The 56665-nt window shown below is 70.3% G+C and carries 53 protein-coding genes (2 of these 53 only partly in view); 23 read left to right on the top strand and 30 right to left on the bottom strand.

Annotated elements, in window-relative coordinates; translation table 11 throughout:
- The 3 genes from AC3CF1_RS06175 to AC3CF1_RS06185 form a co-directional block, all read left to right on the top strand.
- Positions 1–609 carry the 3' portion of a C39 family peptidase gene (locus AC3CF1_RS06175; protein ID WP_488449786.1) on the top strand. The gene continues 51 nt to the left of window position 1, outside the view, so 609 of the gene's 660 nt are visible here — the last part of the coding sequence; the start codon falls outside the window, past its left edge; it ends in the stop codon at positions 607–609.
- Between the two features lie 245 nt (positions 610–854).
- Positions 855–1748, top strand: coding sequence for a DUF1996 domain-containing protein (locus tag AC3CF1_RS06180; protein WP_488449787.1), 894 nt, complete (start codon positions 855–857; stop codon positions 1746–1748).
- 72 nt (positions 1749–1820) lie between these two features.
- A complete protein-coding gene (locus tag AC3CF1_RS06185) occupies positions 1821–2423 on the top strand; it encodes a DUF305 domain-containing protein (protein ID WP_488449788.1) in 603 nt (200 codons plus the stop codon).
- Between the two features lie 21 nt (positions 2424–2444).
- On the opposite strand, the gene AC3CF1_RS06190 is transcribed toward AC3CF1_RS06185, so the two are convergent.
- Both AC3CF1_RS06190 and AC3CF1_RS06195 read right to left on the bottom strand, forming a co-directional pair.
- The gene (locus AC3CF1_RS06190) at positions 2445–3179 is read right to left on the bottom strand and encodes an alpha/beta fold hydrolase (RefSeq protein ID WP_488449789.1); all 735 of its coding nucleotides are present in this window, start codon (positions 3177–3179) and stop codon (positions 2445–2447) included.
- A complete protein-coding gene (locus AC3CF1_RS06195; protein WP_354980793.1) occupies positions 3172–3804 on the bottom strand; it encodes a TetR/AcrR family transcriptional regulator in 633 nt (210 codons plus the stop codon). Before AC3CF1_RS06195 ends, AC3CF1_RS06190 begins: the two co-directional genes overlap by 8 nt.
- 138 nt (positions 3805–3942) lie before the next feature.
- Between AC3CF1_RS06195 and AC3CF1_RS06200 the strand changes: the two genes are divergently transcribed.
- Positions 3943–5046: an aldo/keto reductase gene (locus AC3CF1_RS06200; protein WP_354980794.1), complete on the top strand. Its 1104-nt coding sequence runs from the start codon at positions 3943–3945 to the stop codon at positions 5044–5046.
- Here AC3CF1_RS06200 and AC3CF1_RS06205 read toward each other — a convergent pair.
- The 3 genes from AC3CF1_RS06205 to AC3CF1_RS06215 form a co-directional block, all read right to left on the bottom strand.
- Positions 5001–5990, bottom strand: a complete 990-nt coding sequence (locus tag AC3CF1_RS06205) for an alpha/beta hydrolase (protein WP_354980795.1) — start codon at positions 5988–5990, stop codon at positions 5001–5003. The genes AC3CF1_RS06200 and AC3CF1_RS06205 overlap by 46 nt on opposite strands.
- Before the next feature lie 76 nt (positions 5991–6066).
- Positions 6067–6963: an acetyltransferase gene (locus AC3CF1_RS06210; protein ID WP_354980796.1), complete on the bottom strand. Its 897-nt coding sequence runs from the start codon at positions 6961–6963 to the stop codon at positions 6067–6069.
- 158 nt (positions 6964–7121) lie between these two features.
- The gene (locus tag AC3CF1_RS06215; RefSeq protein ID WP_354980797.1) at positions 7122–8318 is read right to left on the bottom strand and encodes a low temperature requirement protein A; all 1197 of its coding nucleotides are present in this window, start codon (positions 8316–8318) and stop codon (positions 7122–7124) included.
- A gap of 305 nt (positions 8319–8623) precedes the next feature.
- Between AC3CF1_RS06215 and AC3CF1_RS06220 the strand changes: the two genes are divergently transcribed.
- Positions 8624–9736, top strand: coding sequence for a glycoside hydrolase family protein (locus AC3CF1_RS06220; protein WP_354980798.1), 1113 nt, complete (start codon positions 8624–8626; stop codon positions 9734–9736).
- A 1-nt stretch (position 9737) separates the two neighbouring features.
- On the opposite strand, the gene AC3CF1_RS06225 is transcribed toward AC3CF1_RS06220, so the two are convergent.
- Together AC3CF1_RS06225 and AC3CF1_RS06230 are read right to left on the bottom strand one after the other, a co-directional pair.
- Positions 9738–10631 (bottom strand): NAD-dependent epimerase/dehydratase family protein, encoded by an 894-nt coding sequence (locus AC3CF1_RS06225; protein WP_488449790.1) that lies wholly within the window; start codon positions 10629–10631, stop codon positions 9738–9740.
- A 278-nt stretch (positions 10632–10909) separates the two neighbouring features.
- A complete protein-coding gene (locus tag AC3CF1_RS06230; protein WP_210790387.1) occupies positions 10910–11071 on the bottom strand; it encodes a hypothetical protein in 162 nt (53 codons plus the stop codon).
- On the opposite strand from AC3CF1_RS06230, the gene AC3CF1_RS06235 reads away from it, so the two are divergent.
- From AC3CF1_RS06235 to AC3CF1_RS06255, 5 genes are all read left to right on the top strand, one after another.
- Entirely contained in the window at positions 11061–13244 is a 2184-nt protein-coding gene (locus AC3CF1_RS06235) for a hypothetical protein (RefSeq protein ID WP_488449791.1), read from the top strand. The two genes, AC3CF1_RS06230 and AC3CF1_RS06235, sit on opposite strands and share 11 nt — an antisense overlap.
- A 77-nt stretch (positions 13245–13321) precedes the next feature.
- Positions 13322–14062 (top strand): hypothetical protein, encoded by a 741-nt coding sequence (locus AC3CF1_RS06240; RefSeq protein ID WP_488449792.1) that lies wholly within the window; start codon positions 13322–13324, stop codon positions 14060–14062.
- Positions 14063–14102: 40 nt separating this feature from the next.
- Positions 14103–14327, top strand: a complete 225-nt coding sequence (locus AC3CF1_RS06245) for a hypothetical protein (protein ID WP_357966874.1) — start codon at positions 14103–14105, stop codon at positions 14325–14327.
- Positions 14328–14405: 78 nt separating this feature from the next.
- Positions 14406–14825, top strand: coding sequence for a PPOX class F420-dependent oxidoreductase (locus AC3CF1_RS06250; protein WP_088948766.1), 420 nt, complete (start codon positions 14406–14408; stop codon positions 14823–14825).
- A gap of 268 nt (positions 14826–15093) precedes the next feature.
- Complete coding sequence (locus AC3CF1_RS06255) at positions 15094–16437, top strand: glycoside hydrolase family 18 protein (RefSeq protein WP_088948768.1); 1344 nt, start codon at positions 15094–15096, stop codon at positions 16435–16437.
- Between the two features lie 26 nt (positions 16438–16463).
- Here AC3CF1_RS06255 and AC3CF1_RS06260 read toward each other — a convergent pair whose 3' ends face one another.
- Positions 16464–16844, bottom strand: coding sequence for an effector-associated constant component EACC1 (locus AC3CF1_RS06260; protein ID WP_488449793.1), 381 nt, complete (start codon positions 16842–16844; stop codon positions 16464–16466).
- A gap of 166 nt (positions 16845–17010) precedes the next feature.
- Between AC3CF1_RS06260 and AC3CF1_RS06265 the strand changes: the two genes are divergently transcribed.
- A complete protein-coding gene (locus tag AC3CF1_RS06265; protein ID WP_488449794.1) occupies positions 17011–19812 on the top strand; it encodes a M14 family zinc carboxypeptidase in 2802 nt (933 codons plus the stop codon).
- A 73-nt stretch (positions 19813–19885) separates the two neighbouring features.
- Here AC3CF1_RS06265 and AC3CF1_RS06270 read toward each other — a convergent pair whose 3' ends face one another.
- The 3 genes from AC3CF1_RS06270 to AC3CF1_RS06280 all read right to left on the bottom strand — a co-directional run bounded on the left by AC3CF1_RS06270 (position 19886) and on the right by AC3CF1_RS06280 (position 24894).
- Positions 19886–20311 carry a hypothetical protein gene (locus AC3CF1_RS06270; protein ID WP_354980803.1) on the bottom strand — a complete coding sequence of 142 codons (426 nt, stop codon included), beginning with the start codon at positions 20309–20311 and terminating at the stop codon, positions 19886–19888.
- Positions 20312–20371: 60 nt separating this feature from the next.
- Positions 20372–22537 carry a hypothetical protein gene (locus tag AC3CF1_RS06275; protein ID WP_488449795.1) on the bottom strand — a complete coding sequence of 722 codons (2166 nt, stop codon included), beginning with the start codon at positions 22535–22537 and terminating at the stop codon, positions 20372–20374.
- Positions 22538–22827: 290 nt separating this feature from the next.
- Positions 22828–24894: a cellulose binding domain-containing protein gene (locus AC3CF1_RS06280; RefSeq protein ID WP_488449796.1), complete on the bottom strand. Its 2067-nt coding sequence runs from the start codon at positions 24892–24894 to the stop codon at positions 22828–22830.
- A 370-nt stretch (positions 24895–25264) separates the two neighbouring features.
- Between AC3CF1_RS06280 and AC3CF1_RS06285 the strand changes: the two genes are divergently transcribed.
- Positions 25265–26599 carry an extracellular catalytic domain type 1 short-chain-length polyhydroxyalkanoate depolymerase gene (locus AC3CF1_RS06285; protein ID WP_488449797.1) on the top strand — a complete coding sequence of 445 codons (1335 nt, stop codon included), beginning with the start codon at positions 25265–25267 and terminating at the stop codon, positions 26597–26599.
- 8 nt (positions 26600–26607) lie between these two features.
- Here AC3CF1_RS06285 and AC3CF1_RS06290 read toward each other — a convergent pair whose 3' ends face one another.
- From AC3CF1_RS06290 to AC3CF1_RS06310, 5 genes are all read right to left on the bottom strand, one after another.
- Positions 26608–27021 (bottom strand): hypothetical protein, encoded by a 414-nt coding sequence (locus AC3CF1_RS06290; RefSeq protein ID WP_354980807.1) that lies wholly within the window; start codon positions 27019–27021, stop codon positions 26608–26610.
- Positions 27022–27368: 347 nt separating this feature from the next.
- The gene (locus AC3CF1_RS06295) at positions 27369–28412 is read right to left on the bottom strand and encodes a LacI family DNA-binding transcriptional regulator (RefSeq protein ID WP_355161234.1); all 1044 of its coding nucleotides are present in this window, start codon (positions 28410–28412) and stop codon (positions 27369–27371) included.
- Positions 28413–28465: 53 nt separating this feature from the next.
- Positions 28466–29302: a carbohydrate ABC transporter permease gene (locus AC3CF1_RS06300; RefSeq protein WP_088948779.1), complete on the bottom strand. Its 837-nt coding sequence runs from the start codon at positions 29300–29302 to the stop codon at positions 28466–28468.
- The gene (locus AC3CF1_RS06305) at positions 29299–30297 is read right to left on the bottom strand and encodes a carbohydrate ABC transporter permease (RefSeq protein ID WP_088948780.1); all 999 of its coding nucleotides are present in this window, start codon (positions 30295–30297) and stop codon (positions 29299–29301) included. Before AC3CF1_RS06305 ends, AC3CF1_RS06300 begins: the two co-directional genes overlap by 4 nt.
- Positions 30294–31784: an ABC transporter substrate-binding protein gene (locus tag AC3CF1_RS06310; RefSeq protein ID WP_488449798.1), complete on the bottom strand. Its 1491-nt coding sequence runs from the start codon at positions 31782–31784 to the stop codon at positions 30294–30296. The genes AC3CF1_RS06305 and AC3CF1_RS06310 overlap by 4 nt, the downstream gene beginning before the upstream one ends.
- 115 nt (positions 31785–31899) lie before the next feature.
- Here AC3CF1_RS06310 and AC3CF1_RS06315 point away from each other — a divergent pair, with 115 nt between their 5' ends.
- Positions 31900–33525: a glycoside hydrolase family 43 protein gene (locus AC3CF1_RS06315; protein WP_330466571.1), complete on the top strand. Its 1626-nt coding sequence runs from the start codon at positions 31900–31902 to the stop codon at positions 33523–33525.
- Here AC3CF1_RS06315 and AC3CF1_RS06320 read toward each other — a convergent pair.
- Positions 33510–33821, bottom strand: a complete 312-nt coding sequence (locus tag AC3CF1_RS06320; RefSeq protein ID WP_488449799.1) for a hypothetical protein — start codon at positions 33819–33821, stop codon at positions 33510–33512. The genes AC3CF1_RS06315 and AC3CF1_RS06320 overlap by 16 nt on opposite strands.
- Positions 33822–33977: 156 nt before the next feature.
- Between AC3CF1_RS06320 and AC3CF1_RS06325 the strand changes: the two genes are divergently transcribed.
- The 4 genes from AC3CF1_RS06325 to AC3CF1_RS06340 all read left to right on the top strand — a co-directional run bounded on the left by AC3CF1_RS06325 (position 33978) and on the right by AC3CF1_RS06340 (position 37790).
- Complete coding sequence (locus AC3CF1_RS06325) at positions 33978–35180, top strand: chitosanase (RefSeq protein ID WP_488449800.1); 1203 nt, start codon at positions 33978–33980, stop codon at positions 35178–35180.
- A 171-nt stretch (positions 35181–35351) separates the two neighbouring features.
- Positions 35352–35744, top strand: coding sequence for a MerR family transcriptional regulator (locus AC3CF1_RS06330; protein ID WP_357999087.1), 393 nt, complete (start codon positions 35352–35354; stop codon positions 35742–35744).
- Entirely contained in the window at positions 35714–36061 is a 348-nt protein-coding gene (gene trxA, locus AC3CF1_RS06335) for a thioredoxin (RefSeq protein WP_488449801.1), read from the top strand. Before AC3CF1_RS06330 ends, trxA begins: the two co-directional genes overlap by 31 nt.
- 478 nt (positions 36062–36539) lie before the next feature.
- Positions 36540–37790, top strand: coding sequence for an HNH endonuclease signature motif containing protein (locus AC3CF1_RS06340; protein ID WP_488449802.1), 1251 nt, complete (start codon positions 36540–36542; stop codon positions 37788–37790).
- A gap of 159 nt (positions 37791–37949) precedes the next feature.
- Here the strand turns inward: AC3CF1_RS06340 and AC3CF1_RS06345 are convergent, their stop codons facing one another.
- Together AC3CF1_RS06345 and AC3CF1_RS06350 are read right to left on the bottom strand one after the other, a co-directional pair.
- A complete protein-coding gene (locus AC3CF1_RS06345) occupies positions 37950–39218 on the bottom strand; it encodes an MFS transporter (RefSeq protein ID WP_354980809.1) in 1269 nt (422 codons plus the stop codon).
- A 60-nt stretch (positions 39219–39278) separates the two neighbouring features.
- The gene (locus AC3CF1_RS06350; RefSeq protein WP_488449803.1) at positions 39279–40145 is read right to left on the bottom strand and encodes an oxidoreductase; all 867 of its coding nucleotides are present in this window, start codon (positions 40143–40145) and stop codon (positions 39279–39281) included.
- A gap of 328 nt (positions 40146–40473) precedes the next feature.
- Here AC3CF1_RS06350 and AC3CF1_RS06355 point away from each other — a divergent pair, with 328 nt between their 5' ends.
- Both AC3CF1_RS06355 and AC3CF1_RS06360 read left to right on the top strand, forming a co-directional pair.
- Positions 40474–40773 (top strand): hypothetical protein, encoded by a 300-nt coding sequence (locus AC3CF1_RS06355; RefSeq protein ID WP_488449804.1) that lies wholly within the window; start codon positions 40474–40476, stop codon positions 40771–40773.
- A 134-nt stretch (positions 40774–40907) separates the two neighbouring features.
- Positions 40908–42800, top strand: coding sequence for an ABC transporter ATP-binding protein (locus AC3CF1_RS06360; protein ID WP_488449805.1), 1893 nt, complete (start codon positions 40908–40910; stop codon positions 42798–42800).
- Between the two features lie 72 nt (positions 42801–42872).
- Here the strand turns inward: AC3CF1_RS06360 and AC3CF1_RS06365 are convergent, their stop codons facing one another.
- The 4 genes from AC3CF1_RS06365 to AC3CF1_RS06380 all read right to left on the bottom strand — a co-directional run bounded on the left by AC3CF1_RS06365 (position 42873) and on the right by AC3CF1_RS06380 (position 46089).
- Entirely contained in the window at positions 42873–43418 is a 546-nt protein-coding gene (locus tag AC3CF1_RS06365; RefSeq protein WP_488449806.1) for a PepSY domain-containing protein, read from the bottom strand.
- A 106-nt stretch (positions 43419–43524) separates the two neighbouring features.
- Entirely contained in the window at positions 43525–44079 is a 555-nt protein-coding gene (locus AC3CF1_RS06370) for a DUF5872 domain-containing protein (RefSeq protein WP_088948790.1), read from the bottom strand.
- 28 nt (positions 44080–44107) lie between these two features.
- Positions 44108–45397, bottom strand: coding sequence for a sensor histidine kinase (locus AC3CF1_RS06375; RefSeq protein WP_488449807.1), 1290 nt, complete (start codon positions 45395–45397; stop codon positions 44108–44110).
- Positions 45394–46089 carry a response regulator transcription factor gene (locus AC3CF1_RS06380; protein WP_328382265.1) on the bottom strand — a complete coding sequence of 232 codons (696 nt, stop codon included), beginning with the start codon at positions 46087–46089 and terminating at the stop codon, positions 45394–45396. Before AC3CF1_RS06380 ends, AC3CF1_RS06375 begins: the two co-directional genes overlap by 4 nt.
- 102 nt (positions 46090–46191) lie before the next feature.
- Here AC3CF1_RS06380 and AC3CF1_RS06385 point away from each other — a divergent pair, with 102 nt between their 5' ends.
- A complete protein-coding gene (locus tag AC3CF1_RS06385; RefSeq protein WP_488449808.1) occupies positions 46192–46677 on the top strand; it encodes a septum formation initiator in 486 nt (161 codons plus the stop codon).
- Between the two features lie 36 nt (positions 46678–46713).
- On the opposite strand, the gene AC3CF1_RS06390 is transcribed toward AC3CF1_RS06385, so the two are convergent.
- Entirely contained in the window at positions 46714–47166 is a 453-nt protein-coding gene (locus tag AC3CF1_RS06390) for a MarR family winged helix-turn-helix transcriptional regulator (RefSeq protein ID WP_210790465.1), read from the bottom strand.
- 118 nt (positions 47167–47284) lie between these two features.
- On the opposite strand from AC3CF1_RS06390, the gene AC3CF1_RS06395 reads away from it, so the two are divergent.
- On the top strand, positions 47285–47581 hold the full coding sequence (locus AC3CF1_RS06395; protein ID WP_357848475.1) for a hypothetical protein: 297 nt from the start codon (positions 47285–47287) through the stop codon (positions 47579–47581).
- Positions 47582–47594: 13 nt separating this feature from the next.
- Here the strand turns inward: AC3CF1_RS06395 and AC3CF1_RS06400 are convergent, their stop codons facing one another.
- Both AC3CF1_RS06400 and AC3CF1_RS06405 read right to left on the bottom strand, forming a co-directional pair.
- Positions 47595–47987 carry a hypothetical protein gene (locus AC3CF1_RS06400; protein WP_354980815.1) on the bottom strand — a complete coding sequence of 131 codons (393 nt, stop codon included), beginning with the start codon at positions 47985–47987 and terminating at the stop codon, positions 47595–47597.
- A gap of 34 nt (positions 47988–48021) precedes the next feature.
- Positions 48022–51963, bottom strand: coding sequence for a ThuA domain-containing protein (locus tag AC3CF1_RS06405; RefSeq protein WP_488449809.1), 3942 nt, complete (start codon positions 51961–51963; stop codon positions 48022–48024).
- A 394-nt stretch (positions 51964–52357) separates the two neighbouring features.
- On the opposite strand from AC3CF1_RS06405, the gene AC3CF1_RS06410 reads away from it, so the two are divergent.
- Together AC3CF1_RS06410 and AC3CF1_RS06415 are read left to right on the top strand one after the other, a co-directional pair.
- A complete protein-coding gene (locus AC3CF1_RS06410) occupies positions 52358–52660 on the top strand; it encodes a DUF1540 domain-containing protein (RefSeq protein WP_088948797.1) in 303 nt (100 codons plus the stop codon).
- Between the two features lie 785 nt (positions 52661–53445).
- Positions 53446–53892: a roadblock/LC7 domain-containing protein gene (locus AC3CF1_RS06415; RefSeq protein ID WP_354980817.1), complete on the top strand. Its 447-nt coding sequence runs from the start codon at positions 53446–53448 to the stop codon at positions 53890–53892.
- 110 nt (positions 53893–54002) lie between these two features.
- Here AC3CF1_RS06415 and AC3CF1_RS06420 read toward each other — a convergent pair whose 3' ends face one another.
- The 4 genes from AC3CF1_RS06420 to AC3CF1_RS06435 form a co-directional block, all read right to left on the bottom strand.
- The gene (locus AC3CF1_RS06420) at positions 54003–54599 is read right to left on the bottom strand and encodes a hypothetical protein (RefSeq protein WP_488449810.1); all 597 of its coding nucleotides are present in this window, start codon (positions 54597–54599) and stop codon (positions 54003–54005) included.
- 123 nt (positions 54600–54722) lie between these two features.
- A complete protein-coding gene (locus tag AC3CF1_RS06425; protein ID WP_354980819.1) occupies positions 54723–55286 on the bottom strand; it encodes a GerMN domain-containing protein in 564 nt (187 codons plus the stop codon).
- Entirely contained in the window at positions 55283–56638 is a 1356-nt protein-coding gene (locus AC3CF1_RS06430) for a sensor histidine kinase (RefSeq protein ID WP_488449811.1), read from the bottom strand. Before AC3CF1_RS06430 ends, AC3CF1_RS06425 begins: the two co-directional genes overlap by 4 nt.
- On the bottom strand, positions 56635–56665 hold the 3' end of the coding sequence (locus tag AC3CF1_RS06435) for a response regulator transcription factor (protein ID WP_328534050.1). The gene runs 659 nt beyond the window's last position; the window shows 31 of its 690 coding nt (coding positions 660–690); the start codon falls outside the window, past its right edge; its stop codon occupies positions 56635–56637. The genes AC3CF1_RS06430 and AC3CF1_RS06435 overlap by 4 nt, the downstream gene beginning before the upstream one ends.

The following is a 56665-nucleotide window of genomic DNA, read 5'->3' on the forward strand; positions in this document are numbered from 1 at the left end:
TTCACCGGCGGCGCCATCGTCGGACCGATCACCGCCGCTTACGCCGCCACCGATGCCAAGCCGGCGTCGCAGACGCAGTCTGACCGCAAGCCTGCTGGTGAGCGTCAGCTGGGCGTGCGCTACGAGGCCCAGCCGAACTTCTACTACTGCGGCCCCGCCGCGACCCGCAACGCCCTGAGCGTGCAGGGCAAGGACATCAGCGTCGACGCCATGGCCAAGGAGATGGGCACCACCGAGGCCGGCACCAACTCCATCAACGACATCACCCCCGTACTGAACAAGGAAACCGGCAAGAACGACGCCTACCACTCGGTGGAGATCAGCACCCCGGACGCCGACGCCAAGCAGACCGACAAGCTGCGCGCCGACATCGTCCGCACCGTCGACGACGGCCGGGCCGTAGTCGCCAACATCGCCGGCACCACCACCGACACCGACGGTGCTATCCACTCCTTCGAGGGCGGGCACTACATCAGCGTCGTCGGCTACCGCGACAACGGCACCACCGTCAAGATCGCCGACTCCGCCGACCCGAACACCGCCTCCTACGAGGTCACCGTCGAGCACCTCGCCGACTGGATCGCCACCCGCGGCTACGCCACCAGCTGACCCCCACTGACACACCACGAAGGGCCGGACCCCACCACGGGGCCCGGCCCTTCGTCGTCTTTCATTTCCGCCAATTGCGGAACGTATTGACAACTTTCGACATCAGGGTGAGGCTTGACCTGCTGAGAGCGCTCTCTCGCACCGGCCTCAAACCGGCCACCACCAGTCTGGCCAGGGCAATCTCCGATGTCTTCGGCGGCGGCGCCGGAGCTGTCCCTGGCCCGTCCCCCGACAGGAGTCACACGATGGACAGGGCCGCACCCCTCTCCGGCACCCACCGCCGGCTGCGCCTCGCCACGGCGATCGGCGCACTGCTGGTGCTACTCGGCACGTACGTCGCCTCCACCACCGAGCGGGCCGACGCCGCCCCGGTCGCCAACGCCATCCGGGTTGCCGAGTTCCCCGCCGACTGTACCTACAGCCACCGGCTGCCAGACGACCCGATCATCTTCCCCGGGCTGCCCGGGGCCTCGCACATGCACAGCTTCTTCGGCGCCACGGTGACGAACGCCAACACCACCCTCCCTGACCTGGTCAACTCCCCCAGCACCTGCAACCCGCGGGTGGACGTCTCGTCCTACTGGGTGCCGACCCTGTACCGCGACAACGTGCCGGTGGAGCCGGCGATCGCCACGTTCTACTACCTGGGCGAGGGCGTACGCTCCGACGTCGTCGCGAACACCCAGCCGTTCCCGCTCGGGCTGCGACTCGTCGCCGGCAACGCGAAAGCCACCGGCTCGAACGACAGCATCGCCCGGTGGTCGTGCCTGCACGCCGGGCACGTGCCTCCGTCGAAGGACTTCGTCAACTGCCCGTCCGGCACGATGCTGGAGTCGTACCTGGACTTCCCGCAGTGCTGGAACGGCCGCGACCTGGACTCGCCCGACCACAAGAGCCACCTGGCGTACCCGGTGAACCAGGCCTGCCCGAGCACCCACCCGGTGCCCGTGCCGAAGTTGCGGCAGGTGCTGCGATACCCGGTCACCGGCGACCCCTCGCGGATCCGGCTCGCCTCCGGGCCGGGCTACACCATGCACGGTGACTTCTTCAACGCCTGGCCAGTCGCGGAGATGGCCCGTCGGGTCCAGGACTGCATTCGTCCCGTCATCAAGTGCGGTCACGACGGCCGACCGATCTGAGCCGACAGGCTCCCACCACGGAGGCGGGTCCGGTCACGCCGGGCCCGCCGTCCGAGGGCGAGAGGAGGCCGGATGCGAGCCCTCGTGAGCGCGTCCATGTCCCTGTTCCTCGCGGCGCTGCTCGTCACGGCGTGCGCCACCGGATCACCGACCACGACCGCACCGTCGACCGCCGCACCCTCGACTGCCGGCCAGTCCGACTCGGTGTCGCCCAGCGGCTCGGCCAGCCTGTTCAGCCCCACCGACGTCGCGTGGCTTCAGCTGACGGTGGCGATGAACGAACGCCTACTGCCGGTGCTGGACATGGTGCCGGGTCGGACCACCAATCCCGGGTGGCAGACCTTCGCCGCCCGGCTCGGCACGGCGCACCGCGCCGACCTCAGCACCGCCCGACGGCTGCTCGCGGAGTCCGGCGCTCCGGCGACCAACCCGCACGAGGGCCACGACATGCCGGGCATGGTCACCGAGCAGGAGTTGACGACGTTGCGGTCGGTCACCGGTGTCGCGTTCGAACGATTGGCAGGCCAGCACGTACGAGCGCACCTGCAACAGGCGGTGCGGATCGCCGCCGCGGAGCAGCGGAACGGCGTGCATCCGGCGACGACCGCGTTGGCCGCGGAGGTGGTCCGGGCTGGCGACGCCGAGCTCACCCGACTCGACCGGTTGACCCCGTAGACCGCCACGCCGATCGTCCTCTCAGCCGGTGGACAGCAGCCGGGCGATCGTCGCTGGCTCCGCCAGGTGCGGGAAGTGGCTACCGGGCAGCACGGTCACCACGACCTCCGGCAGGGTCTCCGTCAGCCAGGCCAGATAACGGGGTGGCGGCTCGGACGAGGTCACCCAGCGGTAGGGAATCCCGCGCTCACCGATGGACCGCAGATCACTGTGGCGCTCGGCGGCGATGTCCTCGTCGGAGCCGCGCAGGATCTCACCCCAGTAGCCCAGCAGCAGGTCCGGCCGGGGATCGGTCGCGGTGGTCACGATCTCGCGGGCCTCGGCCGGCAACGACTCGATGCCCATCCCGGCCAGCATGCCGTCCCACACCCGCCGCCAGTCCGGGCCGCGCAGTGTCGACTCCGCCTGGCGTACGGCCGCACCGAAGGGGCCGGGCAGCAGGATCTGGTCCAGATTCACCACGCCGCGCACCGGATAGCGGGCCGCGTACGTCGTGGCGACCACCGCGCCGACCGAATGTCCCACCACGATCGGCTGCGCGAGACCGGCGTCAGTCACCTGGTCGTGCAGGACCTCGGCAACCTCCGCCATCCGGTAGGACTCCCGACGTGGTGCGTCGCCGTGACCGGGCAGGTCGAGGGCGAGGATCTGCCGGTCGGGGTCGATCGCCGCAAGCTCACGCCGGACCGGGTCCCACTGTCGCCGGTCGTAGGTGAGGCCGTGCAGCAGCACCAACGGTGGTCGGTCGTCATTCATTGTCGCGCCCTTCGTGCTCTCCGCTCGCCCGGGCGCTGGCCCGAAGCGAGTCGATGGTGAGGTCGAGGGCCGCCTCGAGGTGATCGATCTTCCCGGTGGAGAGCAGCAGCAGGACGCCGCCCTGAATGCCGGCCAGCAGCGCCGCGGAGGCACGGTCGGCGTCCACGTCCGGGCCGATGTCCCCGGTCGACTGCATGTGGCGGATGCCCTCGGTGATCGCCGCCTGCCAGCGCCACATGAGCCCGGTCACGATCGCCTGCGCGCCCGGCGCGCGTCGGCCGGTCTGACCGAGCAGCCCGTTGAGCGGGCACTTCACGCCCTGCGCGAGGTAGCGCTCGATGAGCCGGTCGCGCCACGCCAGCCAGGACGGCCAGGACGTCAGGTTGCTGAGCATCGGCTCCTGGTCGATGAGCACCTGATCGGCCTCGTGCTGGGCCACCGCGAGCAGCAGGTCCTCCTTGCCGCCGGGGAAGTAGTGGAAGAGCTGCCCCTTGCTGGTGCTGGTGTGGGCCATCACGTCTTCGAGGCGTACCTCGTCGACGCCGCGCTCGCGGATCTCGGCGGCCGCGCCTGCGACGATCCGCGCCCGGGTGGCCTCGCCCTTGCGGGTCAACGCCCGTGTCATGAGACCCCCGTCACCGATCTGCGTCCGTACCTGCCGATCCAACGCTAGCGCGGACTTTGGACTTGCAGGTCCATTTTTGCCGAGCAAAGGTCTGGGACGGCCCGCTCGGGGCCGACGCGCGATCGAGAGGACGCAACGATGAACCACTACTACCTGCTCGGGCGGTCCGGTCTGCGGGTGAGCCGGCTGGCGCTGGGCACCATGAACTTCGGCGTCGACGGGTTCCATGCCGCCTACGGCAAGACCGAGGAGGAGGCGGAGCCGATCTTCCGTCAGTACCTGGAGTCGGGGGGCAACTTCATCGACACGGCGGACTTCTACACCGCCGGCGAGAGCGAGAAGATCCTCGGCCGCCTGATCGACCGGGCCGGCGTCCGCGAACGGCTCGTGCTCACCAGCAAGGCCACCAACACCGTCGACCCGACCGACCCGAATGCCAGCGGCAACGGTCGCAAGCACATCACGCGGGCTGTGGAGGCCTCGCTGCGCCGACTCGGCACCGACTACATCGACCTGTACCTGCTGCACACCTGGGACCGGATCACACCGGTCGAGGAGGTCGTGCACACCTTCGACGACCTGGTGCGGGCCGGCAAGATCCGGTACGCCGGGCTCTCCGACGTGCCGGCCTGGTACGCGGCCCGGGCGCAGAGCTACGCCGAGGCACACGGGCTCGCCCCAATGATCAACGTGCAGCTGCCGTACTCCCTGGTCACCCGGCACATCGAGGCGGAGTTCGTGACGATGGCCCAGACCCTGGGAATGGGTGTCACCGCGTGGAGCCCGATCGGTGGCGGCCTGCTCAGCGGCAAGTACCGCCGGACCAGCGAGGGTATGAGCGGCACCGGCCGGTTGACCAACCCCGACGCCGCGGGTCGGGAGATCAGCCCCGGCGACTGGCAGGTGATCGAGGCACTGGAGAGCGTGGCCGCCGATCTGGGGCGCAGCATGGCGCAGGTGGCGATCAACTGGGTGGCCACCCAACCCGCCGTCGCCTCGGTGGTCGTCGGGGCGAGCAGCCCCGAGCAGCTCGCCAGCAACTTCGGTGCGCTCGACTTCGAGATCCCGGCGGACGCCCGTCGGCGACTCGACGAGGCGAGCGCCCCGAACCTCGGGCTGGTCTACGGCATGTTCACCCCGCAGTACCAGTCCTGGGTGGTGAGCCCCGGCCTCGGCATCGGCGACAAGCCGGCCGGTTACGCCCCGCCGGTGTTCAACGGCGCCACCCCGCCCACCCCGTAGGGGAACGGTCCGGGGAGCGTCTCCCCCTCGTAGAGCGCGATGTACAGCCGGCGCAGCTCGGGCCCGTCGGCGCCGAGCACGGTGAGGTTGAGGGTGTTGTGGCCGACGCCCAACGCCTCCGGCAGGGTGCAGACCTGGAGCGGAATCGCGTTCGCGTCGGCGATCCGGCGCGGCACGCGCTCCGCCGCACCGAGGTCGACCACGCCGTCGAGGGGGCTGATCGCGACGGCCGCGGTCCGCAGACCGGTCCGTCGTGGCGGCGTCGGCAGAGTACGCGCGATGCTCAGGTACTGGGTGACGGCGGCGAGGGAGTAACCGCGCGACGTGACGCGGTCCGGGAGGATGCGGCGCCCGTACAACATGATGAGCGGTCGGACCGCGAAAGCCGGCGCCTGCCGACGGTCCGGGCCGAAGAACGGCGACAGCAACAGCAGACGCCGTACGACGGTGCCCGGCACCTGGGCCAGCCAGGCGGCCAGGACGGCACCGCCGGAGATCCCCACGACGCCCACCTCGTCTCCCAGGCCCTCGGCGACGGCCAACGCCCGCGCGGCGTACGTCGTCAGCTCGTCGGCCTGGACCCGGTGGTGGGCCCGCAGGTCGACGGTGCCGTGCCGCGGGGCGCGCGGAACCCATACGTTGTAGCCGCGGTCGAAGAACTCCTCGGCCAGTTCGTCGTACTGGTCGGGCGCGAGGGTGTATCCGTGCAGCAGCAACACGGCCCTGCCGGTGCGGGAGCCGTGGCTCAGGAGACGGCTGTGCGACTCCGGCCGGACCTCCGGGTCAGCCGCCTCGGCGGCGATGACGGCCTCGGCGGCACGGACGGCGGTGTCGAAGTCGAGCGGCCGCGCCGGTGCGACCCGTGGCTCACGGCGCAGCGACCGCCACAGGCAGAGCGCGGCGACGGCCGCCACGACCAGCGCCAGTACGCCGACGATGAGCATGGCCCGATGCTGACAGGGCCAGCGGTCGGCGCCGGTGCGGGGGTGCGCCCCGGTGACAGGGCGCACCCCCGATCCGCTACTCCTGCTGGTCCGCCGGCGCGAAGACGACCCTGGTGCGCAACTGCCGGAACCCGGTCCGCTCCAGCTCGGCCAGCACCGCCACCCGCCGCGCGTCCACGTCGGCGATGACCTCCCGGGCGCCGCCGGTGGCCAGCAGGCGGACCGCCTCGGCCAACAGCTCTGGCCGGGCCGCCTCGTCGAGCAGGCCGAGGTAGACGAGAAGTGGGTAGCAGGCGTCCCCGGCGGTGCCGACCAGACCCACCGGCTCTCCGGCGTCCAACGCGACGCGCCATCCCTCCAATCCGTCCCCCAGCCAGCCCAGAGGGTCGGTGGCGAGGTCGACGCCGCTGACCACCCGTGCGATCTCTACGCCGGTCAGCACGTCCGGCTCGTCGATCCTGGCGACCAGGGCGTTGACCTCCGTCGCGTCGACCGGCGGACGGAAGTCGTACCGTCCGGAGGACGCCGGCAGGGGTGTGCCCGTCCAGGAGCACCGGAGCCGCTCCCCCCGCTCGACCAGGCCGGCGAGCCGAGCCGCGGCCATCGGCGCCTCCACCACGGCCCGCACCTCGGGGCGGCGCCGCCAGTGTGCCGGCAGCGCGGCGTAGTACAGGCCGGGGCCACCCAGCGCCTGATGGGCGGCGTGCAGCAGCTCGGCGCCGACCTCGGGCTCGGCGTCCAGATCGAACCGGTCCAGCCAGGGCGCGCCGACGGCGCCCGGTGGGAGGAGCCAGGCGGCCCGACCGACCACCCGGCCGTCGCGCAGGGCGACCCAGGTGGTCTCGGGCCGATAGCCGCCGCCGGCGACCCCGTCGGCGTAGCCGACCTGGCGCAGTTGGGGCAGCGGATCAGGCATGGAGTCGAACAGGTTTTCCTCGCCCGCGACGAGCGGACGGATGACCAGATCGGTCATGGCGTGGTCCTCCGGGAAGCGAGCGCCCCGGATCAGATCCGCGCGGACGCCGGAGCGCGGAGGGGGCGCAGAACATCGGACATTGTTCTGACCTCCCCTCGGCTCGACGGCGTGCCGGAAGAACATACGCCGATCGGTCGCCGCCCCGCAACGGGTTGTCACAGAGTCGGGTTGGTTTCCGACCCTCGCTTGTGGGCCCGCTGGTCGAAGACGGCGATGCCGGCCAGGATCACCGCTGCGACGGCCGCCACGGCGACCGGCGGGAGAAACACCATCGGTACCGCCGCCAAGGCCAGCGTCACCGCACCGACGTACAGCACCCGACACCGCGGCGTGGTTCTGCTCGCCCGCTCCAGGGAGCTGCGCCCGATCAGGAACAGCACCGGGCCGCCGAAGATGATGACCACCAGAGCCCAGTCGATCGGCGGGTGCGGGTCCTCGATGACCTGCCCGAAGCCGACGGCGGTGCAGATGATGCCACCGACGATCAACAACAGGCTGTAGCTCGCCCACGGCGACAGCTGGACCCCCTCACCGCTCGGGGTCGAGGCATGGCCGGACCTGACGTGGTAGAAGTAGATCCGCCAGAACGAGACCACCGCCACGAACGAGGCGACGAGGACGATGGTCCCATCGGTCGAGAAGCCCGGAAAGCTGACCGCGGCGCCGGCTTCGAGCACCACCTCGGCGAGAGCGATCATGAAGAACTGGTTGTACCGCTCGGCGAGATGCTCCTCCGAGACGGTGACCCCCATGCTGTTGAGCTGTCTCCCGCCCATGCGGGGAAGGGGGTAGGTGGTGGCGGCGCCGATCATCTCGATGGCGAGCGCGATGGTCCAGAAGATGCCCCGACCGAGACCGCCACTGATGCCGCCACTGATCCAGAGCACGCTGGTGACCAGGTGCCAGGTCAGCACCCGGAGCGCGAACGCGTGCACCGGGTGGCCCCGCAGGGCGAACGACAGGAACAGCGGTCGGCCGACCTGGATGACGACGTAGGTGCAGGCGAAGACGACGCCGCGCTGGCCGAAGGCCTGCGGCAACGAGACGGCCAGCACCAGCGTGCCGAACATCGTGGCCAGCAGGACGGCCTGGAGATCGGGGCGTCGAGGGTCGTAGGTGCTCGCCAGCAGGGCGTTGAGCGACCAGATCATCCACATCGCCGTGAAGAACAGCACCGTCTGGCCCGCCTCGGACAGCAGCGTGTGCCGGACGATGGTCAGGTCGTCCGCGACCCGCCCGGCGAGACGGGCCAGCGCGAAGACGTACACGATGTCGAACAGCAGTTCCAGGACGGTCGCCGAGTTCGGGCTCCTGCTGTCCCCGAGCCCACGGGACCCGATGCGCGTCAACACGGACGGCGGGGCAGCTCAGCCGGCCAGGGCCGCCGACACGGGCGGGCCGAGGTGATGGCGGTGCTCGGCGATCCGACCCTTTGCCATCGCCCCCGAGCCCCCTAACCGACCGCGTGATCCAGTTACGCGTACTTTATCCATCTTTCTGGGATTCTGCGGTGGATGGCGGATCTGGCCCGCTGCTCACCCGGGCAGAAACTGTTATCCCGGTACGGGCGTCCAGTCTCCTGAGGGGAAGGTGGTCGCAAGATCCGCCGCCACCACGGCATCGGACAGCGATGCGACCACACGGAGGAGTCGAGACGATGCGCGCAACAGGTCAGGGTGGAGCGGACGCCGCGAAGGGGCATCGGGGCGTCCACGCGGACCCCCGACGCGGGTTGTCCGGCCGCCTCCCGACCGGCGCGAGGCGTCTGCTGTGGCCGCTCGCCGTGGCTGCCGCGGTCATCTTTCTGGTGACCGGGGTGATCGTCGTGATCCAACCGACCGGGCCGACGCCCGCTCCCGCAGCGGCCCCGCAGTCCGTCGACGAGCCGCTGGGCGCCAACCCGGCGTCCAACTCCCCCACCGCGACCACGCCGGTCGCCACGCCGAGCCCGACGGGAGCGACCCCGTCCCCGACCCTGACGCCGACGGCGAAGCCGACGACCGGGCGTACGGTCGCCCCGGCGGCACCCGTGGTGACTTCGAAGCGCAAGGGTGTCGGGGTGTGGACCTTCGACGGCGTCAACCAGGCGCTGGCCAGCTCCGGGGCGAGCTGGTACTACACCTGGGACGTGGCCCACCAGGGCGTCACCAGCCCGAAGGGCGCCGAGTTCGTCCCGATGATCTGGGGGGCGAAGAGCGTCACCGCCACCAACCTGCAACAGGCCAGAAAGAACGGCAGCCACCTGCTCGGGTTCAACGAGCCGGACCTGAAGGGTCAGGCGGAGATGACCGTGGAGCAGGCGTTGGAGCTGTGGCCGCAGCTGGAGGCGACCGGCCTTCCGCTGGGCAGCCCCGCCGTGGCCTGGGGCGGTGACCGGCCGGGCGAGTGGCTCGACCGCTTCATGGCCGGCGCGAAGCAGCGCGGGTACCGCGTCGACTTCATCGCCCTGCACTGGTACGGCGGCGACTTCACCACCGCCAACGCCGTCAACCAGCTCAGGTCGTACCTGCAGGCGGTGCACGACCGCTACAAGCTGCCCGTCTGGCTCACCGAGTTCGCCCTGATCGACTTCTCCAACGGCGTTCGCTTCCCGACCCAGGCACAGCAGGCCGCGTTCCTCACCGCGGCGACCCGGATGCTGGGCGGCCTGTCCTGGCTTCAGCGGTACGCGTGGTTCGGCCTGCCCGCCACGGACAAGGACCAGACCGGGCTCTTCCGCACGGGCAGCGAGGCGACCGCCGTGGGCCGCGCCTACCAGGCGGCTCGCTGACCTAGAGCTGATCCACGTGGTCTCGCCAGGAGTGCTGCGGCTCGTACCCCAGCACCCGGCGGGCCTTGTCGATGCTGAGCAGGGTCTCGTGCTCGCCCAGCTCCTTGCGGATCTCGACGCCCGGGTAGACCTCGGCCATCAGACTGGCGCTGGACCTGGTCATGACGGTGTCGGCGTTGGCGATGATGAACACGTCTGCGCCGGGCTGGTCGTGGGCGAGGGCCCGCTCGACCGCCTGGGCTCCGTCCCGGGCGTCGATGTAGCCCCACAGGTTCCACCGGCGCAGCAGCGGGTCGGCGTCGAAGGAGGGGAACGGGGCGTAGTCCTCGACGTCCATCACGTTGGAGAAGCGCAGACCCACCATGACCAGCGCCGGGTCCCAGCGGCAGAAGTGCCGCGCCATCTCCTCCTCAAGGGCCTTGTTCAACGAGTACGTCGACTCGGGGCGCGGCGCGTACTCCTCGTCGACCGGCGCGTACGGCGGTGGGGTGTCGAACGGCAGCCCGAGGACCGTCTCGCTGGACGCCCAGACGACCCGCCTGATCCCGGCCGCCCTGGCGGCGGCGAAGACGTTGTACGTGGCCGCGGAGTTGTTGGCGAACGTCGTCGCGTTCGACATGAGCCCGGGGGCCGGGACCGCCGCCAGGTGCACGACCGCGTCGACGCCGCCGGCGTGTTCGTCGGCGCCTCCGGTGAGCGCCTCCACCACCTGCCCGTAGTCGGTCAGATCGACCTGGAGGAACTCGCCGGCCACGTCGCGGGGGTCGCGGCCTCCGGCGCGGTCCACCGCCAGCACGTCGACGCCCACGGCGCGCAGGTGGGCGACCACGGCACGGCCGAGCTTGCCGGTGGCCCCGGTGACGACAACACGCCTGGGCAGTGCGGGATCGGTCATGCCCACATCCTCTCCGGCGTGGCGCGGCACCCCGCACGCGGGTGAGGCACACCGGCTGTCAGCTGCCTTACATCGGGGGCTGTCGATCTTAATCCATTGGTAGCTTAGCGAAGTTCGTCGATGCGGGGATTGAGACCGAACTGCTCAAAGCGCCTGCGTGCCGTGCGGCTACCGGTCGCGGTGACGTCCAGCGGCACCACGTCCACCCCGTCGGCGATCCGTCCACCGGAGCAACGCAGACCACGGGGAGGGCACATGCACCACCGCACGCCACCGCGTCATCGTACGAGAGCCTGGCTATCCAGCACCGCCGCGGCACTGATCATCGTCGCCGGCGCCGGAACACCAGCCACCGCAGCACCGGCGGCGCCGACCCCGGGGAAGATCGGGGCGCAGTGCGCACCGACCCACTCGGAGTGGCTGCGCTGCGTGACGGTCACCGCAGCACTCGACCGGGCACCGACCACCGGGCAGACCGCCCGGCTCACCGTCACCGTCGACGCCCGGGTGGCGATCGACGACCTGCGGGTACTGGTCACGCTTCCGTCGGCTCTGCGCCCGGCCGCGACCCCGGCCGGCTTCACCGCGGCCCGGGCCCTGTCGCGGGTGCCGTCCGACGCCGGCGAGGTCACCACGCTGAGCACGACCGTCGACGCGGCACCCAGCCGTGTCCTGCGCTACCAGACCGACCTGATCGCCACGGCCACCGGTCCCACGGTGTTGCGGGTGCAGGCGAAGTCCGCCGGCGGGCCCGTTCTCGGCAGCGACGAGGTCCACGTGCCGGTCACGATCGGCGCCACGGACCGCGAGTCCCGACTGGGCAAGGCCGAGGGTGACGCGGAGGCCGCACAGACTCCGGCCGGCACGCCGGTCGTCCGGGCCAACCCGTCGGTGCCCTACCGTCCCGCTAGCACCGCCGGACTGCCGGCGCCACACAGCGACGACATCCGGTCGCCCGGTGCGGCGCCCGCCCAGGTCACCTGCGTCACGGGCAGCTTCGACTACAGCGACAACAACGGCGCCTGGCACCCGTCGAAGAACCTGCAGTACCAGGTGTGGGACGACGACTCGTTCGGCGACGACCTGCTCGCGGCCGGGCTCACCGACGGCGCTGGTGCCTATCGCGCCTGCTTCGGCAACGACGATGGCATCGGCGGTGGTGGTCAGGACGTGTACGTCCGCGCGGTCACCGAGGGCACGCAGTACAAGGTGGAGGACTCGGACGACGACGCGTACGCGTTCCGCAGCACCACCCGGGACAACCTGGGCAACGGCCGCACGTACGACTACGGACAACTGCACACCGCGGACACGACGTTGATGCCGGCATACCACACGTACGACACCGCCGACGACGCGCTGGCCTGGACGCCGGGCGACTGCTGGGACATGCGCGACGAGAGCTGCCAGAACATCGACATCGAGTGGGAGCCGGGCTCGACCGAGGGCACCTACTACGACCCCGGCGACGACGAGGTACGGCTGCTCGCCGCCGACCCGGGCAATCCGTGGGTGGTGATCCACGAGCTCGGCCACGGTGTCATGGACGACGTCTACGAGGACAACTACCCGCAGATCGGCTCGGAGTGCAGCCCAACGCACTACCTCACCCGTCGGTCCGGCCCGGCCTGCGCCTGGTCGGAGGGCTTCGCCGACTGGTTCGGCGCCGCCGTGCTGAACAACCCCGACCTGCCCGGCTACGGCAACATCGACACCGCGACCTGGGGCACCCCTGACTGGGACGACGGCGACCAGGTCGAGGGCCGCGTCGCTGGCGCGATCTGGGACCTGCTGGACACCGGCACCGAGGGCACCGACGCCTACCGCGACACGCTGACGAACGTCTGGGACACGTTCCTGGACCACCGGGTGACCAGCTTCGCCGCCTACTGGTCGGCACGCGGCCAGGACGGCCACGAGGTCGGCGACCAGGCGCTCGGATCGCTGTTCCAGAACACGATCGACTACGGGTTCCGTCGGGGGTTGACCGACGGCGCCGAGGTGACCGCCACGACGCCGCCGAACGACCAGAACTTCCGGTACGACACGCGGCACGCGGCATGGTCGGTCGTCGCGGTCCGCCCGCCGGCAGGCGCGGACGACGACGTGACGCTCTTCGACGACCGGGCACAGACCCAGCGGCTGGAGGAGAGCCTGCTCGGCGTCGACGTGACGGACTTCGTCGCGGTCGACTCCACAGCCGGGCGGCGCCCGCTCGGCGACTACTATCCGCGGATGCACCGGGTCAGCGGCACTGGGGCGTACACCATCGAGCTGGCCGACAGCGGCCAGACACTGGTCGACACCGCGAAGCGGCAGATGGGCACGGGTGACGTGGCCGCTGTCTGGAACTCGTGCCTCACCGCCGGCCAGCAGGTGACGTTCACCGTCACGCCGGGCGACCCGAGCCAGGACGCCGAACTGTTCGTGGTGTCCTCGACGGCCGGTGCGCAGGCCACGTACGTACGGGACCGGGCCAGCGCGGCGACCGCGGCCGCGACCGGGGCGGGCCAGCCGGAGTCGCTCGCCTACACGGCACCGGCCGACGGCTGCGTGGGCGTGATCATCGTCAATCGAGCGGGCAGTGGCACCTACACACTGACCCGTTCTTGATCAGGTGAGGTTCCGGCGGGTACCCACAATCGGGTGCCCGCCGGAACCTGTACCCGCAGGGGGAACGTCGAACGGTAATGACCCGACGCCTACTGCTCAGTGCGGTCCTCCTCCTCGCCGCCTGCTCTGACGGACCGGCAGCTCGGCCGCCGACCGGCACGGACACCGTGATCGCGGTGGTCGACCGGCGCGGCGGTTTCGCCGCCTCCGCCGAGCAGTGGGCGCTGCCGGCGCTCACCCTCTACGGCGACGGCACCGCCGTGACGCGGGGTGACGACCGGGGTGCGCTGCTGACGGGGCATCGCCGGACGCTCTCGACGGCACAGATCGACGCGCTGTTCCGGCGTGCGGACGACGCGGGCATACTCACGGACCGCGACTACCCGCAGGACGTCACTGACGCGGCCACACTCACCGTGCGGCTGACCACGACCGGCGGCACGTACGAGACGACGGTCACGCAGCCGTCGCCCGGCGAGGGCGGTGACCGTGGTGAGGTGATCGCGTTCGCCGAGGCCGCGGCAGCCTCCGGTGTCGACGCCGGAGAGTACCTGCCGCAGCGGGCGGCGGTGCTGGTGGTCGCCGATTCCGAGGACAACTCCGACGTACGGCCCTGGCCACTGGACGTGTCCCTGTCCGCGATGGACGGCGCACCCCAGCGGCCCTGCCACGTGGTCGACGGCGCGACGCTGGCACCGCTGCTGGCCGAAGCCGGCGCGGCGCGCGGCGAGACCCGATGGCAGGCTGAGGGACACCGGGTACGCCTGGTGGTCCGACCGCTGCTGCCGCACGAGCGGACCTGCTCGGACCTCGACTAGGCGGCATCACGGCACAACTTTGGGAGTCAGCGCGATGGGAATGATGGTGACCGCGAGGCGGATCGAGGCCACCGCGGATGAGGTCCGCTATGAATTCGGGTTCGAGGACAGGTTCGACCGGGTTCTCACGATCGATCCCAGAACCCTTGAAGCAGGTGTCGACGACGGCGAATTCAACTCGGCCGCCAGCGCGATCACCGTAAAGATCGTCAAGGCGTGGCGGTCCAGCGGCGAGTTCCCCGCCACGATGATGTACGCCAGTTGAGCGATCACATCCCACGGCGATCGGGACGGAGGGTGCGTAACGTGCAGGGGTAACCCTGACGCGACGAGGAGAGACTTCATGTCCAAGCCACCGCTGCCCGAGCCCGCGATCGCCATGCTCCAGAAGCCGAACCCGGCCGTCATGACCACCCTGCAGGCGACCGGTCAGCCGGTGTCCGCTGCCACCTGGTACCTGTGGGAGGACGGCCGGATCCTGGTGAACATGGACGAGAGCCGCCGCCGGCTGGAGCACGTCCGCAACGACCCGCGGGTGTCCCTGACCGTGCTCGACGAGGCCGGCTGGTACACCCACGTCAGCATCATCGGGCACGTCGTCGAGCTGCGGGCCGACGAGGACCTGGCGGACATCGACCGGTTGTCGCAGCACTACACCGGCAATGCGTACCCCCGCCGGGAGCGCGCCCGGGTCAGCGCCCTGATCGAGATCGACCGCTGGCACGGTTGGGGCTCCCTCAAGGACAACGACCAGGTCGGCTGACCAGCATCAGCCCGGCCGGCGGCACCGCCGGCCGGGCTGGCGGCACCCGTCAGGGCTGCACGGTGGCGGGCCGGGCGCCGACGCGGGTCACCAGGTAGCCGAAGGCCGCCGCGGTGAAGAACATGCACAACATCGTTACCACCGGGTAACGCCGCAACAATCCCCGATGTGGCTGGACGCTCTTGACCCCGGACTGTGATCGGCTTAACTTCATCAATCAGATAAGTCTCTTTACTAATTCTGCTTGATGCCTCGTGGGAGTGTGCCGATGCGACCATTCCGCCACCGCCGTCTCACCGCCGTCGTCACAGTGGCGGCCCTGCTGTTCACCGCCGCCCCGCCCAGCGCCGCCAGCGCGGGCGACAACCAGCAGCGCCGCACCGGTTACCACCGGGTCGGCTACTTCACCCAGTGGGGCATCTACGGCCGGGCCTTCCCGGTCAAGAAGCTCGACACGTCCGGGGCGGCGAGCCGCCTCACCCACGTCAACTACGCCTTCGGCAACGTCAGCGAGGACGGACGCTGCTACGTGGACGGCGGGCCGGGCGAGGGCGACGCCTGGGCCGACTACCAGCGACCCGTCCCCGCCGAGGAGAGCGTCGACGGCGTCGCGGACGCCCCTGGCCAGGCCCTCAACGGCAACTTCGGCCAGCTCGCCAAGCTGAAGGCCAAGCACCCCAAACTGAAGGTGCTGATCTCGCTGGGTGGCTGGAGCTGGTCGACGTACTTCTCGAACGCCGCCCGCACCGACGCGTCCCGCAAGGCGTTCGTCGCGTCCTGCATCGACCTCTACCTGAAGGGCAACCTGCCCGGCGGGGACGGCGCCGCCGGCGGCCCGGGTGCCGGGGCCGGCGTCTTCGACGGCATCGACCTCGACTGGGAGTGGCCCAACTGGGAGGGTGAGCCCGGCAACGTCATCCGCCCGGAGGACCGGGAGAACTTCACCAAGCTGCTCGCCGAGTTCCGCCGGCAACTCGACGCGTACGGGCGCACCACCCGGACGCACCACCCGCTGACCGCCTTCCTGCCGGCCAACCCGGCCACCATGGACGCCGGCTACGAGGGCCGCAAGATCTTCAAGTACCTGGACTTCGCCACAGTGCAGGGGTACGACTTCCACGGCGGCTGGGAGGCAGTGGCCAACCAGCAGTCGGCGCTGCGCGTACCGGCGGGATCGCCGGACAACCCGGACTTCTCCGTCGAGGTGGCCATCGACGGCTGGATCGCCCGCGGGGCGCCGCGCGACAAGCTCGTGCTCGGCATCCCGTACTACGGTCGGGGTTGGACCGGTGTCACCGGAGGCGGCAACGGCCTCTTCCAGCCGGCCACCGGGCCCGCGCCGGCCACCTTCGAGGCCGGCTACGAGGACTACAAAAAGCTCAAGACCCTGGCCGGCAACGGCTACACAGTGCACCGCGACCTCCGCGCCGGGCACGCCTGGCTGTTCGACGGCACGACGTTCTGGACGTACGACGACCCGGCGGTCGTGTTGCAGAAGACGCTCTACATCCGCCGTGCCGGCCTGGCCGGAGCGATGATCTGGTCGCTGGACGGCGACGACGACAACGCCACGCTGACCAGGACGATCGGCCTCGGCCTGACGACCTGGTAGGCGTACCCGCGACGCGCCGCCCGTGATCACCTGGTCGCGGGCGGCGCGCCCTGTCCGGGGGAAACCGCGCGCACGGCGGCCTCGATGAGCGCCGTGACCTCGTCCATGTCCCGAGCCCGGCGCACGTCCAGCTCGACCGACCAGCCGTCCGGACGGCTGAGCTGGACCGTCACGTCGTCCCGGCGATGGGTCAGCCAACCTGCGATGGCCTGCACCAGCACCATGACGGTGCCAGCGTCGTCGGCCACCACCCGCAGCACCTCGGTGTCGCCCGCCGACGAGGTTGTGGTCACCCCGTCGCGCAGCCGGTCCTCCGCGCGCAACCAGGACGTCAGCGAACGCCGAGCATCGGCGGACGGAAGATCCGGGAAGACCGAGAGCGTGATCATCTCCAGAGACGCCGGCACTGTCTCCTCCTTCCGGGCGAGGTGGACCCCACCCCGCCATCCTGCCAGCCGGCCCCGGCTCGGGCATCCCGTGCAGTCACCGAAGTCGATCGAAGCTTGACCTGCGCATCGACGGTTCATAGGCTCCGGCCACTGCGAGGCTTTCCCCAGGAAGGGAACCCGAGACATGGCCCCATCGTCGCGTCCGTTCTGGACGGTCCCTCCGAAGCGGCTGGCGGGTGCCGCCACGATCGCGCTCCTGCTCGGCATGGCTCCCCTGCTCAGCGGCACGGCGACCGCGAGCCCCACCCGACCCTCCCCCTGCAGCAACGACCCGAACTCCCGGCTGAGCACCGTGCCCGCCCCGGAGACCGTGCTCGGCTTCCCCCTCGGCGCGGGCCAGGAGCGGGTCGTCACCAACGACGAGGTGCGGACGTACCTCGGGGCTGTGGACAGCGCGTCCAACCGGGTCGTCACCGGAGTGATGGCCACCAGCGTGCTCGGCCAGCCGCTGCCGTACGCGGTGGTGTCCAACGAACGCCACGTGCGGCCGTCCGCCCTGCGGAAGATCGCCGACGACGTACGGGACCTGCGCGACCCGCGCCGGACCAGCGCGCGGACGGCCGACCGGACGGCGAAGGACAGCCCGGCCATCGTCTGGGTCACCGCGAACGTGCACGGCGGTGAGAAGAGCGGCACCGACGCGGCGCTCAAGACGCTGTACGAGTTGGCGGCGGGCCTGTCCTGCGAGGTCGCCCGGCGAAACGACAACCTGGTCACCATCATCGTTCCGACCCAGAACCCGGACGGCCGCGACGCGACGCGTCGGCAGAACGAGTTCGGCTTCGACATGAACCGGGACTGGTTCGCCCGCACCCAGCAGGAGACCGACGGCAAGCTCGAACTGCTGCGCCGCTACCCGCCGCAGGTGTTCATCGACGCGCACGAGATGGGTGGCCGGCAGTACTTCTTCCCGCCGAACGCCGACCCGATCCACCACGAGATCGCCGGCGAGGCGGTGGACTGGATCAACCGGATCGGCGAGGCCAACAAGGCCGGCTTCGGCTTCAACGGGGCCTGCGACGACACCGTCACCACCGAGTGCTACTTCAACTACGACACGTACGACATGTTCTTCATGGGCTACGGCGACACGGTGCCCACCACCGGTTTCGGCGCGGCTGGCATGACGTACGAGAAGGGCAGCGCGTCGGCGGTGGCCGACCGGGTCCAGCAGCAGTTCCACACCCAGTGGTCGACGCTGGGCTGGGCCGCCGCGAACAAGCGCGAGGTGCTCAGCGGCTACTTCGACATCTGGACCGACGCGCTCGCCCAGGGCAGGGCGGGCACCCTGGAACCGAACGAGGTGGTGCAGCCCACCAACGAGGTCCAGTTCCCCGTGCCGGACATCAAGATCCGCTCGTACTTCCTGCTGCCGGACCGGCAGCTCGCCGACGTCCGGCAGCTCGTCGAGCGGCTGCGGCGGATGGACGTCGAGGTGTACGAGGTGCAGAAGCCGACCCGGGTGCCCACCGCGCGGGTCTTCGGCGGACGGACCGCCACGAACGTGACAGTGCCCAGGGGCGCGTACTGGATCCCGATGGACCAGCCGCAGAAGCACTGGATCCAGGCCATCATGGGCGAGGACCCGTACGTTCCGTTCCCCTACTTCTACGACGTGTCGTCCTGGAGCAACCCACTGCTGATGGGCGTCTCCACCATCTACACCGGCGACAACGTCCGACCGAAGGCGGAGCTGGTCCGGGGGATCTCCGGCGGCCGGGGCACGCTCGCGTGGCCGTGGGGTTCGTACACGTACCCGCTCGACTCGGCCGCCGCTGCGGAGTTCACCTTCCGCCTGCTCGGTCGCGGCGTTCCGCTGGTCCGTGACCTGAAGACCAGCCGCGTCGCCATCCCGGCGACCAAGCTGAGCCGCACCGTGGACGAGCTGGCCGAGTCGTTCGGGGTGACCCTCACCCCGGGCGGGCGGCCCACCGGCACCAGCCTGGCCCTGCCCGACGTCGGGCTCTTCCAGGGCACCGGCATCTCCACCACCTCGGGTTCGCACGGCGAGGCCCGGTACGTGCTCGGCAAGCGGTGGGGGCTCGACCTCACGCCGGTCACCACTGCCGACATCAACGACAACACCGAGGCGTTCACCGGGCGTACCGTGCTGCTGGTCCCCGACGGCAGCAGCGCGACCGGAGGTCTGACCGCCGCCGGGCAGGCCAACCTGCGCGACTGGATCGCCCAGGGCCACACCTACCTCGGGCTGCGCAACGAGGGCACACGGGTGGCCCGCGCGGCCGGGCTCACCTCCACCACCGAGAAGACCAAGCCGGCCGACTACCTGGTGATCGGCTCGCACCTGCGGGTCGACGTCGACACCGACAGCCCGGTCGCGCTGGGACGCCCGGCAGAGGACTTCGAGTTCAACAACAGCGACCCGATCCTCAACCCGAGCACCACCGGGACGAACGTGCTCAGCTACCCGACGGGTGACACGTTCTGGGCCAACGGCTACACCGTCGGCGAGGACGCCCTGAAGGGCACGGCGGCAGTGGTCGACGAGCCGACCGGTGCCGGCCGGGCGGTGCTGTTCGCGTTCAATCCGCTCTTCCGGGCGTACAACGAGAATGGCCTGCACCTGGTCGCCAACGCGCTGCTCTACCCGGCGGGCGCCTCGGACGCCCGGCGTTCCGCCGGGGTCGACCCGGCGCGCGCCAGCGCCGCCGCCGCGCCGGTCACGCCGGACCTGGGCGGCGGTTGGCGGCCGATCACCATCCAGGTGGCGGCGGCGGACCTGCCGCGCGCTGAGGCGATCGTCGAACGCTTCACCACGGACGCCAAGGCGTCCGCGAAGGACGGCTCGGCGTACGTCGTGAACCCCAACCCGCAGGGCCTCCAGGTCGACGAGCACCCGTTCGCGAGTGATCTGGTACGCGCGCTACGCGATGCCAAGGTGCCTCTGCGGTCGGTGGTCGGCTGACCAACCCGGCACGACAGAGCGCCCGTCCCCGACACGGAGACGGGCGCTCTGTCGTGCGCGCTGTTGCTGGGAACTATGCGCCGAGTCGGCGGAAGACCTCACCACACACGTCGACGCAGTGCGCCAGCACGGCGTCGGCCGTCCGCACCCCGGCCGTGGTGAACAGGAAGACCTCGCGGTCGACGCGTTCGACCGACTCGGTCCACGGGGCGGCCGTCATCGCCTGCTCGAAGAGGTCGTTGCCGGGGCGGGACAGGCCGAAGACGGCCAGCTTCCCGTCGTCGAAGCTGAGCGTCCACTCCCGGCCGTCCTTCGTGGAGACGGCCAGATAGCCCGGCAGGTCCTCCAGTGCCGGGTCCTGTGGCAGGCGCGCGGCGGCCTCAGCCACCGCGGATGACCCGGCCAGCGCGTCACCGTCGAAGACGTCCCAGCCGTCGACGCGCTGCGGCTCGACACCGTCGACCGCATAGCCAGGGCGGGACCGTTGCCACCAACTCATGGTTCTCACTATCAGGTAAGGGGGGCCCGGTGTCGCCACCAGGCCCCCACACGGACGGGATCAGGGCCAGAACGAGCCGTTCGAGGGATAGATCTTGTACGGGATGCGCTTGGTGCGCAGGCAGTCGAGGAGATCCTGCGGGATGTCCAGCGAGCCGTTGGCGTGCGGCAGGAAGTGCCACATCACCTCGGCCACCTGCGCCGTGTCGCGCAGGTGCCGGTCCTGTTCGCACTGCTTGAGGTAGTGGCCGGGGTAGGGCTTACCGGTCTTCACCTCGTGCAGCTTGCGCGGCGGGCCGGTCTCCAGGAAGTCCGGCTCCCGTGCCGACCCCGGCCTGGGTACGCCCGGGGTTTCGATCCGCCCCGCGTGGTTGCGCAAGCCCGGCACCCCCGCCATCACGACGTCGGCGAAGTAGTCCTCACCGGCGTCCGCGCCCCGCAGCCACGGCGTCGGCGACGGCGGCGGCGTCACCGCGCTGGTCAACGCGTCCGCCAGCCGTCCGAGGCTGTTGTCGGCCCGGCGGGCCATCCGCAGGATGATGTCGTCGGCGAAGCCCGCGTCGGTGAGCCGGCCGTAGTTGCCGAGCAGGATGGCGCGGATGGTCAGCGTCTTGACGCTGTCGGAGATCTTGTCGTACTTGGCGACGAAGTGGATCACCTTGTCGAGCCGATGCAGGTACCGCGCGACGAACTTCGCGGCCTTGCCCGGGATCGCCACCGCGTCACCGGCGTACGGGACCAGACCCAGGATGCTCAACCCGGCGCCGACCCAGTCCTGGTGGATGATTCCGGCGACGGTGTCGCGCAGGTCCGCCAGGCCGCCGAGCACCCAACCGACCACCGGAATCAGGCTCAGCCCGCCGGAGCACAGGTAGCCCGACAGCCACGCCATCGAGTCCCTCGGTGAAAAGTCCCCGGCGATCAGGCCGACCACGAAATCGGTGACGTACGTCCACTTGCTGACCCGCTCGTCTGGGATCAGCGGATCCAGGCCCTGGTCCTCGGTGTGCGCGAGTTCGTAACCGTCGGCGAGGCCGTCCCCGTCGCTGTCGGAGTTGAGCGGGTTCGTCAGATGTTCGTTGATCTCCGCCCCGTCGCTCAGACCGTCGCCGTCGCTGTCCGGGTTCGCGGGGTTGGTCTCGCTGTCGTCGGTCTCCGTGGTGTCGGCGATGCCGTCACCGTCGGTGTCGGTGTCGGTCGGCGTGGTCTGCACCGGGCCGGCCGGCCCGCTGACTGGCGGCGGCGGGTTGTCCGCCACCAGCGGGTTGCGGCCCTGGGCCACCTCGGCCCCGTCGCCGAGGCCGTCGCCGTCGGAGTCCGCCTCGGTCGGCGAAGTGCCCAGCTCCTGCTCGCGCAGGTTGGACAGCCCGTCGCCGTCGACGTCCTCGGCGCCGTCGTTCGTCCCGTCACCGTCGGTGTCGGACCGGCCCGGCATGGTCCAGCCGGCGAGCTTGGTGATCTCGAACTTGTCGGTCAGGCCGTCGCCGTCGGAGTCGACCAGCAGCGGGCTGGACCCGAAGCGCAGCTCGACCACGTCGACCACGCCGTCGGAGTCGTGGTCGCCGCCGTAGGTGATGCCGAGGCGGGTCAGCACCTTGAAGCCGTTGGCCCAGGCGTCCGCCGACTGGATCGTCGCCGGCACCGGATTGGCCTTGACCAGCATGTCGTCGGCCTTGGCCAGGTTCACCTTCGCCGCAGCCAGATCCGCGAACGCTTCGGTCAGCCCCACCGGAGCGGGCGCGGGTGGTGGGCTGGCCCGGAACGGGCCGATGGTCGCCTCGGCGTCCTGGATCGCCGCGTCCGCCAGGAGGCGGGCCCCCGACAGGGTCTCCACCAGCGCGACCACATGGGCCTGCTCGGCCTCGCCGTTGGGCGGGCTGGCGCCGGTGAGCCGGCTCTTGAGGAACGCCTCCAGGTGCTTGAGGTTGTCGAACGCCGCCGCGCCGTCGCCGGCGCTCTTGAGCCGGGCGCCGTCGAAGTACCGGCTGCCGACGTCCGCCAGCACCGGGTCGATCCGGCTGTCGCCCAGCCCGTCCCCCACGTACGGCCGCAGGGCCTGAGTCGACTCGGTGATGTAGACCTGAGCGTCGCTGGTGTACTCGGCGGTGGGGATCTTGGCGACCTCCACCTCCCAGAGGTGTCTACCTTCCGCCGACGCGGGCGTGGCGACCAGCGCCACCGGCACGGCGACCAGTGCCGCGACCACCGCGGCAAGACTCGAACGCAATCGTCTGCTGTGTCCCACTGACACCTCCGCCTATGTGTAACGACAAGGGATCAGGGGAAGGATATTCAAGAATGTGATTCCTCTTGGCCCCGCCAGAATTAGCCCCCAAATGGCCAATTATCAATATGTGGGTAACAGAAACCCGGGTGGCGGTCGGGGTGCCACGATGCCGCCACGACCGGCGTCGCCCCGGACTGGCGCGGCCCCCTGCCCGCCGGCACCGTCGCCGGGGTCGAGGCCGGGATCCGGCCGGCCCGACGAACGGGCCGGCCGGCCACCCGACGGCGGCGTCAGCCTGTCGCGCAGACGGTGCCGTTGAGGGTGAACGCCGTGGGCAGCACGTTCGGCCCGCTGTACGCGCCGACGAAGCCGGCGCTGACGCTGCCGCCGGCGGCGATCTGCCGGTTGTCGTCGGTGGGCGTGACGCGCACGGCGGTGCCGACCTGCTCCCAGGTGGCGCTCCAGCCGCTGCTCACCTGCTGCCAGCCGGTGGGCCAGGTCCAGGTGAGCGTCCACCCGTAGATCGGACTGGTCCCGTTGTTGACGATCTCGACGCCGCCGATGTAGCCGTTGCCCCAGTCGCTGTTCGTGGTGAACCGGACGGTGCACGCGCTGGCGGCGGGGCCGCCGGTGGCGAAGGTGAGCGGCGGTGAGGACCAGGACACCCTGCCGGCGGTGTCCCGGGCCACCACGTTGACGGTGTACCTGCTGCCCGGCACGAGGTTGCCGACGGTGAACGAGGTGGCCGCCGTCTCGCCGAGCTGCTCGCTGAGCCCGCCGTTCTGCCGGTACACCTCGTACTTGGCGATCGGGCTACCGCCCGGGGTCGCCGCCGGCCAGGAGATCGTCGCGGCCCGGTCGGTGACGCCGCTGACGGTGGGTTGGCCCGGTGCCGAGGGCCGTCCGGCGGTCGCGCCGGCCGGTCGCAGCACGAGCGTGGTCAACGAGTACGCCGGCAGCGTCCGGCTGGTGGCGGAGCCGGACTGGCCGGTGGCGATGCCGGCGGCGCCGTTGGCGAGGGTGGACACCGTCGGCGCGGCGGTCGACGGGGTGAACCCGGCATAGTCGATGGTGACCGGGTGGGCGTTGTCCGGGTCCTTGTTGACCAGCAACACCGCGAGGTCACCGTTGCGCCGGCGGACCGCGTGCGCGCTGACCAGCGGCTCGTCGCTGCCGGCCCGCACGAACTGGTCACCGGCCTTGGCGAAGAGCTTCATCATGCTCAACCCGTGGTACGGCGCGAACGGTGTGTTCAGCGGTGGTTCGCAGACCGAGCCGTCCTCGGTGCAGGCGCCACTGGAGAGCATGCCGAAGTCGCCGTAGTCGGTCTGCCCGGCGACGTCCGTGACGGTGCCGATGCCGTTGTGCACGTTCCACCAGTGGACGGTGAAGATGCCGTTCTCCAGCAGCTCGCTGTAGGCGTCGGCCAGGAAGAGCGCGGCCGGTTGGGTGGTCCGGCCGGCATCGACGTTCAACTCGGTGAAGCTGATGCCGATGCGGTCGGCGTTCGGGCCGGCGTAACGGCTGAGTTGCTGCCGCAGCAGGTAGGTCGCATCGGAGATGTGGCTGGTGCGGGCCAGCGAGTCGGCGGCGCTGCCGCCCGGGTACCAGTGCACGTCCACGAAATCGATCTTCGGGCCGGCGATGGAGAGGACGGTCTGGTTCCACGGGCCCGGGTCGCTGCCGGCGGTGATTCCGTCCGGCCAGTTGCCCGGCATGGTGAGCACCGCGCCGACCTTGATGCTCGGGTCGACCGCCTTCATGGCGTCGGCATACTCGACGACCAGCCGCGCGTACTGTGTCGCGCTCTTGTCCGGGTGGTCGTCCGCCTCCCAGGCGGACCCGTAGTGGCCGTTGCCGTAGTTCTCGTTGCCCACCGTCCAGTACCGCGCGCCGTACCCCTTGGTCACGTTGGCGTAGCGCACCCAGTCGGCAGCCTCAGCGGGGGTGCCGGTGCCGTAGTTCGCGATGATCATCGGCTGTGCGCCGACCCGCTTCACGGCCGCCATGAACGTGTCGAAGTCGGTGTTCGGCGCGACGTAGCCGCCGGGCGCGGTGTGGTCCTTCCAGTGGTAGATGTCGGCGTACGAGCCGCCGGGGTAACGCATCATCTGCACGCCGGCGTCGCGGAGCAGGTCCGACGTCTCGGGGGTGCCGAGGTTCTGGTCCCAGATGGCGTGGTTGACGCCCAGCGCGGTGTCGGGCACGGTCGCCATCCCCGCCCGGGCGTCGACGGTGACGGCGACGGCGGCCGGGTCGGGTGCGGCGCTGGCGTTGGGTGGGTTGACGCCGGAAAGCGCGGTCGCGGCGAGCAGCAGGCTCGCCAGCAGCGTCGCGCGGCTTCTCGGGAGGTTCATGGGCGGATTTCCTTCGCGGTGAACGACGGTGAGTCGCCCAGCCGGACGGATGTGACGCGGTGGCGGGGCGGACTCGTGGACGGACAGGCCCCGGTGTCCCATCGCTCGTGCCCCGTCCCCCGGAATCCCTGGTCGGATCCCGGCTGCCCAGTGGACGGGCGTCGGCCCCCGCAGGCGCGGCAGGCAATCGACGGCCAAGAATGTCACGGTCGGATCGAAGATCTCAAGGGGGCCCAACCGGAGCGGCACCGACGCAGACGCGGTGGACCCGGCGAAGACGTCATACGTTACATCTTGACGACCGGCATGTTATCGCTCACAGTCGATGCGAGGCGAGCAGCGTCCGTGCTCACGACCAGAGGAACCGCCGATGAGATCAAGGATCGCCCTCCTGGCCGCCGCGCTGGCCACGGCCCTGGCGACGATGACGGCCGTGGTCACTGTCGCCACCCCGGCGTCGGCCGCGACGCTCACCCAGGTGACCAACTTCGGCACCAACCCCACGAACCTCCAGATGCACCTGTACGTGCCGGACCGGGTCGCGGCCCAGCCGGCCCTGCTCCTCGCGCTGCACTACTGCACCGGCAGCGGCCCGGCGGTGCACAGCGGGTTCGGGCTCAGCACCCTGGCCGACCGCTACGGCTTCATCGTGATCTACCCGTCGGTGACCCGGAGCAGCAAGTGCTGGGACGTCTCCTCACCGCAGGCCCTCCGGCGTGACGGCGGCAGCGACCCCATCGGCCTCAAGTCCATGGTCGACCACGTCCGGAGTCGCTACCCGGTCGACGCGAACCGGATCGCCGTGGGCGGGTTCTCCTCCGGTGCCATGATGACCAACGTCATGCTCGGCCTCTACCCGGAGGTGTTCAACGCCGGATTCAGCTCCTCCGGTGTCCCGTTCGGATGCTTCGCCACCACCAACGGCGCGGAGTGGAACAGCGAGTGCTCCGGCGGGCGGATCGTCCGGACCCCGCAGCAGTGGGGTGACCTGGTCCGCAACGCGTACCCGGGATACACCGGCAAGCGTCCCCGGGTGCAGATCTGGCACGGCACCACGGACACCACGCTGAGCTACGTCAACTTCGGCGAACAGATCAAGCAGTGGACCAACGTCCAGGGCGTCTCGCAGACCCCCAGCTACACCGACTCCCCGCAGACCAGCGCCACCCGCACCCGCTACGGCGGCACCGGCGGCACGGCACCCGTCGAGGCGATCAGCTTCCAGGGGTACGGCCACTCCATCCCGTTCGACGCCGCCCAGGCCGTCCGCTTCCTCGGCCTCGACACCACGAGCCCCACCACCCCGCCGCCGGGCGGCACGGCCGGACCGCTGCGCAACGTCAACGCCGGCCGCTGCCTGGACGTCCCGTCCCGGTCGCAGACGAACGGCACCCAGGTGGCGTTGTGGGACTGCAACGGCGGCACCAACCAGCAGTGGACGCCGACCGCCACCAGGCAATTCCAGGTGTACGGCACGAAGTGCCTGGACGCCGAGGGCGCGGGCACCACGGCGGGCACCCGGGTGATCATCTGGGACTGCAACGGCGGCACCAACCAGCAATGGAACCTCGGAACCGACGGCACGGTCACCGGGGTGCAGTCCGGCCTGTGCCTCGCACCGAACGTCGCCGCGACCGCCAACGGCACCCAGGTGGTCCTGTCGACCTGCAACGGCGGCACCAGCCAGCGGTGGGGCCGAAGCTGAGGGGGGTCTCAGCCGTCGAGACGCAGCAGGTGACGACCCGGGAACGGGCCGCCGTGCTCCTGCTCCCCGGTCGCCAGGTGCCGCTTCCTGTCCTGCACGGACGGGGCCAGGAAGTCGAAGTAGGTGAGGATGACCTCTCGCGCCTCGTCGACCGTGTACGTCGTACCCGACGGGACAGGCCCGAGGCTGTCCACCGTGACACCGGTCGGCGTGCAGCGCACGACGGCGGAGTTGCCCTCGTACTCCTCGTGCGCGGAACGCCCGGACACCACGTCGTCGATGCACTGCAACAACTCCAGGCAGTCCGGGGCGTAGCTCTGGATGTCGCTGGTGAGTTGGGAGGCGAGGTCGCGGAAGCGCCGGTCACCGCTCGTCATGGTCGGCGCGCCGTACTGGTTACGACCGAACTCAACGTGCCCCATCGTCAGCTTCCCCCCACCGGCCAGGCCGACTGTCGCCGGCATCGTCTGACGTCCCGCAGCCTCCCCGTCCTGGCCCACGAAACCCTAGCAACGAAAGCCAAACCCGAAGGGCCGTGCCGGTCAGCCCCGGGCCCGACGTCGTGAGCACGGCCCGAATACTCTCTCGGCTTGCGGGGACGGTCCGGCGCGCTCAGACGGTGGTACGGGAATCGCGGGCGACTCGCTCGTCGTACCTTCGTGGCGGTGGTGGTCGGCGCGGTGCCGCTGACCGGCGGCACGGTGGCCAGCGTGGTGTGGATCCGCGACGCGGCCCGACGGCCACATCTACAGCGAGGCGCTGAACGGTGTCACGACCGGGGCCGCCCCGACGACGGCCCTCGCGGCGGTGCGGCACTGTCGCGCACGATGAGTTCGGTGGCCAGCTCGACCCGGGGGCTTTCGGTCTTCTCGCCGCCCGCGAGGCGCAGCACCGTCCGCGCGGCCAGCATGCCCATCTCGGCGAGGGGTTGACGGACGGTGGTCAGCGGCGGTGAACACCAGCGGACCTCCGGCAGGTCGTCGAAACCGACCACGCTGACGTCGTCGGGCACCCGCAGGCCGCGCTTGCGGACCGCCTCGTAGACGCCGAGGGCCATCTGGTCGCTGGAGGCGAAGATGGCGGTGGGCGGATCGGGCAGGGCCAGCAACTGTGTGCCCGCGCTGAACCCGGCCTCGTGATAGAAGTTGCCGGGTCGGATGAGGGCGTCGTCGATGGGGATGTCGGCGGCGCCGAGGGCGGCCCGGTAGCCGTCCATCCGGGCCCGGCTGCACATCAGGTGCGGTGGGCCGGCGATGAAGCCGATGCGGCGGTGGCCGAGGTTGATCAGGTACTGGTTGGCGCTCAGGGCGCCCGCCCAGTTGGTGGCGCCGATGGTGGGTGACTCCTGAGGGTCCACACCGGCGGGGTCGATGATGACCACCGGCAGGTGCAGGCGGCGCAGCTCGGCCTGCAACGGCGGGTTGACCATCGAGGTCACGAAGATGATGCCCTCGGTGGAACGCGTGCGCATGTTGTCGAGCCACTGCTTGGCCGAGGAGATGCGCCAGTGGATGGCCGACACGACGGTGCCGACGCCGCTGGTCTGACCGACGTCCTCCACCCCGCGGATGATCTCGACGGCCCACGGGCTGTCCAGGTCGTTGAAGACCAGGTCGATGAGGGCGGCGTCGGTGCGCCGGGCCGGTGACCGGCGGCGGTAGCCGTGCCGGTTGAGCAGCGCCTCGACGCGCTCCCGGGTGTCGGGGGCGACGTCGGAGCGACCGTTGATGACGCGGGAGACCGTGGGCACGGAGACACCGGCCAACCTCGCGATCATGGCGATGGTGACGTTTCGGCCGTTCTCCGTACCCACGGTCCCCCCTTCGTCGTGCTGGAAGCGTCAGGTCTGCTCGCGGTGACGCGATGTCATCCCTTGACGCTGCCGGTCAGGCCGCCGATCAGTTGACGCTCGGCCACGGCGTAGAAGCCCAGGGCAGGCAGCATGGACAGCACGACGTACGCGAGCACCCGCGCGGTGTCGTCGGCGTACTGGCCCTGGAAGGCCTGCACCCCGACGGGGAGGGTCCACCAGCTCTGGTCGCTGAAGACGACCAGCGGGAGCATGAAGTTGTTCCAGCTGGTCACGATGGCCAGCACCGACACGGTGGCCAGGGCCGGACGGGCCATCGGCAGCAGGACCCGCCAGAAGAACCCGAACGAGCCGCAGCCGTCGAGGACGGCTGCCTCCTCGACCTCGGCCGGGATGGTGCGGAAGAACTGCCGCAGGATGATGATGGTGATCGGCAGCCCGAAGGCGGCCTGGGGCAGGATGACACCCAGCGGGTTGTCCAGCAGGTTCATGCCCCGCAGCAGGACGAACAGCGGCAGGATGGCCACCGCGAACGGGAACATCAGGCCGATCGCGAACAGCGTCACCAGGAACTCGCGGCCCCGGAAGGCGTAGCGAGCGAAGACGAACGCGGCCATCGCCGCCGCGCCGACGACGATGACGGTGCTGCTCACGGCGATGAGCAGACTGTTGCCGAGCTGCCGCCAGAACACGCCGTTGCTCAGGATGTCGATGTAGTTCGGCACCCAGGGGTCGGGCCAGCCCAGCGGGTTGGTGGACAGCTGGCCGTTGTCCTTGAAGCCGCCGAGCACACCGAACCACACCGGCACGACGATGAGCGCGCCGACGGCGATGCAGACGAGGTGCAGCACGACGCTGCGGGTCCGCTGGGCACGGCTCGCCGTGGCGGTCATCGCTGGCCTCCCTGGTTGGTGATCGCGCCCGCGGTGTCACGACGCAGCACGATGCGTTGGTAGAACAGGGCGAAGACGAGGCTCAGCAGGAACATGACGATGCTGATGGCGCTCGCGTAGCCGACCTCGAAGCGGCGGAAGCCGAACTGGTACATCGTGACGGCCAGCGTTTCCGAGGAGTGGATCGGACCACCGCCGGTGAGCACCCAGACCATGTCGAACAGCTGGATGGTGCCGATGACGGACAGGAACACGCTGATCCGGATCGTCGGGCCGAGCAGGGGCAGGGTGACGTGCCGGAACGCCTGCCAGGCGGTGGCGCCGTCGGTGACCGCGGCCTCGGACAGCTCCTTGGGGATTCCCTGCCGGGCGGCCAGGAAGAGCATCATGTAGAGGCCGAAGTACTTCCAGGACACCACCAGGAAGACGGCGAACAGCACGGTGTCCGGGTCGGCGAAGACCGCGCCCGCGTCGGCGCCCAGCCACCGGGAGACACCCTCGCCCAAACCTCGGTTCGGTGAGAACACCAGGGTGAACAGGACAGCCGTGGTGACCTCGGAGAGCACGTACGGGGCGAAGAAGATCAGCCGGTAGATGGCCCGGCCGCGAATCGGCTGGTTGAGGAGCATGGCCAGGGCCAGCGCCACCGGCAGCTGCACGACCAGGGACAGCACCACCAGCACCAGGCCGCGCCGCAGGTCGCCGCGGAAGGTCGGGTCGCCGAAGGCGCGGGTGTAGTTGTCCAGCCCGATGAAGTTCTCCGGCAGCCCGAAGCCGTTCCACTTGTAGAGGCTGGCGTAGCCGGCCACCACGATGGGGGTGAGGACAAGTAGCAGGAACAGCGCCAGGGCAGGCGCCAGGAACACTGCGAGGACGCCACCCCGGCCCGGCCGGGGCTGGCGGCCGCGCTGTCGCGCGGTGCCCGGCCCCGGTGCCGGCGGATCGGTCGCCGTGTCGCCGCGCCTCGTGTCCGACACGGTCGATGGCCTGGTCATGCCTGCTCCACTCGGGTTCTACGGCCGGCTACGGATGGGTGATGGATCACGGTCAGACGGTCTTTGCCACCTGCGTGATGTCCTTGAGAATCGCCGCCGGCGACTTCTTGCCGGCGATGATCTCGGCGACGCTGTCGTTGATCTGCTGCCCGAGCGCGGGCGCGTACGCCTGGTCGAGGTAGAGCTGGAAGCCGGTGTTCTTGGCCAGGGTCTCCGCGACGACCTTGTTGTTGGCGTCGCTGATCGCCGAGGTGGCGTCCTTCACCGTGGGCAGCACCGCGCCGGTCTGCGCGGACCGCTTCTGGTTGTCGGCGCTGAGCAGGAACTTCAGGAAGTCGATGGTGGCGGCCGGCGCGTCCTTGCCGACGGCGAAACCGTTCCCGCCACCGAAGACCTCGGTCGCGGAGCCCTTGCCGCCGTCCACGGCCGGGAACGGGAAGAAGCCGAAGCTTGTCGCCGAGGCCCTTCTTGCTGGTGGAGCTGGACGCCTGCACCGCAGGTGCCCACTGCCCCATCAGCTCCATGGCCGCGCCGCCGTTGCCCATCGTGGCGGCCTGCCCGTCGGGCGAGCCGAACTCGGCGCCCAGGAACCCCTTCTGGAACGGCTGCAGGTCGACGAGCTCCTTGAGCCGCTCGCCGGCGGCGGCGAGGTCAGGGGTGTCGAAGTTCTTGTCGTCGACGGCCTTCTGCAACGCGCCCACGCCGCCGATGCGCATGGCGAGGTAGGACCAGTAGAAGTGGGCCGGCCACTTGTCCTTGCCGGCCAGGGCGACCGGGGTGATGCCGGCGGTCTTGAGCTTGCGGACCGCGTCGAGCAGGGCAGCCCAGGTGGCGGGAGCCTCGGTGATGCCGGCACGGGTGAAGAGGTCCTTGTTGTACCAGAACCCGACCATGCCGATGTCGAACGGGATGCCGTAGACCTTGCCGTCGATCGTGTAGGGCTGCATGGCGGCGGGCAGGATGCCGCCGACCAGATCCTTCACGTCGTCGGTGAGGTCCTTGACCAGACCCGCGTCCACCTGCTGCTTGAGCACGCCGCCACCCCAGGACTGGAACAGGTCCGGCGGGTCGCCGGCCTGGGTGGCGGTGGTGAGCTTGGCCTTGAAGGCTTCGTTCTCCAGCGGCTGGATCGTCAACGTGACGTTGCTGTGCGCGGTCTTGTACTCGTTGGCCATCGCGGCCCAGACCGGCAGCATCGGGTCGGTGTTCTGGATGTGCCACCAGTTGATGGTCTGCGGGGCGTTCGGGTCGCTGGATTTCTCGTCGCCGCTACAGGCGCTCAGCAGGTAGGCGCCGGCGCCGGCACCGGCGAGGCCGAGCAGCGTTCGGCGGGAAAGGTGTGTGGTCATGATCCATCCCTTCGGGGACTCACGGGGTGCTCGGACGCCGGCCGAGCCGGCGGGGTGGAACCTATGGATCTCCGGAACTTTCAAAGCTTCGCCGGTATTACCGGTCGATGGCGGGCACGCTACGAGCTGTTTCCGCAACGGTCAAGACCTCTGTCCTATTGCGAAAAGACCGGCTAGCGTAGTCACGACTTCCAGTGATCCGGGACCGCAAGTTTCCGGAAGTTCCAGACAGCCCCCGTCCAGAGGAGCCATCGTGTCGACCGACATCGCTAACGTGGCGACCGCTACCCGGTCGATCCGCAATCCCGTCCTCGCCGGGTTCCACCCGGACCCGTCGATCCTGCGCGTCGGGGACGACTACTACCTGGCCACCTCGACGTTCGAGTGGTATCCGGGCGTGCGTGTGCACCATTCGCGTGATCTCGTGAACTGGCGCACCCTGGGCGGGGTCATCACCGACCGCCGCCTACTCGACCTGCGAGGCTGCGGTGACTCCAACGGGGTGTGGGCACCCGACCTGACGTACCACGACGGCCAGTTCCACCTCGTCTACAGCGACGTCGCCAGCTTTGCCAGCGGCTACTGGGACCCGCAGAACTTCCTGGTCACCGCCGAGGACATCACCGGCCCCTGGTCGGATCCGGTGAAACTGCACGGACGCGGTTTCGACGCCGCGCTGTTCCACGACGACGACGGCACCAGTTGGCTGCTGAGCATGAGCGCGGACTGGCGACCCGGTCGGGACCGCTTCGGCGGCATCGAGATCCAGCAGTACGACAGGGCCGCGCGCAGTCTGGTCGGCCGGCCGCGCATCCTGTTCACCGGCACCCCGGTCGGGGTCACCGAGGGCCCGCACATCTACCGGCACGACGGCTGGTACTGGCTGATCACCGCCGAGGGCGGCACCAGCTGGGAGCACCAGGTCACCGTGGCGCGGTCCCGGGAGCTGTTCGGGCCGTACGAGGTGGACCCGGACGGTCCGCTGCTCACCTCCGTCGGCCGCCCCGAACTGCGGTTGCAGAAGGCGGGTCACGGCAGCCTGGTCCGTACGCAGGACGGCGAGTGGTACCTCGCCCACCTGGTGGGCCGCCCCTACTCCCCGCTGGGCAGTTGTGTGCTCGGCCGGGAGACCGCGATCCAGCGGGTCGAGTGGCCGGCTGACGGCTGGCCGCAGATCGCCGGAGGGGTGCCGGCAGACGAGGTCGTCGCACCAGACCTGCCCGCGCACCCGTGGCCGGCGGAGCCCGACACCGACCACTTCGACGCCCCCGAGCTGGGTCTGTGCTGGTCGACGCTGCGCCGGCCGGCCACCGCGGACTGGGTCGACCTGCACAGCCGCCCGTCACACCTTCGCATCCACGGCGGGCAGTCACCGGTCGGTCGACAGGCCCCCAGCCTGGTCGGGCGACGCGTCGGCGCGATGCACTGCTCCCTGGAGACCGTGCTGGAGTTCGACCCGGTCGACCACCGCCAGCTCGCCGGGATCACCGCCTACTACAACACCCTCAACTGGCACCACCTCTACCTGACCCGCGCCGACGACGGGCGGACGGTGCTGGAGCTGCTCAGTTCCGACAACGGGCGGCGCACCCCGCATCCCGAGCTTACCGTCGACGCCAGCGGCGTGGACCGGGTCGGCCTGCGGGCCGTGTTCGACGGGCCGGTGGTGCGTTTCGACTACGACCTCGGCGCCGGTTGGCAGCGGCTACCGGTCGACCTGGACGCGACGATCCTGTCCGACGAGCACGCCGCGCTGATCATCGACGGTGAGCCGGCGGCGTGGGGTTTCACCGGGGCGTTCCTGGGCCTGTGGGTGCAGGACCTCGGCGGCGACGGTGCGTACGCCGACTTCGATCTGGCTACCTACCGCGAAGAGTGAGCACGCGGACGGCACCCGGTGGGTGCCGTCCGCGTCCCGGCCCCGACTGCCGATCCGTTCGCCGCGCGCAGCACCTCGTCCACCCGGAACCCGGTCGCCTCGACCTCACCCCGTACCACCAGGTCCGCGGCCTCACTGAGCTGCCGCACCGTGCCGTACCCGCGCAGCTTGCCCTTGACCGCCGGCAGCGCGGCGCCGGTCGGCGTGGCCTCGGTCGGCGCGGCGGCACTGCTGACGACATCCAACTGGGCGGGCCGGGCATCGAGCTCTCGGGTGCCTGTGAACGAGATGAACATGCGTCGTCACGGCCTGCGGTCATCGATTGACGACGTACGGACGTACTGATATCTGTTAATACAGTTTCCTGATGCTCGCGGTGCCCGCCGGGGCCGAACCGCCGCGCCGGGCCACCGACCGGCCGGCGGCACGCCGCCCCTTCCCCGAGGAACACCATGGTTCACAAGAGAACAGCCGCCTACGTCGTGGGCGCCCTGCTGATGGGCGTCGCCGCGATCGGTTACGGTCTGCCGTCGGCCAGCGCCGCGACCGCCGGCCCGATCACCGGCCTCGGCGGGAAGTGCGTCGACGTGGCCGCCGCCAACTCGGCCAACGGCACGGCGGTCCAGCTCTACGACTGCAACGGCAGCGCGGCCCAGACGTGGACCGTCGGCAACACCGACAACTCGATCCGGGCACTCGGCAAGTGTCTCGACGTGACCGCCGCGTCGACCGCCAACGGCGCCAAGATCCAGTTGTACGACTGCAACGGCACCGGCGCGCAGAAGTGGACCGCCAGCAACGGCACACTCGTCAACACCGGCTCCGGCAAGTGCCTCGACGTCACCGACCGGAGCACCGCGAACGGCGCCCGGTTGCAGATCTGGACCTGCGGCGGCACCACCAACCAGCAGTGGATCCTGCCCGGCGGCGGCACCCCAACGCCCACCACCCCGACCGGGACCAACCTCGACGACCCGGGGAAGAAGGACGTCGCCATGCAGCTCGTCTCGGCTGCGGAAAACTCCTCGCTCGACTGGCGCGCGCAGTTCTCCTACATCGAGGACATCGGCGACGGGCGCGGCTACACCGCCGGCATCATCGGCTTCTGCTCCGGCACCGGCGACATGCTCGAACTGGTCGAGGCGTACACGCGCACCAAGCCGGGCAACGTGCTGGCCGGCTACCTCCCGGCGCTGCGCGCCGTCAACGGCACCCCCTCGCACTCGGGCCTGGACCCCAACTTCCCCCGCGACTGGCGGACCGCGGCCAACGACTCGGTGTTCCGGGCCGCACAGGAGGCCGAGCGGGACCGGGTCTACTTCAACCCATCGCTACGCGACGGCAAGAACGACCAGGTCCGGGCGCTCGGTCAGTTCGTTTACTACGACGCGGCGGTCATGCACGGGTACGAGGGGATGCGCCAGATCCGAAACCGCGCCCTCGCTCGGGCGAAGCCCCCGGCGCAGGGCGGCGACGAGCGGACCTGGCTCAACGCCTTCCTCGACGAGCGGGTCATCGAGATGAAGAAGGAAGCGGCCCACTCGGACACGTCCCGGGTCGACACGGCCCAGCGGGTGTTCCTCAACAACGGCAACTTCAACCTGAACACGCCGTTGGTGTTCGCCGTCTACGGCGACCAGTTCCGCATCGGCTAGCGCACAGAGACTCAGGGCGCCGCATCGCGGCGCCCTGAGTCATGCGTGGGCCTAGGCCTGGGTTCGGGGCTGGGCCTGGGCTCGGGGCTGGGCCTGGGTTCGGGAGCAGCCTTGCCTTGACGCTGACGACAAGGTTTAGCCTGGTCGCGACAGGCTGGTCGAGGAGGTCTGATGCTGATCGGCGAGCTGGCGGAACGGGCCGGCACGAGCACCCGAACCCTGCGCTACTACGAAGCCCACGGGCTGGTACACCCGCAGCGCTCAGCGAACGGCTACCGCGTCTACGACGAGGCGGAGCTGCGGGTCGTCCGGGAGATCCGGGCGCTGCTCGACGTCGGCTTCGGCCTCGACGACGTCCGACCGTTCGTCGCCTGCCTGCGAGCGGGCAACGCGTCCGGTGACGTCTGTCCGGATTCCGTGCTGGTGCTGCGACGCAAGCTCGCCGAGGTCGACGACTACCTCGATCGGCTCGGAGCGGTCCGTCAGCAGTTGCACACCCAGCTCACCCACGCCATCGAGCACCGGGAGAAAACATGCCCCAGGAAACGAGCGTCAGCTCCCTGATCACCGTCACCGACGACACGTTCGCCGAGCTGGTGCTGGCCAGCGACCGGCCCGTCGTGGTCGACTTCTGGGCGGAGTGGTGCCCGCCGTGCAAGATGATCGAGAAGAGCCTCGTCGAGCTGGCACAGGAGTTCGGCGACCGGATGGTCATCGCCAAGCTCAACTCCGACGAAAACCCGCAGGCCACACGGCGCTACGCAGTCATGTCCCTGCCGACACTGCTGGTGTTCCGTGGGGGCGAGGTCGTCGGCTCGATCGTCGGGTCCAGGCCGAAACTCCACCTGCGGCAGAGCTTGACCATGCACGCCGGCCTGTGACCGTCACCGCTGGCCAAGTGCCGCCTCCCGCCTCCTGCTGTTGAGCGTGGCGACGGTGGTCCGCGTCTGGCGGCACCGGTCCTCGCCGGGCGGGTGATGGAGGCGAGCTGGAACGATGAAGCAAACCAACTCCTCGCTCCGCTTCTGCACATCACTCCCCTGCCGGTGGTCACCATGCCGTGCACACCGTTCCACCCCAGCGAGAAAATCCCACTCATTGGCGCCTACGCCCAGCAACGGCCCGCAACATGGATTGACGACCTTCACTCGTCCGAAGCCCACGTCTGGGCCGCGAGGCGTTCCAGCCCCACTTTGCTGATCACCACCGACCCGGCGATCGGCCTCACCCTCGATTCCATCGACCGCGTCATCGCTTGGGCCACGCCCTTCGGCGGCCCTCAGGAACCTCTCGGCTCCGCCTCATAGCGATCGATCATTGCCACTGAAATTTGTCGTACACCTGTTCTAGTGTGTGGTCATGGTCGAGGAGTTGGCGCAGGCAGACGACGCGGTCGCTGCCTGCGTTGACGACGCCGCCTGGGCTCTCACCGAGCACGAGCTGGTCGTGGCGCTCGATGCCGCGCACCGCCTGGAGCAGCGTCTCGCCGCCGTGAAGCTGGCGTTGGTGCGCGAGGTGGACGGTCGGGGCACTGCGGTCGCGCAGGGCGCGTCCAGCACCGCGGTCTGGTTGCGCGAGCGACTGCGGTTGACCGTTCCCGCGGCCCGTCGGTTGGTCGATCTCGCGGCGTGCGTCGACGCGGCCCCGACGGCCGTGCGGGGCGCGCTGGCGGCCGGCGCGGTCAGCGTGGAGCAGGTGCGGGTCATCGCCGACACCGTGAGCACTGTGCAGACGGTCGCTGGGCCGGAGGTGGCCGACAAGGCCGTCGGTGTGCTGGTCGACTGGGCCGGGCAGTTCGACCCCACCCTGCTGCGCAAGCTCAGCACCCGCATCCTCGACCACGTCGCCCCCGACATCGCCGACGCCGCCGCCCGCGCCGCACTCGACGCCGACGCCCGCCGAACGAGCCGCGATCGCCACGTCACGATGTCGACGCTGACCGACGGCCGACTCCGACTCACCGGCATCCTCGACAGCGAAACCGCCGGCCTGCTGCGCGCCGCGATCGATCCACTGACCGCCCCGTCCGGCCCCGACGACCAGCGCTGCGCCGGGCAGCGCCGCCATGACGCCCTCGCTGACCTCTGCCGGCTCAGCCTGCGCACCGGGGAGCTACCCGAACACGGCGGCGACCCCGCCCAGATCGTCGTCACCACCAACTACGACACGCTGACCCGGCAACTGGGCGACGGCACCCTCGACACCGGCCTGCACCTCACCCCGGAAACAGTGCGCCGACTCGCCTGCGACGCCGCGATCCTCCCGGCCGTCCTCAACAGCACCGGCCAACCACTCGACCTCGGCCGACAACGCCGCCTCATCACCGGCCCACTACGCCGCGCCCTCGTGCTCCGCGACCGCGGCTGCGCCTTCCCCGGCTGCGACCGACCACCCCGCTGGTGCGACGCCCACCACATCCACCACTGGGCCGACGGCGGCCCCACCAACCTCACCAACGCCGTCCTACTCTGCGGCCACCACCACCGCCACCTCCACCACAACGACTGGACAGTCCGACTCGGCGACGACAACCACCCCGAATTCATACCGCCCGCCTGGCTCGACCCCGACCAACTCCCCCGCCGCAACCACTACCACCGGCGGACATAGACACCACCAGCAGAGAGCAATCACTCCTGTCCGGGTGACGAGGCATGCCCTCGGGACGACTCCACGAGTGGTCGGTCGCGCCGATGCCCAACATCGGGCCCTTCTGCGCCGCCGTCGACGGTCGCCACCCGCGCTGCTGCCGTCCACGATCGCTGGTCTCTAGACGGCCTCCGCTGAGTGCGGACGCGTTCGCTCGCCCCACCGGACGACCGCCGGGGCGGCGAGCCCGACCGCGACGAAGATGCCACCCATCAGCAGCCATCCGGGGGCACCCCAGGCGATGCAGAGCAGGCCCAGTAGGGAGGGTGCGGCGACGTTGGCCAGGCCCGTGCCGAGCCCGGAGATTCCCGTGTACTGCCCCTGCGCGTGCGCAGGTGCGAACCGGAACTGCAACTCGAGTGAGCCCGCCGCGTGCCACAGCTCGCCGACGGTGTGCGCAGCGACCCCCAGCGTCATCACCGTAACGGCGAGCCAGCCGGGCATCGCCGCCGTGGCGGCGATCAGGGACATTCCGATCAGGAACGCCACCCCGGAGCGGCGCATGGCCCGACCGGCCGCTGGACTGGTGTCGATCCCCCGGCTCGCTCTGACCTGGAGTGACGCCACGAGGGCGGTGTTGACCAGCACGGCCACTCCGACGAACCAGCGCGGCGCGTGGGTCTGCGAGACGATCCACACCGGCAGCGCGAAGACCAGCACCTGGCCCTGAATTCCCAGGATGGCGTCCAGCGCGGTGACTGCCAGATAGGGCTTGTCCTTCAGTGCGATCCAGCGCCCGGTCATCTGGGGCACTGGAATGGGCGGCAACGAGGGCAGCCGAGTGATGATCGCGGCGCACGCCAGGAAACTGATGGCGTTGCCGACGACCAGGGCCAGGTAGGCCGCACGGGTGTCCAGTTGCACCGCGGCGCCGGCTGCGAGGGCGCCACAACATCCGGCGAGGTTGGCGACCGAACGCAGATAGGCCCGGTACCGGGCCAGGTGCGTGCCGCCGAAGCCCCGCACCAGCGGACCGCGAGACGCCCCGCCGGCTGAGTGGGCGAGTTGGGTCAGGCAGACCAGGACGACGAACAGCCAGAACGTGTGCACGAAGGCCAGGGCGGCCATGGTGGCGGCACGGATGACCAGAGTCAGCAGATAGATCTCGCGCGGCCCCCGCCGATCGGCGAGATGCCCCACCGGAATCCCGGCGAGCATCCCGACGAACGCTGCGATGCCCATACCCAGAGCGACCTGTGCAAGGGGAAGCCCGACGGATCGGGTGAAGAAGAGCACGGCGCTGGCCATGAAGATGCCACTTCCGAGCATGTTGACGAAGGTCGCGAAGGCCAGGACACGCCGAGGGCCATGATCGGGGATGAGTCCTCGGGCGACGAGCCATGAGCTGTCGGGCGGCGGAATGGGAATGGGCGTTGTCGCTGCCTGCACAGGGACGGACCTTCCGTCGGAGGTCGTGGGCTCGCGGCAGGGCCGCATCCTGCCGGGCCGCTACTCGAGGCTGGCCAAATCGTCCGGCGACAGGACCAGCGCCCCGGCGGCCAGGTTCTCGACCAGGTGGTCGGGGTTGCCGGTACCGGGGATGGCCAGCAGGTGCGGGCCGCGGCTGAGGGTCCACGCGATACGCACCTGTGCCGGCGTCGCGCCGTGCGTACGCGCGACGGCCTGAACTGCCGCGTTGGCGGCCACGCCGCCGGCCTCACGTCCGTCGCCAGCGATCGCGAAGAACGGCACGAACGCGACACCCTGGTCGCCGCAGGTACGCACGAACTGGTCGTGCATGCGTCGGGTGTCGACACCGTACGTGTTCTGCACGCAGACCACCGGGGCGATCGCCTGCGCCTGCGCGAGGTGCTGCGGGCGAATGTTGGACAGGCCGAGATGCCGGATGAGACCGGCCTCGCGCAGTTCGGCCAGCGCGCCGAAGTGCTCCGCCACCGAGTCCAGTCCGTGCTGGCGCAGGTTCACGACATCCAGATGGTCGCGGCCGAGTTGGCGCAGGTTCTCCTCGACCTGCCCGCGCAGCTGGTCCGGCCGGGCCAACGGCAGCCATTCCCCCGAGGGGTCGCGGCCCGGCCCGACCTTGGTGGTGATGACCAGGTCATCGGCGTACGGTGACAGCGCACTATTGATCAACTCGTTGGCCGACCGCAGCGGCGAGAAGTAGAACGCCGCCGTGTCGATGTGGTTCACGCCGAGCTCGACCGCCCGGCGCAGCACTCCGATGGCCCGCGCGCGGTCGCTCGCCGCGCTGCCGGTGCCCGTCAGTCGCATCGCGCCGAATCCGATCCGGTTGACGGTCAGGTCGCCGAGGGTCCAGGTGCCAGCGGAACTCGCACTGATCATGTTCGTGGGCATTGGGCGAACTTAGCCACCGCCGCTGACCTGCGCAGTCGGTCGTCTGCCCGATACCGATCGCGCAGAATCGTTGTTAAGTTATCTATCGTGGGAAGCGCTCCGAAGGCAGCGCAGTGACAGCCCGCATTTCCCCTCGGTCCTGGTGCCCTACCGTCCACGTCTGACGGATCCGCCTCCGAAGGCACGGTCGCCGTCGCTCAGCGCGGTCCCGATCAGCACAGTCGCGGCCTCGCCCTCCTGCCCACGGTCGTTCAGCGCTCGGGCCGGGGTCTTGTGGCAGCGGGCGTGCGATATCTTTCGCGCGAAATCGAGACGGGGACGGGACTCAATGACGCGCACGATGCCGGTTGGCCCAACCATCGTCGGTGCGCTGACGTCGGCGATCCTGTTGTTCACGACCGGGTGTTCGGGGCAGTCCGACACTCCCGCGCCGGCAGCGGCCACGCAGTCGTCGGCCCCCGCTGCGGCGATGCGCATCGACAAGCCAGCCAAGCTCCTGGGCACCTGGACCGAATCCGTGGATCGGGTCATCCGCGGCCAAGCTGAGCAGAACATGGGCAACTTCAAGAAGCTGCTCGCCGCTAGGCCCACCAGCGCTGGAGTGATCAGCACACCATCGGCATGGTGACCTTCATGAATTTCGCGAAGGCCGATGACCCGCGAGGTGTGTTCGGTCAGATCCGCGCCGAACTGGAACGCCCCGCGCGGTGACTTGACCTCAAGCTCGGGTGAGGTCCTAACCTCCGGTATCGGAGGTAAGGCATGAGCATGGAATTTACCGCGTGGACGTCTCTGCACCACGCGATGAACGCGCAGGAAGAACGACCACTGTCCCGTGTCACCCTGAAGCGCATCGTGGAGTTCGCGCGGCCGCACCGGGCCCTGATCGTCAGGTTCCTGCTGCTGAGCGTGGTGACGGCGGTCCTCACGGTGGCGGCACCCGTCCTCGCCGGACGGGTGGTGGAGGCCATCGTGGACGGCGCCGACAGCGGCGTCGTGATCCGGTTGGCGGTGCTGATCGCCGTGATCGCCCTGGCCGAAGCCGGCCTGGGTCTGGTGACGCGGTTCCATTCCGCCAGCATCGGTGAGGGGCTCATCGTCCAGCTGCGGACGGCTGTCTTCGACCACGTGCAGCGCATGCCGGTGGCGTTCTTCACCAGGACGCGCACCGGAGCGCTGGTCAGCCGCCTGAACAACGACGTGATCGGTGCGCAGCGGGCCTTCAGCGACACGCTGTCCGGGGTGGTCGGCAATGCGGTCACCCTGGCACTGACGTTGGCGGTGATGCTCAGCTTCTCGTGGCAGATCACGGTGCTGGCGCTCGTGCTGCTGCCCATCTTCGTTCTCCCGGCGCGCCGGATGGGTTCGAAGCTCGCCCAGTTGCAGCGTGAGGCGGCCGAGCACAACGCGGCCATGAGCACGCGGATGACGGAACGCTTCTCCGCGCCCGGCGCGACCCTGGTCAAGCTGTACGGGCGGCCGGCCGAGGAGTCCGCCGAGTTCGCGGCACGGGCGCGTCGGGTGCGGGACATCGGCATCCGTACCGCCATGCTCCAGTGGGTCTTCATCACCGCGCTCACCGTCGTCGGCTCGCTGGCGCTGGCCCTGGTCTACGGGCTGGGTGGTCTCTACGCACTCCGGGGCAGCCTCGACGCCGGCACCGTGGTCGCCCTCGCGCTGCTGCTGTCGCGCCTCTACGCGCCGTTGACCTCGCTGGCCAGCGCCCGGGTGGAGGTGATGAGCGCGCTGGTGAGCTTCGAGAGGGTGTTCGAGATCCTCGACATCAAGCCGCTGATCCTCGACCGGCCCGACGCCCGCCCGCTTCCCGACGGGCCGGTCGCTGTGGAGTTCGACGGGGTACGGTTCGGCTACCCGTCGGCGGACAAGGTGTCGCTCGCGTCTCTCGAAGACGTGGTGAAGCTCGATGCCCGCGGCGGCGAGGAAGTGCTGCACGGGGTGTCGTTCCGCGCCGAGGCGGGGCAGATGGTCGCCCTCGTCGGCTCCTCCGGGGCGGGCAAGTCGACGATCGCGCAGCTCCTCCCCCGCCTGTACGACGTCGAGGACGGCGCGGTGCGGCTCGCCGACGTCGACGTACGCGACCTGTCAGCCGAGTCGATCCGGACGGCGCTGGGCGTCGTCACCCAGGACGGGCATCTCTTCCACGAGAGCATCCGCGCCAACCTGGCGTTCGCTCAGCCGGCCGCCACGGAGGACGAGATGTGGGAGGTGCTCCGGCGGGCCCGCCTCGACGCCCTGATCCGCACACTTCCCGATGGGCTCGACACCGTCGTCGGTGAACGCGGGTACCGGTTGTCGGGCGGGGAACGGCAACGGCTCACCATCGCGCGGCTGCTGCTGGCCCGTCCGCGCGTGGTCATCCTCGACGAGGCCACCGCGCATCTCGACTCCACCTCCGAGGCCGCGGTTCAGGAGGCTCTCGCCGAAGCCCTGACCGGCCGCACGAGCGTGGTCATCGCACACCGACTCTCCACCATCCGGGCGGCCGACCAGATCCTCGTTGTCGAAGACGGACGCATCGTCGAGCGTGGGCGCCACGGCGACCTACTCGACGCCGGCGGCCGGTATCAGGAGTTGTACCGCACCCAGTTCGACCAGGACCAGCCGACGGTGAAGGAGCAACGCGTCGCCATCTGAGGCGCGCCTGCTCCACGACCAGAGCCGCCGCCCGCCCGGGGGATCCCCGTGACGGGCGGCGGCGCCGGACGGTCAGTCGTCGTTGTCGTCGTTGTCGTCGTCGTCGTTGTCGTCGTCGTCGTTGTTGTCGTTGTCGTCGTTGTCGTCGGCGTCATCGTCGCCGTCGACCGGCTCCTGCTCGGCCTTGACCACCGAACCGTTGTCCCGGTCGACGTCCACCTCGTGCTCGATGTCGCCAGCGACGATCTCGACGCTCCACACCGGTCGACCGTGCTCCTGCTCGGACTCGACCTCGACGATCTGACCGCCGCCGGCCTTGGCGAGCGCGATCTCACCGGCACGCTTCTCGTCGACCGCGCTACCCGCCGGCGAGGTGCCAGCTGACGGCGTGCCGCTGGACGGCGTACCCGATGGGGTCTCGGCCGACGGCGTGCCGCTGGCCGACGGCGAACCGCTGGCCCCGGGTGCGTCCGTGGCCGTCGGCGCGACGGTCGCTGCGGCGAGCGTCGTGCCGCCGGTCCGCGAGTCGTTCGCGGCGTTGACGCCCAGCGCGATCCCGGCCACCGCCAGCACCGCCGAACCGCCGACCGTCGCCAGAAGCAGATTGGTGCGCTTCATGGTGGTGTCCACCTTTCCTCGGTTGTCGACTCCGAGGATCGGTCAAATCGGGATAGCAGCGCGCTGTCGGGACGCTAAGGCCAGGTTAAGGCGGTCGACGGACAAATCAGCCGCGCCGGTTGAGTTCCGCTTCGAGCCGCTGGACGAGCGTCTTGCGGTCCTTGCTCGCACGCTCGTTGCGCAGTGCGGTCTTGAGCTGTCGCGTGTCGAGGCCCCGGACCAGCTTTGCCGCCTCGGCGACCGACATCTCGGTCATCCGGCCGGCCGTGGTGGCGTCTCGACGCGCTCGCTTGGCCGGGCCGGTGTTCGCGACGTACTGCCTGCCGGTGCGGGAGGCTTCGCGCTTCTTGGTGTCGGTCGCGCGCTTCTGGCTCTCCGACATCTCGTCCCAGGCCTTCTTGGGCAGGTAGCGACTCGTCGTGTCGCCCTTGCGCGCCCGCGTGTCGCCCTCTTTCGTCTGCCACTTCTCGTTGCCCCAGCGCTGGAGCGACTTCTGCCGCTCGTCCTTTTCGCCGAGGAATCCCCCGCCGCGCTTCTTGTACTCCTGGGTGACCAGCTGCGACTTGCGCGCCGACCACTGTCCCGGCCGGCCGCCCTTGTCGGAGGACTTGATCTCTTCCTTGATCTGCTCTCTGAGCTCGGGTTTCGTGTACCGCGCCATGACTCGCAGCTACCCGGGACCGCAGCGGCTATGCCTGCCGCGGTGACGTCGGTGGTCCGAGTCGCAGCAGCACCTGCGCCCCGCCCCGCGGGCCGGTCCGCAGCTCCAGGCGACCGCCGGCGGCCTGCGCGGCGCGGCGGGCGATGTCCAGGCCGAGGCCGGTCGAGCCGGCCGCGCTCGCGCCCCGGCGGACGGCGCCGACCGGCATGCCCGGCCCCTCGTCGGCGACGCTGAGGACCACCTCCCCCGCGTCCGGGGCGAGCCGGACGGCGAACGACGTTCCATCGGGGGTGTGCGCGAAGACGTTGCCGAGCAGGGCGTCGACGGCCGCCGCCAGGTCGTCCGCTGCCACACCAACCGGGAGAGGCCCGGGTGCCAGGTCGAGGGTGACGGCCCGGCCGGTGTCCTCGGCCAGCACCGACCAGAACGCGACCCGGTCGGCGACGATCGCCGCCGCGTCCGAGGCAGCCGGGCCCGCCGCCGGTGAGTGCCGCCACCGGGCCTGCCGGATCAGCCCGGTGACCGCACGTTCGAGACCATCGGCGGCGGCGGTGATCCGGGCCGCGTCCTCCGGGTCGCGCAGCGACTCCGCCTCCAGCCGCAACGCCGTCAGCGGTGTCCGCAACCGGTGGGACAGGTCGGCGACCTGCTCGCGTTCCTGGACGAGGAGCACCTGGATCCGGGTGGCGAGGTGGTTGAGCGCACCAGCCACCTCGCGCAGCTCGGGCGGGCCGGCCGGGGTGACCCTGGCGTCCAGCTCGGCGTTGGCGAGCCGGTGCGAGACGGCGGAGAGGTCGCTGATCGGCCGGACCAGGGTGCGCGCCAGCCGGTCGGCCACCAGCAGCCCGATCAGCACGAGGATCACGCCGAGCAGCGCGAGCACCAGCCAGGCCCGGGTGACCCCGGCGGTCAGTTCGTGCTGCGGCACCACGATCCGGATCACGCCGGTGCCGTCCGCCCGGCCCTGCACGGCGATGACCACCTCCCGGCCGGCCGCCGACTCCCCGGTGAGGCTCTGCCCACGCGCGGCCAGGGCCACCGCCGGCGTACGGGGGGTCTGGGCGCCGAGCACCGTGCCGTCCGGCAGGAACACGCTCGCCGGCCGCCCGGACTCCGCGGCGAGCTGCTCGACGGTGAGCCGGATGGTCGCCGCGTCGGCGGTGCCGACCACCGGCACGAGACTCTGCGCGTCGGCGGTGGCCCGAACGGTGGCCCGGTCCTCGGCGACAGTGCGGACCAGCAGCGCCAGCGGCACCAGGAAAGCGATGAGGGTCAGCACACTGACCGCGGCGACCAGCAACGCGAGCCGTGCCCTCACGGCTGCGCCGCCGGCGCTTCGAGACGCACCCCGACACCGCGCACGGTGTGCAGGTAGCGAGGCTGCTGGGCGTTCTCCCCCAACTTGCGACGCAACCAGGACAGGTGCACGTCGACGGTCTTGTCGGCACCCCCGTAGGGGATCTGCCAGACCTCGGTGAGCAGTTCACGTTTCGTGACCACCTGGCCGGGCCGGCCGGCGAGGTGGTGCAGCAGGTCGAACTCGCGCGGCGTCAGCTCGACCACCACCCCGTCCAGGGTGACCTGCCGGGACCGGGGATCGACGCGCAGCCCGCCGACGACGAGCGCCGGGTCCTGCGCGTCGGCACCGGAGGGCCCCCGCCGCAGCACCGCCCGGGCGCGGGCGTCGAGCTGCGCCGCCGTGAACGGCTTGACCACGTAGTCGTCGGCACCGGCGTCGAGCACCCGTACGATCTCGGCCTCGTCGTCGCGCGCGGTGGCCACGATGACCGGCACCGAGCTGACCGCGCGCAGCATCCGCAGCAGCTCGCGTCCGTCCAGGTCGGGCAGGCCCAGGTCGAGCACGACGAGATCGGGACGGTCCTCCAGTGCGTCGCGGAGCCCGGCCATCGCGGTCGAGGCCGCGGCCACCGCATGGCCGCGTTCCCGCAGGGCACGGATCAGCGGGGTACGGATGGTCAGGTCGTCCTCGATGAGCAACAGGCGGGCCACAGCTGGCAGGCTAACCGCTACCGCTGGCAGCGAGGCGCACGTTAACCATGCCTTAGCGTCCGGATGTGCCAACGACAAGGACGGATCGGGGATAGTCAGAGCATGGGCCGTCGTTCGATTCTCGTCGCCGCCGGGTGGGTGGCCACCGTCGCCGTGGCGACCCTGATCGGGTTGGGCGCGATCCGGTTGGTGGGCGAGAGCCTCACCGGCACACCGGGTGGGGTGCGCAGCGAGGCCGAGATCGAACGGGCGCTCGCCTCGCCGGAGCCGGTGCCCACCGGCACGACGGGCACCGGCTCCGTCGGGCCGGGCACCAGCTCAGTCGGGCCGGGCACGGCCAGCCCCACGCCGAGCGCGAGCTCCGGGGTCCGCCGGGGGTTCGCCACCGACGGCGGCACGGCCGTGGCCGAGTGCGGTGCCGGTGGCGTACGCCTCGTCTCCTGGGCGCCCGCGCAGGGCTACCGGGTCAGGGACGTGGACCGGGGCCCGGACGACGACGTCGAGGTCAAGTTTCGGGGGCCGACCCGGGAGTACGAGTTGAAGGTGCGCTGCATCGGCTCGGAGCCGGTGGCCGTCGCCGACGACTGACGGCCCGGGAGCAGGCGAGGTGAGTGTCGCGGCGGTTCACCGGCTCTGCAGGGCGTCCACCAACCGCCTGAGCGTGGCGCGCGCATTCTCGAGATCGCTGAGGCTGAGGCCGGCTCGCTCTACGGCGTCCCGGCGGTCGGCGTCGGAGCGTTCCAGGAGGCCGGTGAGCGTGGCCAGCCCTGCCGTCGTGAGTGTCACCAGTGGCGCGCGGCGGTGATCGGGGTTGTCGTGCAACTCCACCATCCCGGCACGGGCCAGGTCGTCGACCACTCGCTGCACGCTCTGTCGAGCGAGGCCGAGTCTGCGCGCTGCGCTCGCGACAGTGCGGGCCCCGTCGGAGAGCACGCTCATCACGTGCCATCGGGCGGCAGTTTGGCCCTCTTCTCGGGCGAGCTCCTCGCTTGATCGCCGAGACTCGCCTGCCAGTTCGTACACGTCTGCCACCAGCAGCCGATACGCGTCGACCCGGTCCTGTTTCCGTTCGGTCATCGGCAGCACCTTACCGTACGTTGACAGCCTACTACTGGAATGACAGCATGCTGTCATGATTCTTCGACTGTGGAGCGGGTGGACCGAACCCGCTCTCGCTGACGCCTACGATCGGTTGTTGACGCAGGACATCGCGCCCGCGATCCTCGCCCGGGGGGTGGCCGGGCTTCAGGATCTTCGGGTTCTGCGTCGTTCCCCGCAGGAGCTGGACCCCGCCGAGGGCAGCGAATTTCTCACCGCCATGACTTTCACGGACTTCGCCGCAGTGTCGGCCTTCACCGGCGGCGATCCGTCCGCCTCCGTTGTCCCGCCTGCCGCCCGCGATCTGCTCGGACGCTTCGATCGGCAGTCGCGGCACTATCTGACCCGAGCGGTGTTCCGCGCCGGTGATGGCCAGCCGCCAGGCGTCGGGTGAACACCCGTCCACCTCACTGACCCATTGGCTGCTCGCGGTCGGCGTTCCGGCCAAGGGCGACCATCCGCAGGGTCTCCTCTCGCCGCCGCACCAGTAGCGCCCCGGCCAGGAAGGTCACCGGCGCGACGAGCACCAGCATCGCCCACTGAGCCGGCACCAGGGGGACGGTGTGTCCCATGTGCGTGGTCGAGGTGACCCAACCGGCGAGGGCGCTGTCGATCACCAGGGCGAGGGCTGCCACGGGCAGCAGCATGACGACGATCCGCCGGCGTACCTCCGGAGTGAGCGTGGCCACCGCGATCACCATGGCCAACGCGGCAGCCGCCAGGCCCGCGACGTAGAGCCAGACGACCAGCTCACGGTTTATGCAAGGACGACGAGCTGCATTGACGGACGTGGCCGGCACGGATCACCGTGCCGGCCACGTCAACGGTGGTGGTTCAGCTGGTGTAGGCCTCCACCTCCCAGAGCGAGTGGCCATATCCGGTGCCCCGGGCGGTGCCGTTGATCCGCAGGTAGCGGCCGTTGGCACCGAGCGCGGTGTGCTCGTCCACACCGCCGTCCGCGCCGGTCACCGTCTTCACCGTCGTCCAGGTGGTGCCGTCGTTAGAGGTCTGGATCTGGTACGCGCTGCTGTACGCCGCCTCCCAGCTCAGCTTGACCCGACCGATCGCTGTGGGACTGCCGAGGTCGACGCGGATCCACTGCGGGTCGGAGAACGTGCTCGACCAGCGGGTGGTGAGGCTGCCGTCCACCGCCTGAGCGCCGGACACGTCGGCCCCCTCGTTGCTGGAGGTCGACGTGGGCTTGTTGAGCAGGAGGTTGCCGCCGGTCGGGCCACCGGTGCCGCCGTACACCTCGAACTCGAACAGTGAGTAGCCCCAGGCGGTCCCCCGGGTGATGCCCAGGAGCCGGACGTACCGGCCGGACCCGCTGAGCCCGGTCAGGTCGTCCACCCCGCCGTCGCCGCCGGTCACCGTACGGATCGTGGTGAAGTTGACCCCGTCCGGCGAGGTCTGGATCTGGTAACCACTGCCATACGCCGCCTCCCAGGTCAGCTTGACCCGGTTGAGCGAGTACGTGGCGCCAAGGTCCACGTCGATCCACTGCGGGTCACTGAAGGCGCTGCCCCACCGGGTTCCGGCCACGCCGTCGAACGCGTTGGCCGCGCCGTACGCGCCCTCGAAGCTGGACGCTCGTGCCGGCTTGCCCCGGGCCAGGTTGGTGCCCGGCTCGGGATCCGGGTCCGGGTCCGGGTCCGGTCCGGGACCGCCGGGGCTGGTGGAGAGGGTGAACTCGTCGATGTCGAACCACGGCCCAGCGCCCTTGAAGACCAGGAACAGGGTTCGGGTGCCGGTCGGGGCGGTGACCCCGCCGGTGACCGTGGCGAAGTTGGCGTACCCGCCGGTGGGCACCACGGTGGCCGAGCCGACCAGCGGCCCGGTGGGCGAGTCGACCCGCAACTCCACCGTGCCGCCGCCACCGGCCGGTGCTCCGACCCGGGCGCTGAACGACTGGACGCCGGTCAGGTTGTAGGGGCGGAACGAGATCCAGTCGTTGTTGTCGACGTAGCCGACCGCCGCGCCGCCGTGCCCGGCTGCCCCGGCGACGATCTGGACACCTGACGAGTCACCGAAGTGCTCGGCCTGGCGTACCCGAGGTTGGAGGACGGCCTGGGTGTGCGTGGTCAGCGGCGGCTGGCCCCCACCGCCCAGGTCGGTGTACTCGGCGTCGATGATGCCGAAGATGTTCGCCGCGGTGTCGTGCTCACCGTCCGCCGAGGTCTGGATGACGCCGGAGCAGCCCTGCACGCTGCCGAGCTGGTGGCCGTGCGAGTCGTGGCCGAGGACGTAGTTCACCTTCACCCGGGCGCAGTTGATCGCACCGTCCTGGGCGTCGGTGACGGTGACCGAGAACGGCACGGCGTCCCCGAAGGTGAAGGTCTGCCCGTTCAACGGGGTGTTCACGGTGACCACCGGGGCGCTGTTGCCGACCGTGACCACCACGCTCGCGGTGGCCGTCTTGCCGGTGGTGTCCCGGACCGTCAACGTCGGGCTGCGGGTCCCGTTGGTGGTGTACGTGAAGCTCGGGTTGGCCGCTGTCGAGTCGGTGGTGCCGTTGTTGTCGAAGTCCCAGGCGTAGGTGAACGGGTCACCGTCCGGGTCGAGCGTGCCGGCCGAGGAGAAGGCCACTGTCAGCGGCGCGGTGCCGCTGGTCGGGGTGGCCGAGACCTTGGCGACGGGCGCTCGGCCCTCGCGGGCGTACTCGATGCGGTAGAGCGCCGAGTTGGCGTCGCCGTTGAACCAGCCGGTGCCGTAGTCGAGCACGTAGAGCGCGCCGTCCGGCCCGAACTCCATGTCCATGACCTGCGTGCCGGTCCACGGGAACGGGTTGATCTTCAGCGGTTGGCCGGACGCGTCGAGCTTGATGTTCTTGATCCAGCGGCGACCGAACTCACCGGCGAAGTAGGTCCCGTCGTAGTACTCGGGGAACGCCACGGGCGAGGTGTTGTTCGGGTCGTACCGGTAGACCGGGCCGCCCATCGGCGACAGGCCACCGCCGGTGAACTCCGGCGGCGAGCCGGAGCCGCCGTACGGCAGCCACGCCGGGACGGCCGGCGGCAGCTGGGTGATGCCGGTGTTGTTGGGCGAGTTGTTGACCGGCCCGCCTGCGCAGTTGAACTTCGGCCCGGACGGCCCGGACGGGAAGGTGTAGTCGTTGTACGCGTCGTTGCGGGCGGTGCAGTACGGCCAGCCGTAGAAGCCGGGCCGGTCGATTCGGGCGAACTCCACGTTGCCCGCCGGCCCCCGGTTCGGGTCCGCGGTGCCCGCGTCGGGGCCGTAGTCACCGAGGTAGACGATGCCGGTGGCCTTGTCCACGCTCATCCGGAACGGGTTGCGGAAGCCCATCGCATAGACCTCCGGGCGGGTCCGCGCGGTGCCCGGGGCGAACATGTTGCCGGCCGGGATGGTGTAGCCCCCGGCGGCGCTCGGCTTGATCCGGAGCACCTTGCCGCGCAGGTCGTTGCTGTTCGCCGAGGTGCGTTGCGCGTCGAACGCCGGGTTGCGCCCGGCCCGCTCGTCGATCGGGGTGAAGCCGGCCGAGTCGAACGGGTTGGTGTCGTCACCGGTGGACAGGTAGAGGTTGCCCGCCGCGTCGAAGTCCATGTCACCGCCGACGTGGCAGCACATGCCCCGGCTGGTCGGCACGTTGAGGATCAGCGTCTCGCTGGCCAGGTTGATGGTGTTGTCCGCGTTGACGGTGAACCGGGCCAGCCGGTTGACGCCTTCCCAGACTGCGAACTCGGCCGGTGTGCCGGTGGCCGGGGCGCCGCCACCCGGGGTGCTCAGTGGTGGGGCGAAGTAGGCGTACACCCAGCGGTTGGTGGCGAAGTTCGGGTCGGCCTTGATGCCCTGCAGACCCTCCTCGTCTCCGGTGTAGACCGGCAGGGTGGCGGCGATCTTGGTGTTGCCGGCGGCGTCGGTGTGCCGGATCACGCCGTTGCGGGAGGTGTGCAGCACGCCCCGGTCCGGCAGGACGGTCAGGCTCATCGGCTCACCGGTCTCGGCCGCGCCCTTGGCCAGCTCCACCTGCTGGAAGCTGCTGGTGACGGTGGGGCCACAGTCGGCGTCGACCTCCCCGGCCGCGGTCCTGATGCCACCGAGCAGGTGCTGACGGAAGCTCGCCTCGGTGTACGACGCGTCGGTGTGCCCCAGGCCGGTGTACCAGGCCCGGCCGCCGGAGTAGTTCTGGCACCAGGAGATCGGGTGGTCGGCGCCCATGCTCCCGCCGGTGTAGGTGCTCTCGTCCAGCGTGGCCAGCACGTGCACGTTGCCGCGGGGGTTGGTGCGGTAGTTGTACAGCTCGTCGAACCGGTTCCACCGCTGCGGCAACGTCGCGGTGGACGGGTGCACCTGGTCGGCGACCTTGACGGTGACGTTCTGCTCGGCGGGGTGCGAGGCGAAGTACGCCCCGACCAGCCCGCCGTACCAGGGCCAGTCGTACTCGGTGTCGGAGGCGGAGTGCACGCCGACGTAGCCGCCACCGCCGGTGATGTAACGCTCGAACGCGGCCTGCTGGGCGGCGTTGAGCACGTCGCCGGTGGTGGACAACCAGATCACCGCGGCGAACCGGTCGAGGTTGGCGTCGGTGAACTGGGCGGCGTCCTCGGTCGCCTCGACGGTGAAGCCGTTGGCGGCGCCGAGCTGCTGGATGGCGGTGATGCCCGGGGTGATTGATCCGTGCCGGAATCCGGCGGTCTTGCTGAAGACCAGCACGGTGAACGGCGCGGCGCTGGCCGTGGGCGGCGCGGCGACGATGCCGCCGGCCACGAGGATCGTGCTCAGCGCGAGGCCGAGCCACGATCTCAGGGATCTGCGCACAGTGGGGTCCTTTCGCGGTGCGAGGGACGGCGTGCGCCGATCACGCCTGGCGGTGGTGGGACGAGACATGTGAATGCATCGTTGCGTCCGGATCACGGGCGCGTCAAGCACTCTCCCACCATCCGTGAGAGCGTTATCTCCGCAGGTCAGGACGACCGTCGAGAGCTAGATCGAATAACGGTTTTCCGGCTGCGATCCGTGCGCGGAGGGCCCCCGAGGTGCGGTGGACGCGCTCGCGGCCCGACGCGTTCGGTAAATGACCGAAGCAGATCACAGCTGTTAGGTAAGCCTGGCCTATGCAAAATATCCCCGAAAGAGGTGACTGATGGGGATTTGTCCCGTCGGAGCCGGGTACTGGGATTGCCCGGCACCACCGACGGAAGCGAGATCGCTGATGACTGACATGCTGGAGATGCCGCGGGTTCACGAGTGCACCGTCACCGACTGCGGCTACAACCACGATGGCTGCCACGCGTTCGCCATCACCATCGGGCAGGAGAACGGGCACGAGAACGCCAACTGCGCCACGTTCATCGACACCTCGGCCAAGGGCGGGCTGGACCGGGTCATCGCCCAGGTCGGAGCCTGCAAGCGCAGCGACTGCCAACACAACGCCGAGTTGGAGTGCCACGCACCGTCCATCCGGGTCGGCCCGGGGCAGGACATCGCCGACTGCCAGACATACCAACCGCGCTGAGCCCTGCGGGCATCGGAGAGGGTGGCCGTGACGGCCGCCCTCTCCGAAACGTCAGCTGACGCGGGTACGTCCAAGCGGCGGTCAACGGGTCGACCGCGATGGCGCCGGACACGCCGGCATTGACGTCCACGCCGGCATTGACGTCCACGCCGGTGGAAGAACTCGTGACGCCGATCCGCTGCGCCGCCCTCTGTACCTCGCCCACCGCGCACACGATGTCGAGGTGGACGGCCGACCGCGCGTCGGGCTTCGTCACCAGATTGAGCGAAGTCGTGGAGGGCCTGGCGCGAATCCATATGCCGGTTCTCATCGGACCTGGCTTCGGCGGGTGTCGTACCTCGACAGTGACGCTGTTGCCGGGCCCACCCTTGGGCATCGGACTCAGCCCGCACCCGGGCCGGTTGAACCAGGCGCTCTCCCACCTCGTACGTTAGGGGGACAGGGGAGACCAAGTCGGCGACATTAGGGTCCCGACCAGGGACTGATCTCTGGTACGAACGTAGGAGCCTGTGGGGGTTCGCCGGGGTGGGTCGCCGGCAGCGCCGACGCCATCGCCGCCGGCCGGCCAACTCACGGGGGAGAAGAGACGCTGCCCTACGTCCTGGGGATAGGCATCGGTAGCACCAACACCGCCGCCGCGGTCGCACGGCACGACCTGGATCCCCTGCACGGCGACGGCGAGTTGCCGACGCGGATCCGCGACACCGGCCGACCGGCCCGGAACCCGGCAGAACCAGCATCGACACGGTCGAATTGCCGGTCGCTAGAGCAACAAGGAGACACCCATGACGTCCTCAGTGGTCACCGACGACGACCTGACCGGCGCCCTGGACCGCCTGGTCGACCGAGTGCACGGCGCGGAGTTCGCCGTGGTGCTCTCTCCCGACGGGCTGCCCCTCGGCGGCTCCCAACAGGTCGAGGGCGAACTGGCCGAACAACTCTCCGGCGTGGTCGCCGGTCTGATCGCGTTGGGGCTTGCCGCCACCCGGACCTGCGAAGGGGGCGGTCTGCGTCAGGTCGTGGTGCAGATGGCGCGAGCGTTCCTGTTCGTCGCCACCATCCCGAACGGCACCATCCTCACCGTGCGGATCGCCGGTGACGACGTCAAGGTCGGCGACATGGCGTACGAAGTGGCGCTCTTCGTGGGCCAGGCCGAGCGGCACCTGCCGATCCGTCTGGAGCCGGCCTCCTCGGCGACGATCGGCACTCCTGGTCCGCACCGGCAGCGCTGACGAGACGTGGTACGACGACGGCGCGGGCACGGTGACCCGGCCCTACACACTCAAGTAGTCCAGGCACGTTGGTCCCCGCCGTCGACTCCGACGGCGGGGACCACGCCGTCTCAGCGCACGGCCACGGGCGGCTCGGCCCGCTCACCCTGGTGCCCCAGGGCCGGCAGCGCGGGCGCCAACGCCGCCAGGATGCACAGGCCGCCGATGGGGAGCAGGTTGAGGGTTACCGCCGGCGCCACGATGCCGACGACCAGCAGCGGAACGCTCCACCACGGCAGCCGCCGTCTTATCACGAGCATGCCGGCGAGCACGACCAGGCCGAGGAAGAAGAACTGGGGTACGACGTCATAGAAGGCCACCTCGACACCGGGGATGTCCTTGAAGTCCGCGCCGAGAGCCGACATCTCCGCACGGTCGGCGGCCAGGAGCCCTTCGACGATGTCGGCGCCGAACTGCACCATGGTCGCGGCCAGCCCGACCATGGTGAGGGCCACCACCCCGGTACGCCATGGGCTGCGGGGCAGCAGGCCGGCCAGGGCGAGCACGGCCGGGACGAAGCACACCATGCCCGCAAGGCCGACGAGATGCGCGGCCTGCCAGTCGAGCCCGGGGCCGTACACCCCGTCGGACCTACCCCACAGGCGTACGAGGCCGTAGGCCGCGATGCCAACCGGTCCGGCGATCACGAAGAGCGCAGCGCGTTTCATGGCAGCCATCATCTGGCCGCCGACACCCACCCGACCTCCGGGAAGTTCCCCTGCCCGGCCCTGGGCTTCGTCTCAGGTCTTCCACTGAGTAGACCCTCGGTGCCGCCGGCGGTGTGAACGGGCTCACTGCTCCTTGATCAGTGGGGCGTAGGCGGCGCGGGTGAGCGGGTCGGCGGACAGCGAACCGTCGGCCCGGGGCACACCGAGCGGTCTGCCGTCGCGCAGGAAGGCCACTGTGGTGACGTCGTCGCGGCTGGTCAGGGTGCAGACGATCTGCCCGAAGGCGAGGACCTCGTCGCTGCGGCCGGCGTCGACGGCGGGCGCGTCCACCGCGACGAGAGCCTGCGTGCCGGTCACCGTCACACCAGCGGCGTTGACCGCTCCCGGCAGCGCGCTGGTCAGGTCGCTGTCACGTTCCTCCCCGGTGGGTCCGGCGAGCAGATGCCGCAGTTGGTCGGCCATGCTCGGCACACTGTCGACGCGCCGGACCACGGGGGTGATCCAGTTGTCGCGTACGAGGCAGAGGGTTTCGACGACGTGGCCGGCCGGTGCGGTGGCGTCGGCGGGAACGGAGCTGTGGAACGGCCCACGCGGTGGCTGCACCGTTCGGGGGCCGTCGTCGGTGGGGATGCCGCAACCGGTCAACAGCAGGACGAGCGCCAACGGGGCGAGACGGCGTCGGTTCACGGCAGGCTGCCCGGAAGCGCGACCCGGAAGCGTGCGCCGCCCCCGGGTCGGTCGACGACGGTGGCGTGCCCCTCGTGCGCGGTGGCGTGCTGGGCCACCAGCGCGAGCCCGAGCCCCGTGCCGTCACCTGCGCCACGCGTGTGGGCGGCCCGACCCCGGACGAAACGGTCGAAGATCGCCTCACGGTCCTCCACGGGCACGCCCGGGCCATCGTCGTCGACCTCGATGACGCCGGTGTCACCGTCGCGGCAGAGGCGGACGGCTGCGGGGCCGGCGCCGTAGGTCACGGCGTTGTCGAGCAGGTTCGCCAGGACCTGGGCGATCCGCCGCCGCTCGACGTGCCAGGTCGGGGGGACGTCCGCTGCCAGGTGGACGAGGCTGACCGGCAGGTCGTACGCGTGGCAGGCCTCTTCGGCCAGCTCCACCACGTCCACCGGGGCACGGTGTGCGGGCTGGTCGCTGCGAGCCAGGTCGATCAGGTCGTTGACCAGTCGCTGGAAACGGTCGATCTCGTCGGCGACGAGCCCGGCGGCAGTCGCCGTCCGGTCGTCCTGGTGTTCCCGACGACGGGCCAGGACGCTGGCCGCCGCGGCGAGGGTCTGCAGCGGTGAGCGCAGTTCGTGGCTGACGTCGGCGGCGAAGCGGCGGTCCCGTTCGATGCGGCGGGCGAGCTGGTCGACCATCTGGTTGAACGAGGAGGAGAGGCGGGTCAGGTCGGGGTCGGTGGCCGGGTCCAGCCGGGCGGTGAAGTCACCGGCGGCGATCTTCTGGGCAGCGTCGGCGACCGCCGTCAGCGGCCGTAGTCCGTGTCGGGTGGCGTACCACCCGAGGGCGGCACCGGACCCGGCGACCAGCACCGCGACGGTGGTCAACGCCAGCGCCAGGACCTGGAACGTCTGCTCCAACTCACGCATCGAGTTGACCTCGAAATATGCCGCCGACGCGGACAGTGGCACCCCCACCACCAGGGCGGGTTGCCCGGCGACGCGTACGCGCTGCACCGCCGGCTCCCCGGCGGCGACGATTCGACGCAACTCGGCGGGGATGGCGGCGGTGGTGTCGGGGTCCGCTGTGCGCGCGTACCACTCGCCGTTGAGGTGCAGCACCGGCCGCCGGCTCCCGCCGGTGTCCAGCGACCGGAGCACCTCCACCACGTCCGGACTGTCCGTGTCGAGCCCGGCGTGCACCACCGCGGCGTCGAAGTAGGCGGCCCGCAGTGCGATGCGCTCCCGGTCGTCGAGCAGGGATCGCCGGGTCAGTTCGTAGGAGACCAGGGCCATCGACGCGGAGAGCAGGAGCGCGCCGACCGCGAACGCGGCTGCCACCCGGGTACGCAGTCCGAGGCGTCTCATCGTTGCAGCTTGTAGCCCAGACCCCGC

This window comes from Micromonospora sp. MGP-C2 (assembly GCF_057766525.1).

Bases quoted from the DNA above. Each gene is read 5' to 3' on its own strand.
- AC3CF1_RS06390 (WP_210790465.1), bottom strand. From the start codon at position 47,166: ATGACCGAACGGAAACAGGACCGGGTCGACGCGTATCGGCTGCTGGTG.
- AC3CF1_RS06280 (WP_488449796.1), bottom strand. From the start codon at position 24,894: ATGAACCTCCCGAGAAGCCGCGCGACGCTGCTGGCGAGCCTGCTGCTC.
- AC3CF1_RS06370 (WP_088948790.1), bottom strand. From the start codon at position 44,079: ATGGCGCGGTACACGAAACCCGAGCTCAGAGAGCAGATCAAGGAAGAG.
- AC3CF1_RS06225 (WP_488449790.1), bottom strand. From the start codon at position 10,631: ATGACCGATCCCGCACTGCCCAGGCGTGTTGTCGTCACCGGGGCCACC.
- AC3CF1_RS06320 (WP_488449799.1), bottom strand. From the start codon at position 33,821: ATGTTCATCTCGTTCACAGGCACCCGAGAGCTCGATGCCCGGCCCGCC.
- AC3CF1_RS06360 (WP_488449805.1), top strand. From the start codon at position 40,908: ATGAGCATGGAATTTACCGCGTGGACGTCTCTGCACCACGCGATGAAC.
- AC3CF1_RS06220 (WP_354980798.1), top strand. From the start codon at position 8,624: ATGCGCGCAACAGGTCAGGGTGGAGCGGACGCCGCGAAGGGGCATCGG.
- AC3CF1_RS06245 (WP_357966874.1), top strand. From the start codon at position 14,103: ATGATGGTGACCGCGAGGCGGATCGAGGCCACCGCGGATGAGGTCCGC.
- AC3CF1_RS06325 (WP_488449800.1), top strand. From the start codon at position 33,978: ATGGTTCACAAGAGAACAGCCGCCTACGTCGTGGGCGCCCTGCTGATG.
- AC3CF1_RS06300 (WP_088948779.1), bottom strand. From the start codon at position 29,302: ATGACCGCCACGGCGAGCCGTGCCCAGCGGACCCGCAGCGTCGTGCTG.
- AC3CF1_RS06210 (WP_354980796.1), bottom strand. From the start codon at position 6,963: ATGACCGATCTGGTCATCCGTCCGCTCGTCGCGGGCGAGGAAAACCTG.
- AC3CF1_RS06180 (WP_488449787.1), top strand. From the start codon at position 855: ATGGACAGGGCCGCACCCCTCTCCGGCACCCACCGCCGGCTGCGCCTC.
- trxA (WP_488449801.1), top strand. From the start codon at position 35,714: ATGCCCCAGGAAACGAGCGTCAGCTCCCTGATCACCGTCACCGACGAC.
- AC3CF1_RS06200 (WP_354980794.1), top strand. From the start codon at position 3,943: ATGAACCACTACTACCTGCTCGGGCGGTCCGGTCTGCGGGTGAGCCGG.
- AC3CF1_RS06265 (WP_488449794.1), top strand. From the start codon at position 17,011: ATGGCCCCATCGTCGCGTCCGTTCTGGACGGTCCCTCCGAAGCGGCTG.
- AC3CF1_RS06240 (WP_488449792.1), top strand. From the start codon at position 13,322: ATGACCCGACGCCTACTGCTCAGTGCGGTCCTCCTCCTCGCCGCCTGC.
- AC3CF1_RS06330 (WP_357999087.1), top strand. From the start codon at position 35,352: ATGCTGATCGGCGAGCTGGCGGAACGGGCCGGCACGAGCACCCGAACC.
- AC3CF1_RS06250 (WP_088948766.1), top strand. From the start codon at position 14,406: ATGTCCAAGCCACCGCTGCCCGAGCCCGCGATCGCCATGCTCCAGAAG.
- AC3CF1_RS06365 (WP_488449806.1), bottom strand. From the start codon at position 43,418: ATGAAGCGCACCAATCTGCTTCTGGCGACGGTCGGCGGTTCGGCGGTG.
- AC3CF1_RS06415 (WP_354980817.1), top strand. From the start codon at position 53,446: ATGACGTCCTCAGTGGTCACCGACGACGACCTGACCGGCGCCCTGGAC.
- AC3CF1_RS06410 (WP_088948797.1), top strand. From the start codon at position 52,358: ATGACTGACATGCTGGAGATGCCGCGGGTTCACGAGTGCACCGTCACC.
- AC3CF1_RS06350 (WP_488449803.1), bottom strand. From the start codon at position 40,145: ATGCCCACGAACATGATCAGTGCGAGTTCCGCTGGCACCTGGACCCTC.
- AC3CF1_RS06190 (WP_488449789.1), bottom strand. From the start codon at position 3,179: ATGAATGACGACCGACCACCGTTGGTGCTGCTGCACGGCCTCACCTAC.
- AC3CF1_RS06255 (WP_088948768.1), top strand. From the start codon at position 15,094: ATGCGACCATTCCGCCACCGCCGTCTCACCGCCGTCGTCACAGTGGCG.
- AC3CF1_RS06185 (WP_488449788.1), top strand. From the start codon at position 1,821: ATGCGAGCCCTCGTGAGCGCGTCCATGTCCCTGTTCCTCGCGGCGCTG.
- AC3CF1_RS06195 (WP_354980793.1), bottom strand. From the start codon at position 3,804: ATGACACGGGCGTTGACCCGCAAGGGCGAGGCCACCCGGGCGCGGATC.
- AC3CF1_RS06385 (WP_488449808.1), top strand. From the start codon at position 46,192: ATGGGCCGTCGTTCGATTCTCGTCGCCGCCGGGTGGGTGGCCACCGTC.
- AC3CF1_RS06290 (WP_354980807.1), bottom strand. From the start codon at position 27,021: ATGGGGCACGTTGAGTTCGGTCGTAACCAGTACGGCGCGCCGACCATG.
- AC3CF1_RS06430 (WP_488449811.1), bottom strand. From the start codon at position 56,638: ATGAGACGCCTCGGACTGCGTACCCGGGTGGCAGCCGCGTTCGCGGTC.
- AC3CF1_RS06340 (WP_488449802.1), top strand. From the start codon at position 36,540: ATGGTCGAGGAGTTGGCGCAGGCAGACGACGCGGTCGCTGCCTGCGTT.
- AC3CF1_RS06270 (WP_354980803.1), bottom strand. From the start codon at position 20,311: ATGAGTTGGTGGCAACGGTCCCGCCCTGGCTATGCGGTCGACGGTGTC.
- AC3CF1_RS06420 (WP_488449810.1), bottom strand. From the start codon at position 54,599: ATGAAACGCGCTGCGCTCTTCGTGATCGCCGGACCGGTTGGCATCGCG.
- AC3CF1_RS06205 (WP_354980795.1), bottom strand. From the start codon at position 5,990: ATGCTCATCGTCGGCGTACTGGCGCTGGTCGTGGCGGCCGTCGCCGCG.
- AC3CF1_RS06305 (WP_088948780.1), bottom strand. From the start codon at position 30,297: ATGACCAGGCCATCGACCGTGTCGGACACGAGGCGCGGCGACACGGCG.
- AC3CF1_RS06355 (WP_488449804.1), top strand. From the start codon at position 40,474: ATGACGCGCACGATGCCGGTTGGCCCAACCATCGTCGGTGCGCTGACG.
- AC3CF1_RS06285 (WP_488449797.1), top strand. From the start codon at position 25,265: ATGAGATCAAGGATCGCCCTCCTGGCCGCCGCGCTGGCCACGGCCCTG.